The following is a 57671-nucleotide window of genomic DNA, read 5'->3' as shown; positions in this document are numbered from 1 at the left end:
ACGGCACCGCGTAGTTCTTTGCGCAGACCCGCATTTTGGTTGTAACCATACTCAATATACAGTTCATCTAAATTGACAAAATCACGCTCTAGCGACGACAACATTTCTTTTGTATCAGCAAGCGCGCGTGAAGTTACATCAAATCTAGATAGTTTTTGTTGTAGTTTAGTTAAGGCCGACTCAGCTTCATCGACTCGATTTACCAATTCTTGGCGGAAACCTGATGCAGGTTTTTCCAAAAATTTAACTTCAATACGCAATGTATCTGCGACAGCACGCTCAGTAGCGATTAAATCTTCTGTAGCATCCACTAATACTTGCTTCTTCCCTGCAATATAAACATTTAATAACGTGAGAGCAGCCATTGAAACTACCGCGACCCCTGAAAGGATTTGCAACTTAGTTTTAATTTTTATGGCTTGAAACATTTTTACCTCTAAACTTCAGTGACGGTGGGGAAATTGTATACGGCTTGATTAGACAATTTATTGTTCTAACGCATATATGTTGTCGACTAAAAACAGCATAGCTTTAGAAAAATTGTAACATTTGTTTACTTGACACCATTTAATACCGAAATTAGACACAACACAACCCGTTTTTAAAAAACTTATTTTTGAATCAAACACCTATGTTGCAAATGCAACAAATAAAAATAACTTTAACTAATGCTATTTTGCTATTTTGCTATTTTGCTATTTTGCTAGCTTCATCATAGTGAACATCGTTAACCTCATCTCAACACACTTTTGTTATGCTAAATGAATGTTATGCTAGATGCAGTTGATCTTTGCTGTGCTATCTACAAGTGTACTTTTCCACAGCGTTACGAAAGATCACCTCATAACTTAATTTACAGCTCCCCCTGGGCTACCAAATAGAAATATGGAATTACACGATGAAATATAAATTTGCTTTCGCTGCACTCATTAGCAGCTTAATACCTGCCTCAGCACTTGCAGCGAGCAGCGCAAAAAACCTCGGCCCAACGGTAGTCAAACCAGCACCACAAGTTAGTATTGCTAGCCACGACGCTTTTTTCGATAAATTACGCGCTCATTGCGGTAAAGCATACCAAGGGAAAGTAACGGTTGATAACCAAGATAATGGTTCTTTCAGCGGTAAAAAACTAGTAATGCACGTGCGTAAATGCAGTGATACTGAACTACAAATTCCATTTCATGTTGGTGACGATGCATCACGCACATGGATTATTACCAAAACTGGTTCTGGCTTAAGTTTGAAGCACGATCACCGTATGAGTAACGGTGAGTACGATGTATCAACTATGTATGGCGGCCATACGGTTGATGCTGGCTGGCAGCACGCACAATCTTTTCCTGCCGATCAATACTCAAAAGAGTTATTTGTAAAACAAGGAATTCCACAATCGAATGGAAATACATGGCAGATTTTCATTTACCCAGAGACATATACCTATCGCTTAGTACGTGAAGGGCGCGAGTTTAGAGTAGACTTTGATTTAACTAACCCCATTACACCACCTGCTGCGCCATGGGGCTATCAAGATTAACAGCGATACCCATAATGCTAGTTACGTAATCGGAAATAACGCGAGATGATGAAAAGCTAACAAAGTAGAATTTTCGTATGTAGTTAATCTACATCGAAAACTTTAACGCTATTAGCATATTCGTTATTTCACTTGCATAATTAGCTACAGGTTAACTCAGCGACTAATGGGCCTGGATTTGCTCTAGGCTCTGTTGGGAATTTTTCAAACGCTTGAATTCCCGACACAAACTTAAGATTAAATTTATCGCTTTTACACAGCGCTGCGCTGTGGCGCAACATAAATACAGATTGCTTAGCAAACTCTTGATAACTGCCTTCTCGAATAGACAGCTTGTATTTGTTATCAGCCAACTGTGTTTGGCGATAATGCACTTTATGGTCAAAATCATACAGCGCTTGTACTTTTCCTTGGTCTTTTGCATGTAATGCCAATGATGCAAACAATACAGCTAATCCAACTAAAACCCTTGTCATACCGTTTCCTTTAATCGTATTCCTGAACTCAAAAACACATTACGTTTTAATTTACGCATTACTCATTATGCTGGTTCGCAATGAATCCCAAATTAACTAACACAAAAGGCAATTTCAAAAAGCATAAGATAAGCGCTTACATAAGTTTTATTATAATTTATCAGCAATTTAGAATGTTTTTAACTGTGAGCTCAAGTTATCAACTTACGAATTCACTATACCAACTTCCAAATTATCAAACCACTCAAGAAACTCTTGTACTGCCTCACCTTTAAAGATCCGCCCGTGCTGTGGCGCCATCAGGTCTATATCAAGTTCACGTACGCGCGCAATCCAGTTCTTTTTCGCGCTATTAGACGGCATCCAGCGCTGGTGAAAATAACGCATTTTATCGGCGTGTTTGGCAAAGTCTTCAACAAACATGGGGGCATCTGGCTCTTCAAGCGCAGCGCCAATATCACCACTCATCAGGATTTTGGCTTCAGCATCATAAACATGAAAGTTACCCGAGGAATGTAAAAAATGGGCTGGAATAAAACGAAACGTCACACCATCTAAGCGCAATTCTTGCCCTTCATCAGGGATCGACTTGTATTCAATATTATCCATACCAAAGTGGCGAATAAACCCTTCCCACAGCCAAGGCGCGTATAGCTTGGCATTTGGAATAGTTTTATCCCATAAACCCAGTGATGAAATGATATCTGGGTCTTGATGTGATGCAAATAAGGTGGTCACTTTTTCGAGTTCAGTATGACTTAATATGCCAGCCAACATCGCAGAAAATAGCTCTATGCCACCCGGATCTAACAACATGGTTTGCTGGTTGGTCACAATCATATATTGGTTGGTATCAATTATTTTTTCTGATTTTCCCTGATCGCGGCCAAACACAATCCATTTGTGATGTTTACCTTGGTATAAATCGGTCGATTTCATTTAAATACCCTTTCTAACTCATCGAGTGTGCTGAGGTTAGTCTCTATCGCGCCTTTAATACGCATTGCTGCGGAGCTTATATAGTCTGAAACAGATTCCAAACTGGCACAAAACTCACCTGCCTGTGATGCTTCTACGCGCGACGTCACTGCGATGTATTCGGCTGCGCGCATTTGTTGTTCTATTTCTTCAAATTGCCACTGTAAGTTTTGCAGCTCATGTTTAAGCGCTGTCATCGCATCTTTCACTTGCCCTGCCGCCTTGTGATGTAATGCGCGACTTTGTGGATGATCAAGCAATGAAAGGCTAATAGCTAGATGCTGCTCGAATTGACTAGCGCGCAAATGATGTAACGCGAGCCGAAACAACTGGCTAGCGTGTAGATTAATATGTTCTGTTGTTTGAATGGTGCGCGCGGAAAATTCGTTGATAAAATTGGTGATCGATTTGAAGCCTAAAGCAGCCTCCCCCGCTCTAATTGCGACAACTCTGGCGTTTTTGGAGGTAAGCGATAAGCTTTTTGCTTCAGTCAAAATCACTTCTAGTTGTGCCACAATTGTCGCCACGGTAACAAAACACTTTATTTCCGGATGTTTTTTGATGCTATCCATAGAGATATTTAACGCTCAAGTAAGTACTTTCAAATATAGGAAATAAAAAAGAATTTTGCCGAGAAAAATGTAAATTTAGATTTATTACAGGCATAAAAAAGGCTCACAGGGATGTGAGCCGAAAGTGCATCATCAACAACTAATGCTTCAGGGAAATATCTAAACAAGAAATCTCTTTCTTGTATTTCAATAGACACAGCCGTTTTGAGGAAGTTCAAAAAAATTTAAATTAATTTTATAACATGATCTGTGTTACTCAGTTACAAAGCTAAATATTAATACTGAAAAGATGATAATCACGCCGTATACATACTGATAAGGTTTCAGTTTTTCTCGCAAAAAAACGCTTCCCACAATCATCGCAGCCACAATGCCAATCGCACGCTTTACCGCCTCAACAATACTGGCATCTAAATATCTGAGTGCACTAAATTGTAGTAGTACCGCAGCTGCAAAACCACACAAGCCAATCGCCCAATAGATTTTACGCCCCCTTGGCAACAGTGCACTTTTTCGCCTAGTAACAAGCGAACAAAAAAGCACTAGGACCATAATTACGTTAACCCACAACGCATGAAAACTCACCGATGTATGTGGTAATACAAATTGATCGAGGCAAATACAGCCCGCCCAAGAAAATGCCGCGAGTAACATAAATCCAGCGCCCGACTCTGTAATAGCAAAACCCTCACCAAGCAGCCGATACGTGGCATAAGCGCAAATACCAATAATCGTATACGCCTGCCAGCTAAGAATATTTGAAAAAACGACTGCATTAAGTAGCGCTGCAATCAAAGGGGTCAGCGCGAGCATGGGCAGCAAAATAGAAAAACGACCTCGCCCAAGCGCCGAAATAAAGGATACCGCACCAAGCGCTGCCAACAAGCCACTTAGACTGGCAAACACATAATAAGCAATTACTTGAGGCAATTGGGAAGAACCAGTGGCCAGCCAAAAAACCAAGTAAACAGGTAACGTGAACAAACTAAAAACAAAACTAACCAGTAAAGGACTATTATTTTCAACCAGACGTTTTCGACAAAAATCAAATGGTACCCACGCAAAACTTGCCAACAACAAAAACAACCAAGACAAAGTAATCTCCTTGTAGATGGATCTTTTTTAGCAACAATACGTATAAGCATATTATGTTGTTCAAAATAAGCTACTTATGAATCTACCAGTATTTCCATTGCCAATATTTTTGTTGCCCGAAGGTGTAACTCGACTACGTATTTTTGAGCCTCGCTATCTCAAAATGGTGTCGATTGCCTGCCAACAAAATGGTTTTGTGTTGTGTTTGTACGATCATCAAGCTGAGCTAAACGTGCCTAAACTCGGCGCCTGGGTTGATATTATTAACTTCTACCAGGAAGGCGAATTGCTGCATATTGATATTAAGGCGAAAAGCCTTGTGACCATCAAAAATGTAACTATGGATCAAGATAACTTGCGTTTCGCTGATTGCAGCGAAGTGCCTCACTGGCCGCAGCAATGCGAACAACAACACCACTCAGTGCTCGCCGCTAAGCTACATCATGTGTTTGAAGAATTTCCTGAGCAGGCGTCTTTGTATCCTGAAACAAAGTTTGACGATATTAACTGGGTTTGTGCGCGGTTTTTAGAAATTTTGCCGCTGTCTTTCGAGAAAAAACAACTCTTTACTAACGCAGATAGTTTTACTCAAGCCGATGATTTTTTAAAAACTATTATTTTAGGTCAAGAAAACTGATCGCTTTTGTGATTACAGCGTATTGTCTACTATGATTTTATTGTCAGAGCGCTATGATGATATCAACAACAACCAATAATCACCGATCTTCGATGAAGCAAAACGCAAATTTAGATGGGCAAGAAATTGACAGCAAAACGCTATCTAGCTGGCTAAATGACATAGCTGAGAGGCGAGACAAGCAATCTTTCGCGTCCCTGTTTAAATGGTTTTCACCCAAAATTTTAGGTTTTGGCAGAAAGCAATTTAACAACCCTGTTATGGCTTCAGAATTACTGCAAGAAACAATGACGAACGTTTGGCGCAAGGCTCACCTTTACAATCCAGAGAAAGGCGCTGCGACAACTTGGGTTTACACAGTAATGCGTAATATCAGCTTTGATATGTTGCGTAAAGTTCAGGCTAACCACGAAGACACTTTAAGCGATGATATTTGGCCGTTAGCGGAGGCGCAAAACTCTGATGAACATGTTTTTGCCGACCATTTAATGGACAAGCAAATCGCGCAATATTTAAACCGCCTTCCTGATAATCAAAGACAAATTATTCAAGGCGTATATTTTCAAGACTTATCACAAGAGCAACTTGCAAAGAATTTAAGCATTCCGTTAGGAACCGTTAAATCGCGACTGCGTTTAGCCCTAACAAAATTGAGACAGCACATAGGAGCAGACAATGATTAAGCACCACCCACAACTTTCACTGCTCAAAACCTATTGTGCAGGTGAATTACCAGCATCAATTTCTGTTGTTATAGCTGCGCATATTGAATTGTGCCCCCATTGCCAACAGCAAGTAGAAGCACTCACAGCTGAAGCGGCAAAAGGCGCGTTTACGTACACCAATAATGATACCGACAACTTTGATTTACCGTCAGGTATCGATTTAGATGCGTTAATCAACGATATTACGCTTGATGACAGTATTGATGATGTCGTTGCAGCGCAACCGATTGAGTTATCACTGAAAGAAAATAGCTATTACTTGCCTCAAGTGTTGAAAAATTTAGAGCTAAGTAGCTGGGCTAACCTAGGCAAACTATCACGTTCGCGCATTGGGTTAGAAGACGCTAATTTGCATACTAGCTTGTTGCACATTGACCGTGGCGGCTCGGTGCCTGAACATACTCACAATGGTTTTGAAATTACACTATTATTAGATGGTAGTTTCAAAGACGATATGGGTGAGTATCATAAAGGCGACTTTATTTGGTTAGATGGAAAACATACACATAATCCAATTACAGAACACGGCTGCCTATGCTTAACTGTTTCAAGTGATTCGCTGCACTTTACACAAGGCTTAAGCAAGTTACTTAATCCAATCGGTAAATTTATTTACTAGGAGGGACCATGGTTACAGATAAGGATAAAATTATACTTGGTATTAGCGCCTGCTTAACAGGTGACCAAGTACGCTTTGACAAAAGCCATAAAAAATCTGATTTTTGCGTTAACCAGCTAGGAAAGTTTGTCGAGTACCAAAAGTTTTGCCCTGAGGTCGCGGTTGGGTTACCTGTGCCGCGCCCTACTATTAGGCAAATCAAGCGCGACGATATGATCCATGTGTCACGTCCCGATGGCAGCATGGACGTTACGCTAAAAATGAACGAATACGCTGAAAAATCAGCAAGTAAAATGTCGCATTTAAGTGGTTTTGTGTTTATGAAAGGCAGCCCAAGTTGCGGTATGGAACGTGTAAAAGTGTACTATGAGCACGGCAAAGGTTGTGAACACGATGGCGTTGGTTTATTTGCTAAGCAAGTAATGGCGCTTAACCCAAATTTACCCTGTGAAGAAAATGGCCGCCTTAACGATCCGCACCTACGCGAAAATTTTGTACTGCGGGTGTTTACCTACAAAAAATGGCAAAACCTTGTGGCATCGGGGCTTACGATACATAAGTTGACAACGTTCCATGGTCAGCAAAAGTATTTAGTTATGAGCCATAATGTAGCTGCCTACAAAGCCCTTGGCAGAATGCTTGGTGAAGAAAACGACTTACCAGTGGAACAATTAGCAGATAAATACATTTCGATGCTAATGCAGGCTCTTAAAAAGCCCGCATCTCGAAAAAATCACACGAATACCTTGCAACACCTTCAAGGTTATTTTAAAAAGCATCTAACTAAGCAGAATAAACAAGAACTTAGCGAAAACATTATCGCTTATCACGATGGGCTAGTGCCGTTAATGGTGCCACTCACATTGATCAACCATCATTTGCAAACTTATCCAAACGATTATTTGGCAAATCAAGCTTATTTAGACCCTTATCCAAAGGATTTAAAGCTCAGATACGGATTATAAATGAGTACTCTTTACTGGATTAGACGGGATTTTCGTTTAGACGATAATCCCGCTTTATTTTATGCATTACAACAAAATTGCCAACATGCAGTTTTTATTACTGCCTATGAAACTTGGCAAGCTCACAATCATTCAGGCATTCAAATTGATTTTATTGAGCGTCATTTAAATTGGTTTAGCGACCAGCTTGCCAAGCTCGGAATTAAAGTGAGCTTTATTGAATGCGATACCTTTGAGCAACAAATTGCCCAACTAACAGAGTTTTGCCAAGAAAATGACATTACTTCGGTGGTAGCTAACAGCGAACCGGAATTACGTGAAAAAATACGTGACAACAAAGCTGCGCAGCAACTGGAGCTAACGCTATACGATGCTGACACCATTTTGCCTTATGGCGCAGTGCTTAATAAACAAAATGAAATGTTCAAAGTTTTTACGCCATACAAAAAAGCATGGGTAAAAACGCTGCAGCAGCATGGCTTTAACCAAAATTATCTTGCAGCAATTAAACAAAGTGAAGAAAGCCCTAATCAAGCCAGTAACATTACATTTAATTATGCCAAGCAAGATTCAAGTAAATGGCCTTTGGCACACGAGTTTATGCAACACGTGTTACCTCGCTTTTTAAATGATAAAGTTATCGACTACGCGCGCGATCGGGATTTCCCAGCAATTAAAGGTACAAGTGGTATCTCACCTTACTTAACCATTGGCGCAATTAGCCCTAAAAGGGTTTTATACGATCTATTATCCTATTACCCGCACATACTTGAAGATGTAAAAGCGCCTATTTTTACTTGGCTAAACGAGCTAATTTGGCGTGAGTTTTATCGCAACGTGCTGCTGTCATTTCCAAATCTAAACAAATTGCACGACTTTCAAGGCAAATTTAAAGGCTTCGACTGGCCAAATGATCACGCTAAGTTTACCGCTTGGTGTGAGGCAAAAACTGGATTTCCGATCGTTGATGCTGCTATGCGCCAGTTAAAGCAAACAGGTTGGATGCATAACCGCCTGCGTATGATTGTAGCAAGCTTTTTAACCAAACATTTATTGGTTGATTGGCGCTTAGGTGAAGCTTTTTTTATGCAGCACCTTATTGATGGCGACCTTGCCGCCAATAGCGGTGGCTGGCAATGGGCAGCAGGCACCGGCTGCGATGCACAACCCTATTTCAGAATTTTTAACCCAATAACGCAAAGTGAAAAGTTTGATCCTGACGGCAGCTTTATTCGTAAGTATTTACCAGAACTTGAGAATGTACCGCTTAAGTATATTCATCAACCACAAACCTATTTAAATTCGGTTGGCAATCACAGCTACTGGCCACAACTGGTAGATTTAAAAGAAGCCCGCTTACAGGCACTTGATTATTATCAGAAAGAGTTAAATAACGATGAGTAACACACAGCATATTGATGACTTTTTAACTATGTACAACAAGTTGGATCGCGCCAACTTGTCGCTACTGGCTAATATTTATCATCAAGATGTTGTGTTTATTGACCCACTACACCGCATTGATGGCCTATCTGCACTTACCAAGTATTTTTCTAATCTGTACGAAAACTTAGACGCTGGGCGTTTTGAAATGAAAAAGGTACTGCAACAAGATAATGCCGTTAGCCTCTACTGGACCATGTACTTCTCGCATAGCAAAATTAAAGCAGGCAAAGAAGTGTCATTTGACGGCAACAGTTACCTTGAGTATCAAGACGGCAAAGTCATTTTTCACCGCGATTATTTCAACGCTGCCGACATGCTTTATCAACATATTCCTGTACTTGGCGGGTTAATAAATTTAGTTAAAAAGCGTGCCACCGCATGAATACGGTACTAATTACAGGTGCCTCATCTGGCATTGGTGAATCACTCGCTAAATACTATGCTACTCAAGGTTTTACTGTGTACGCGTGTGGGCGCAACCAAGAGAAACTCGATAAGCTCGCAAGCGAATTTAACAGCATCATACCGCTGGTTTTTGATCTAAATGACAAGCAAGCAATATTTAGCGCGTTAGATAAAAACATCAAACTCGATCAAATCATATTAAACGCGGGTACCTGTGAATACATAGATAACGCAAAACAATTCAATGGTGATTTGTTTGCCCGCGTGATCAACACCAACCTTATTTCTGTTGGTTATTGTTTAGAGGCGTGGTTGCCCCAGTTAAATACGGGCGGGCAACTTGGTTTAATGAGTTCAAGTGCTGTTTATGTGCCACTTACTCGCTCACAAGCCTACGGTGCGTCAAAGGCTGGCGTAAGCTATTTAGCGAAAACTCTAAGCATTGATTTAGCACGCCACAATATTGGGGTAAGTACAATTCACCCGGGGTTTGTCGCAACACCTCTAACCGATAAAAATGATTTCCCGATGCCTAGCCGTATTACCAGTGAACAAGCTGCGCAGGCAATCTATCGAGGTATGAAAAACAAACACTACGATATTCATTTTCCCAAACGCTTTACCTTAATACTTAAAACACTCGCACTGTTACCGTTTTTTATCTGGCGCAAACTTGCAATTAGGATGACAAAATAATGAAAAGAATAGCCATTATTGGCAGTGGTATCTCAGGCTTAACCTGCGCTTATTTACTATCAAAAAAGTACGATATCACCCTATTTGAAAAAAACGACTATATTGGCGGACACACAGCCACTGTTGATATTGAGCATAACGGCGAAAAGCACGCAATTGATACCGGCTTTATTGTTTGTAATAACAAAACATACCCTAATTTTTTAAAGCTATTATCGCAGATTGGAGTTGCTTACAAAGATACTGAAATGAGCTTTAGCGTGCACAATGTGCAAAGCCAAATGGAATATAATGGCCACGGTCTCAATTCATTATTTGCACAGCGTTCAAATATTTTTAAACCTCGTTTTTGGTTGCTAATCAAAGATATTCTGCGCTTTAATAAACTCTGTAAGCAGCTACATCAAACCGATATAGATCCAGCGCTCACACTCGGCGACTTTTTAGACCAACACGCCTTTAGCGATTTCTTTTGCCAGCATTATATTTTGCCGATGGGCGCGGCTATTTGGTCCACCAGCTTACAAGAAATGCGAGACTTCGAGCTGAAATTCTTTGTTCGCTTTTTTTATAACCACGGCTTATTAAATATCAGCGATAGACCGCAATGGCATGTTATAAAAGGCGGCTCGCGAGAATACATTAAGCCATTAACGCGCCGCTTCGCCGATAAAATTCGCCTCAACTGCGATATTAAGCAAGTTACGCGCGGCAATACCGGTATTTCTTTAGAATTTACAGATGGTACAACTCAAATATTCGATGACGTTGTATTTGCCTGTCATTCCGATCAGGCATTAAAACTACTAGGCGATGCGAGCGAGCAAGAACAATCTGTACTCGGTAATATTCCTTACAGCAAGAATGAAGTGGTACTGCACACCGACATAAACATGCTACCAAAACGCAAACTTGCGTGGGCAAGCTGGAATTACCGTTTAGACAGTAATAACCCACGCCCTGCTGCAGTAACCTATAATATGAATATATTACAGGGACTTAAAACGGACACTACTTACTGTGTTACGCTCAATCAAACTGAACAAATTGATAAAAGCAAAATTTTACGCAGCTTTGTTTACCATCATCCAGTGTTTAATAAACAAAGTATGGCGGCGCAGCAGCAACGAGACACAATTTGCGGCACCAATCACACCCACTTTTGCGGTGCGTACTGGTATAACGGCTTTCATGAAGATGGCGTTCGCAGTGCGCTCGACGTATGTAAACGCTTTGATTGCGAACTATAACTATGAATAGCGGCATATACTGTGGACAAGTTAGGCATCGACGCTTTTCTCCTAAGCAACATGCCTTTAGCTATAGCATGTATATGCTGGCACTTGATTTAGACGAACTAGACTTAGTCGCCACAACTAGCCGTTTGTTTAGCCTTAAAAAATTCGCGCCAATTAGCTTTTTTCAAGACGATTATATTAAAGGTGAACCGGGCAACTTAAAGCAACGTATTGCCAGTAAAGTTACACAGTTAGGTGGTAACTGGGATGGCACAAAAGTAACCTTTATGGGGCAATGCCGAAATTTCGGTATCTATTTTAGCCCCGCAAATTTTTTCTTTTGTTACGACCAAGATAATGTTTGTACAACCATGTTAGTTGAAGTTTCGAATACGCCTTGGTTAGAGCGTCACTACTATGCGGTGGATATTTCTAAACAACAACGCATGGATAAAACATTTCATGTGTCGCCGTTTATGGATTTAGATATGCAATATGTATGGCGTGTAAAAGCGCCACAAGAAAAAGTACTTATTCATATCGAAAACCATAAATCAGAGAAAGTGTTTGACGCCACAGTAGCATTATCACGCTGCGAATTTTCGCGCAGAAATATGCTTAAAACATGGCTTAGTACACCAGCAATGACATTAAAAGTAGTCGCTGGCATTTACTGGCAAGCACTTAAGCTTTTTGCCAAACGCATCCCATTTATTGCGCACCCAAACGCGAGAGGATAATTATGGAGCAGCAAAGTACCAGCTCAACCAATCTAGCGCAGGAAAGCGAGTTATCGTGGTTTACATCACGCTGTCGTTCACTCGTTTTAAACGCACTGAATCAAATTGAAAATGCCGGCGTAGAAATTGAAGAAAACGGTCAGATTACGTTTCTAGGCAACCAAGACAGTGAATTGCGCGGCAAGTTAATAGTGCTTGATCCAAGCCTATATATCGATTTTATTAAAGGCGGTAGCATTGCAGCAGCAGAAGGCTACCTCAACAAAAAGTGGACATCACCTAACTTAACCGAGTTAATCCGTGTTTTTGCCCGCAGCAGCAGTACGCTCGATCAGGTAGAAGCTAAAAAATCGCTGTTAACTAAAATTAAAAACTTTTTGTTTCACTGGGGCAATGCCAATACACAATCTGGCTCAAAGAAAAACATTCTCGCCCATTATGATTTAGGTAACGAGCTCTACACCCGCTTTTTAGATAGCACGATGATGTACTCAAGCGCCATCTATTCAAATGAAGCGACAGACTTGCATTCAGCACAACTTAATAAATTAAAAACCATTTGTGACAAGCTTAAACTCTCTGAAAGTGACCATTTAATTGAAATCGGTACCGGCTGGGGCGGATTAGCTATTTTTGCCGCTAAGAATTATGGCTGCAAGGTTACTACAACCACAATTTCTGACGCGCAATACGAGTACGCCGTCGAAAAAGTAAAAGCCGAAGGGTTAGAAGATAAAATCACATTACTGAAAAAAGACTACCGCTTACTGGAAGGTAAATACGACAAGCTAGTTTCAATCGAAATGATTGAAGCAGTTGGTCACAAGTTTATGGCGGAGGTTTTTGCTAAATGTAACAACCTGCTGAAAGACTCAGGCCTAATGCTGATTCAAGCAATTACCATTTTAGATGCCCGTTACGAACACTACCGCAATAATGTTGATTTTATTCAACGTTATATTTTTCCGGGAGGCTGTTTACCGTCTAATGCGGTAATGAATCAGCACATTGCCGAACAAACTAATATGATGATCGATAACGTGGAAGACATTGGCTTACATTATGCGCGAACACTTTACGATTGGCGCATGAAATTTGATAACGCCTGGTCAGAGTTAACTCAATTTGGTTTTGATGAGCAATTTAAGCGTCTGTGGCACTTCTACTTATGTTATTGCGAAGGCGCATTCATTGAGCGCGTGATAAGTACCCATCAGCTCGTTATGCGTAAGCCTCATTATCGCGATAATCATGACCAGCAAATTTTGGCTTACTAACCTTGTTTTATTTCAGCTAGCTTGGTTTTGCTGTGCGCTACTCACAGCAAATGCCAGCTGGCTGACTCCATTAATCGTTGCCCTTCACTTTGCTTTATCGCCAACAAAACGAAGCGATGCAAAGCTATTACCCTTTGCCCTTTTTGGTTGCGTGATTGATTACATACTCTTTCAACTGAATGTGATTAGTTTTGCCGCCGAGCAATTCCCACTTTGGCTGCTATGCCTGTGGGTTATGTTTGTACTTTCAATTAATCATTCATTAAGTTGGTTAGGTAATTGTAAGCTATGGCTAGTTGCCATTATTGGCGCATTTGGTGGTGCACTGAGTTACCTTGGTGCACTTAATTTTTCTGCCATCATCACATCTTTAAGCCAACTATCACTCTTTACTGTGTACGCAATTATTTGGGCACTACTGCTGCCCGCATTGATCGTTTTTAAACAAAGGCTCGTAGAATCTAAACACAACTAACTGGATGTTAGCCATGTTTAAAACATTACTATTTGCGACCTTTTTATTCGCCCCAAGTCTGTTTGCGATACAAACAAGCCAACTTACTAAATACGGTGAAGGTGAAATGAAAGTGCTATTTTGGCACCTATACAAAGCCGAACTATTTGGCAGCAAAACGCGTTACTCCTTTGACGACGCTAAACTCGCGCTTAAAATCACCTATTACCGCGACATAGACAAAGAGGACTTAATAGAAGCAACTGCAGACCAATGGCAACACATTGGCGTGACCCATCAAAACATACCCAAGTGGCTAGATGAACTCGCTACCATTTGGCCTAACATTAAAAAGAACGACATGCTGATTGTGACGCGCAATGAAGACAACAGCGCAAGCTTTTTCAATCACCAAGGGCTTTTAGGCACAGTAAACGATCCTGATTTTGGCGATGCATTCTTAAATATTTGGTTATCGGAAAAAACCACTCGCCCAAAATTGCGAGCAAAACTTGTTGGAGATAAAAAATGAAACGATTGCTAATTGTGGCACTAACCATATTAATGTCAGCATGTTCAAGCCCAGATATTAATGATTACACAAGTACTTCTCCCGACCTTAAATTAGAGCAATTCTTTAACGGTAAACTAACGGCTCACGGTGTAGTGCTTGACCGCTCAGGCGCATTAACACGACGCTTTAGTGTTGATTTAGTGGGTACGTGGCAAGACGATAAAGGTAAACTCGAAGAATGGTTTGTTTATGACGACGGGGAAAAACAAACACGTACTTGGTATTTAGAAAACCTAGGCGGCGGCAATTACAAAGGCACCGCCAATGATGTGGTAGGTACTGCGATGGGCACGGCTAAAGGCTCTGCACTTTATTGGCGTTATCAATTAGTCATAAGCTACCAAGGCGAACCGCTCGAAGTCACGCTAGACGATTGGATGTTTTTGATTAATGAAAAACGCCTTATCAACCGAACGGAAATTATTAAGTTTGGTATCAAAGTAGGTGAAGTCATTCTTACCATCGAAAAAGAGTAGCAAGTAGGTGTTAGATGCCGCAGCTCAAGCTAAAGCATCTACAAACTCAAGCATCAAAGCAAATTTAAGCAGCCTGCTCGCTGTGTTTCTGACTTAAATCGACCACTTTCAAGCTGGTTTGAATATCAGACCAATGCAACAACTCAATACGGCCTGACTCATCCTCCACCAGCACAGTGCAGTTTTCTATCCAATCACCGTCATTACAATACAAAATGCCATCGATTTTTTTAATGTCTGGTTGATGAATATGACCGCAAATAATGCCATCAACACCTTGCTTTTTTGCTTCGTGAACGGCTGCCTTTTCAAACGCAGCAATTGCTTGGCGTGCTTTATGAATTCGGTTTTTAATCCAAGACGCAAGCGACCAATAGTGAGTGCCGAATAAGCGCCGCACACGATTGTGCCAACGATTCAAAAACAGTAAAAAATCGTATGCGCTATCGCCAATAATACTGATCAGTTTGCTATAACGTGTTGCAGAATCAAAATCATCGCCATGCACAAGCAAAAAACGCTTACCGGTTTTGGCTGTGTGAATAAAACTGCGATGCACTTCAACATTCATAAATGCTTCGCCAACATAAGCGCGAAAGGTTTCATCATGGTTGCCGGGAATATAAATAACGCGTGTGCCAGAGTTAGCTTTGTTACGAATACACTCTAACACTTGATAGTGGCTTGGTTGCCAGTAAAATTGTCGTTTCATCGACCATAAATCAATGATATCGCCAACTAAGTAAAGCACATCGCATTCTGTATTGGTGAGAAAATCCAGTAAGAATTCAGCCTTACAGTCTTTGTAACCCAAATGCACATCTGAGATCCAAATACAGGAGTAATATTGCTTTGCCATATTCGCGCTTCCTTATGTGTAATAAGTCTTACGCTAAAAACATCCGATGACAAATTAGCGGCACTTATAAGAAAGCTTTATGACAACAAATCAATTTGCCAGAACTTTTCGTTTTCTTCTAAAAGGCATATTTTGAAACAACAACATCATTCCTGACATACAAAACAATACAGCAACAGCGGCAAAGCTAATTAATAATGGATTATTAAAATCTTCACGCTCGTCATAATCCATTATGTGCAGCATCCAAAAGAAATCAAAAATACGCCAAATAGTGCTACGTACAGTAATTACCTGACCCGAATCAGCTTGTATATACAATGTAGTGTTAACATTATCCGCAAAGTCTATACGCCAAATATTGCTTTTATAACCGACCTCTCTCGGTCCCTCTTTTAACAGTGATGCGGTCGCGTCTATGGTTTGGCTATCAGCCAAGTAATGAGCTTTTGCCTGTCTGATAATTTGCTGTTTATTAGGTGCCTCGAGTTTCTCTCCCGTTTCGCCATGCAAGTAAACTCGCTCTTTATGGCCGACTAGTTCAATTACAGGAGTCTCTAAGAAGTGTAAGAAATTGACATTTTTCAATCCGATATTGTATTGCTTAAAGTTATCAAAATTACTTGTATATACATTTTGCGAGAAAGGATTTTCTAACTGTCGTTTGGCAAGGTGTTTACCGTGTACATATTCCAGTGGAATCGCACTCATAACTAAGCCACCCAATAACCATGCGAATACTTGTAACGCGAGTAAATAACCTAACCATTTGTGGCACTTACGCGCCCATTTAAACCACGATTTTTTCATTATTGTTCTCGTTATTGGGTTTTTCCGCTCGTAATATCGTCTTTGCTAAGCTAGAGCGTGTTAATCTTTACGGTCTAAATTCTGTTCAAATCCAAACCGTTTTGAACGCGGCGGCACTTTGTTGACCTAGCGGGCTAAGTCAAAAAGCAACAACAAAGAGCACAACGGTTTGGGGTTGAACCCTACTGGCAGCGCTTGTTTGCCATTTACACTGTGTTATCGCTCATTTATGTAAAATAACTACACTACAATCGCTCTGCCTCGTCTAAATGCCAAACAAACTGCTGCAGAAATAAACAGCAAAGGTCAACACGCTCTAGAGATAAAAGCCAATCTAATGTAAAGTTAGCGATTAAGCAATTACAGAGAAAACATCAATGTCAGATATTCAGTTTCTTAATGTCGACCTAGAAATCGAGTCAAAACAAGATATTGCCCAATTAGTTTCAGACTTGGGTAAGTCGGCTATGGTTCTTCACTACGACAAAGATGAAACTCGTCAGTTGGCGCGTATAGAGGCAAACATTGACGTAACTTCTCCTGACAGTGCAATTAATCACTTATGTGAATTGATCGAATCCTGTTCTCGCAACGCTTTAAAGCAATGGCTTAGCTGTACAAGACGCACATTCGATATTGGCTTTCAAAGTGGTCAAAATCCAAAGTGTTTTAACCAGGCGCTTCACGCCGATACTCTGCTTAGAATTTCAGCCATAGGCGCGGGCATTGAAATCACCCTTTACCCCGTTGAATAACCACGGGAGCATCATGAAAAGCCAAGGATTTACGATTATAGAGCTTATTATCGTAATTGTTATATTGGCGGTAATATCCATTACAGCAAGTATCAAGTTTTTATCACTTAACGAAGATGCAGAAGCTGTAAAAACGAAAGCTCTTGCAGCTAACTTTAAACAAGCTGTTGATTTTGCAAAAACCAAATGGGCAATTGGCGGTAATCGTAATTACGTTGTCAACTTAGCTAACTACCTTGATGGCAGTATTGATGTAAATGCTTTTGGCTACCCTGTTGGCGTAAACAAAGGTAACAATAATACAGGCACCATGGGCAACCCTTTTCAAATTGGACGGGGCAACCGAGGCTGTGCTGATCTTTGGAACACTCTACTTGAAGACGCGCCATCCATAGCGCATAACAACAATAATCAAGAATACCGTTCTTATCGCTTTTCGAGTGGTTTAAACCCAATTACGCCAAGCGCAAGTGACAGTTGCACATATGTTTTACGCAAATTAGGCGACACTTCTGGCCGAATTAATGCGTTAATAAAAATTACCTACAACGCATCAACCGGCTCGGTTATTTTTGAAGATAATCGATAACTGCATTATTTTTTTGCAAAAATTATAAATAACTCTCCATGCATTCCTTTTTGGAATAACAAAGCACTTTCTATTATTTTTTTCTTTGCCATGACATCGTTATATTTCACCATCAGAGAAGCTTAAAAAGGTGTGTTGTTACTAGATGTATAACAAGCACCGTTAAGAAACGTATAAACCATTTGGTGGTCGAGGAAAAAATTCCATGTTGTTAAGTCAACTTTCTGCGCAAGCGAGTCCGCTTACGCCAGAGCAAGTACAGAAGTTACAAGCGCTTACTGCTGAACTGAACCCAATTCAACAAGCTTGGGTGAGTGGTTACTTAGCAGCGAATGCCAATACAGCAGCATTATCAGGTCAGATTGCGGGCGCAGCACCACAAGCAGGCGAAGCTGCAGCATTAACCATTCTTTATGGTTCACAAACAGGTAATGCAAAAGGCGTCGCTAACCAACTTAAAGCGGCAGCTGAAGCGAAAGGCTTAGCGGTAAAGCTTGTGAACATGGCTGACTACAAGCCTGCTCAACTTAAGAAAGAAAAGTTTATTGCTGTTGCTGTTTCTACTTATGGTGAGGGTGAGCCACCAGAAGACGCTGAAAACTTACATGCGTTTTTAGCATCGAAGAAAGCACCTAAACTTGATGGCGTTAAAGTAGCGGTTATCGGTTTAGGTGATTCAAGCTACGAATTCTTCTGCCAAACGGCGATTGATTTTGAAGAACGCTTTAAAGCACTCGGCGCAGAAACAGTGGTTGCGCGTGCTGATTTAGATGTTGATTACAAAGATCAAGCAACTGCTTGGATCGGTGGTGCGGTTGAAGCATTCGAACCTGAGCTTAAAGCACAATCACAAGGTTCAGCACAGGTTATTCCTATGGCTAGTTTCGGTGCAGCACCAGCGCAAAGCCAATACACTAAGCAAAACCCATTTGCGGCTGAGCTAAGTGTGGTACAAAAGATCACAGGTCGCGACTCAACTAAAGACGTACGCCACATTGAGATTTCATTAGAAGGCTCTGATATCACGTATCTTCCAGGTGACTCTTTAGGTGTTTACTTCTTAAATGACGAAGCACTAGTTGATGAAACACTGGCATTATTAAACATTGATGGCGCGACTGAAATCACGTTAGGTGCAGAAACGTTATCAATTCGCACAGCACTTATTGAAAAACTAGAGCTAACTCAGTCTTACCCAGGTTTCGTTGAAAAGTACGCGCAAGCAACTAATAACGCTGAGCTACTAAAGCTAGTTGAAGATAAAGCAGCAATGCGTGAATACATCGAAGCACGTCAAATCTTCGATATCATTAAGCAAAACCCAAGCGATATTAGCGCACAAGACCTAGCAAACAGCTTACGTAAGCTACAAGCACGTTTATATTCAATTGCTTCTAGCCAAGCTGAAGTGGAAGAAGAAGTGCATTTAACTGTGGGCCTTGTAGAGTTTGATGCCTTTGGCGAAAAACACTTTGGTGGTTGTTCTGGCTATCTAGCAAATCGTGCTGAAGAAGGCGTACAAGTTAAAGTATTTAGCGAGCATAACGACAACTTCCGTTTACCAAACGACGATAACACACCTGTTATCATGGTTGGCCCAGGTACGGGTATTGCGCCTTTCCGCGCATTCTTGCAAGAGCGTGATGCACGTGAAGCGGAAGGTGATAACTGGTTATTCTTCGGTAACCCGCACTTCACGCAAGATTTCTTATATCAAGTAGAGATCCAAGGTTATGTGAAGTCTGGCTTACTTAACAAAGTAGACCTAGCATTTAGCCGCGACCAAGCAGAAAAAGTATACGTGCAAGACCGTCTTCGCGAGAAAGGCGAAGAAGTATTTGCATGGTTAGAAAAAGGTGCACATTTCTATATTTGTGGTGACGCAAACCGCATGGCGAAAGACGTACACCAAGCACTTATCGACATTATTAAAGCCCATGGTGGCAAAGATGACGAGCAAGCTGAAAGCTACCTAAAAGAGCTTCGCAGCAACAACCGTTATCAAAAAGACGTGTACTAGTAGCAAGTGCTAGTACACCACACTGACCGTCACAGTAAAATTTTAGGATAAGCCATGAGCACAGATTACAAACCTAACAGCAAGCTAGACCCAAATGCTAAGTTTGCTGATAACGAAAGATTAAAAACGCAAAGTAACTTTTTACGCGGTACCATTGAAGCGGATTTAAAAGACCAACTTACCGGTGGTTTTACAGCGGATAACTTCCAGCTAATCCGTTTCCACGGTATGTACCAGCAAGACGACCGTGATATTCGTCCAGAGCGTACTAAGCAAAAGCTAGAGCCTATGCACAACGTGATGCTTCGCGCCCGTATGCCAGGCGGTATTATAACGCCTAAGCAGTGGCTAGCGATTGATGAGTTTGCTGGCGATAAAACAATTTACGGCAGTATTCGTTTAACAACGCGTCAAACATTCCAGTTCCACGGTGTATTAAAGCCGGGCATTAAAGAAATGCACCAAATGCTTAACAGCGTTGGTATTGACTCAATTGCAACTGCCGGTGACGTTAACCGTAACGTACTATGTACCACTAACCCTGTTGAGTCTGAGTTACACCAAGAAGCTTACGAGTGGGCTGCGAAGATCTCTGAGCACTTACTACCACACACTAAAGCGTATGCTGAAATTTGGTTAAACGGTGAAAAGACAGAAACAACAGAAGAGCCAATTTTAGGGTCTACTTACTTACCACGTAAGTTCAAAACGACGGTGACTATTCCACCAAACAATGAAGTAGACGTTCACGCGAACGACCTTAACTTTGTTGCAATTGCTGATAACGGCAAACTAGTTGGTTTTAACGTACTTGTTGGTGGTGGTCTTGCGATGACCCACGGTGATGTAAACACTTACCCGCGCAAAGCCGATGATTTAGGTTTTATCCCACTTGAGCACACGCTAAAAATTGCCGAGCACGTAGTGTCTGTGCAGCGTGACTGGGGTAACCGTGTTAACCGTAAGAACGCTAAAACTAAGTACACATTAGATACTTTCGGTACAGATGCGTTTAAAGCAGAAGTAGAAAACCGCGCTGGCGTTAAATTTGAAGAAAGCCGTCCGTATGAGTTCACACACCGTGGTGACCGTATCGGCTGGGTAGAAGGCATTGATGGTAAACACCACCTAACGCTATTTATCCAAAGTGGTCGTATTCTTGATTACCCAGGTCAGCCGCTGAAAACAGGTTGTCGTAAGATTGCAGAAATTCACCAAGGTGACTTCCGCATGACAGCTAACCAAAACTTAATTGTTGCCGGTGTGCCAGCCGACCAAAAAGACATTATTGAAAAAATCGCTCGTGAGCACGGTTTAATTGACGACTCACACTCAGAGCAACGCTTTAACTCAATGGCATGTGTGGCATTACCGACTTGTCCACTTGCGATGGCTGAAGCTGAACGTTATCTACCAGAGCTTATCGAGAAAACAGAAGCGATTTTAGCGAAGCACGAAATCCCGAATGACGACATCATTATGCGTGTCGTAGGTTGCCCGAATGGTTGTGGTCGTGCCATGTTAGCTGAGATTGGTTTCGTAGGTAAAGGCCCAGGTAAATACAACGTTTACCTAGGTGGTAACCGTGAAGGTACGCGCGTACCTAAGCTTTACCTAGAAAATGTGGGTGAAGACGTTTACCTACCAGCATTAGATGAATTAATTGGCCAATGGGCTAAAGAGCGTAACGAAGGCGAGTGTTTTGGTGACTTCGCTATCCGTAAGGAAATCGTTGCCGAAGTGAAAGTCTCTAAAACAGACTTCCACGCTTAATATTTTAAGGGCGGTTAGCCGCCCTCATTTGGAATTTATGCATGAGTGAATTTAAGCAAATATTAACGCTAGATAAAGACGTTCAGAATGCCATGCTTGCCGATGCAAATGGCATGCTAGCAGAGCTTTCGGCTGAAGAACGTGTTTTATGGGCGTTAGAAAATTTACCAAGCACACACTTTTTATCGTCTAGCTTTGGCATTCAAGCGGCTGTGATGTTACACCTAGTAACATCGCATAAAGCAGATATTCCAGTGGTTTTAACAGATACTGGTTATCTTTTTCCAGAAACTTATCAGTTTATTGATGAGCTTACTGAGCGATTGAAACTCAATCTGAAAGTGTATAAATCAGAACTAAGCCCTGCGTGGCAAGAAGCTAAGTTTGGTAAATTATGGGAACAAGGCGAACAAGGTATTAAACAATACAATACCTTAAATAAAGTTGAACCAATGACACGTGCATTGAAAGAACTCGATGCAGGCACTTGGTTTAGCGGTTTGCGTCGTCAACAATCATCAACTCGAGCAGATAAGCAAGTGCTTGAGATCAGCCGCGGTACTGTTAAGGTTTATCCAATTATTGATTGGCATAGCCGTGATGTGTATCAATACTTAACCAAGCACGATTTACCTTACCACCCGTTATGGGAGCAAGGCTATGTGTCGATGGGTGATGTGCATACCACACGTAAGCTTGAGCCAGGTATGACCGAAGAAGAAACGCGTTTCTTTGGTTTAAATCGTGAATGTGGCCTTCACACAGACGGCGGCGGTATTTAAGGTCGTTTTGCTAAAAAACGATGTGATACCTTAGGTAAATTATTTTTTGCCAACCATGTTAGGGTGAGCTTATCTAGCTCACCACTAACATACATTTGCGTAATTGCAGTATCAAATGCATCGCGTACTTTCTCATCTCTAAAAATAATCTGCGAACCAGCATTTGTGATAACATCTAACGGTGTAAACTTATTTGTTAGCCCCAGCGGTTTAATAAAATGATAGAACTTCAGCCAATCAGCCACTAATACATCAATCTTATTTGCCACCAGCATTTTATTTACAGCGAGCTGGTCGCCACTTTCAAAATAACGTGTATTTATGTCATTGATTAGAATTTGGAAGTCATGACCAAAGTTTAAACTTGCACCTGAAAAACTTGCTAACCTCGCACCTTTTAAATCAAGCACATGTTCAGCCTTAGCCCATCGATTGTCTTTACTTAAAATTGCACGATTGTAAAAGAACAAGCGATACTGAGACGGGTAACCGTCCCCAGTAAATGCACCAGTCCAATTCACCGCAATATCAACCCTTTGCTTTTCGTAGTAGCGTTTTATGGCATCGTTTGAAACATTGATGTAAGTCGGGCTGAACCCTGCTCTATTAAGCCCTGCTGACAAAAGCTGCTCGTATAAGCCAACATGGCGTTGATAGGAACTTGCCTTGAAGTACGGAGTAAAATTACCAGCAGCGACTTTAAGATCGCGGGCATACACATGAGCGTTAAAGCACAACAATAATAAACAAAAAAACCTAATCACAAGTGCCACTAATAATGAGTGATAAATCATAGTATGGCTGATTATTTAATAATCTGCTGAGCTAACCTGTTAACCGCTCTTTTTTCTTTGTTCCGCGGTAACCCAAATAAACGTAAGGTACATTTTGGTTGGCAAAGATAAGATTAATCCAAGCGCATAACACCCTCCGCCAATCATCATGCCGGAGATACCCATACTTTGCTCAATATGTGCGACATTTATCAAATAATATCCAAGTCCTATTAAGCATAATCCAAGCACAATAACTACTTTAAGCAGCGTAATTAACGATTTTTCACTCATTTGCATATACCTCTGGCTAAGGTATATGCCAGCGCTAGATAAAATACCAGCGCTAAAACGCGGTTACTAGATGTAGATCAACTATCGTCGCTCAACCACCGCTGCGGTCATTCTTGAAATGCAAGTAAGCTCACCGGCTTGGTTGGTAATTTTAACTTCCCACACAGAGGTACGTTTACCTAAGTGAACAGCTTTTGCTGTGGCATACACCATACCTTTGCGCGCCGCTTTAATATGATTCGCATTGATTTCTTGGCCTACGCAGTAATACTTATCGGTATCTACAACAAAGTTTGCCGCGTAGCTTGCTACTGTTTCAGCTAGCACAACATTCGCGCCTCCGTGCAGCATACCAATAGGGTTGTGGTGATCAGGTGTAACTGGCATGCTAGCAACAAGATAATCGTCGCCAACTTCACATATTTCAATCCCTAACGTTTTCATTAAGCTGCCTTTACCATGCAAACCTTCATCTAGCTTATCGCATAACGCTTTATCTATTTCTTTATACCAAATCATTTATTGTTCCCTCGTATACAAAGCTAGGTACTTTTACAATCTCTAACAATTTCAAACAGGTCTGAACTTATCAATAGGTAGTTATTTCTTTATCCTACTGTCAAAAAGGAATTAACATGAAAAAACTACTGCCTTTAGCCCTTTTATTTGCCTGCAATAGTGGCTTAGCAAGCGACACGATTCAACATCAAATCGATTTTGGTGTGTCTGACCTTTATGACTTTGATGATAATTTTGTTGGGATTGCTTATACCTACGCCTTTGAAGATCTGGCATCGGCAAGTGGTCCTCACAATATTAAAACCTATCTAAATAGAATCAATACCCTCTCGACGCGAGCACTCGTACTGGATGATTTTTATGATATTGACGTCGAATACACACATTATTTCGACAATGCGTTGGTTGTTCGCTCTAACGTAGAGTATGCAAAAGATAACGATTTTAATAACGAATATTTAATGCTTAACGGCGAACTCGGTAACAATATCACCACTAATTTGCAGCTAGGTGTTGGCGTAACTTACTTATATCGTAACGAATCCGATGTTTTTGGTGTGCAAGATTCAAGTAATAACTGGCGATTAACCCCATATGTGCGCTACACCAAAATTGAACAAGGGCAAGGCTGGGATTTTGTATTTAAACAAATATCGGGGAAAGAAGATTATTATCAAGGACGGGCAGATTATTATATCAATGAGAATTGGTTTATTGGTATTCAAGCGCTGGCGCAAACCAATGAACTCGATAATAACAATTTTGAAGTGCAAACTCAGTATTGGTTTAATGAACACTTTTCATTTAACTTTGGTTTAGGTGCGGGGTTTGGAGATGATAGTTCAGGCTTAGATTCGGTGACCTTGCTGATGACTTCACGCTTTTAATTTAGAGTGCGCTTAACTTTATCAACGCGCACTCTAAAAGAGTTAATTTAGTAAAACTAATTGTTAGAGAAGCGATCATATTGCTTAGGTAACTCGTGCTGCTTTTCCTCGGCGCTAATATAAACAGTGCTTTCAACTACTTTCCAAGAGCCCGTTGCGGTGTCGATTTCCCAATCGGTATGCGTTTCTAATTCGGTAATCGGAGTGTAAGTAACATCCATCGTCGCATTACAGCCTGCTAAGGCTAGTGCAGATAAACCAAGTGCTATTGAGATTAATTTCTTCATATTTCCCCCTTGTTGTTGCGATAAAGCATAAAACAATTTGTCACTGTCACTTTCACTAATTGATAAACGGCTAATCTAAATGTTGAGCGGTTGTGAATATAAACAAGGCGATCTCAGGTCTATGTATTTACGTAGTATAAAGTTTAACAAGGCGCCGATATGAACTACCTAATTTGCTTTAGCTTATTCTTACTAAGCTTTACCAATTCTGCACAAGAGCGTAAACCACAAACCAATCACTTAGATTCAATCGTGCTTGGTTCGGGCTGCTTTTGGGGCGCAGAGAAACGCTATGAAGCACTTAATGGCGTAATTGATGCCGTGAGTGGCTATGCGGATGGCAGCGGCTTTAAAGCAACCTACCGTAATATCATTAAAAAAAGTAACAAGTACAACCCTAATAACTATGCCGAAGTCGTTAAAGTCACTTTTAATCGTAATGAAATTAGTCTAGAGCAAATTTTACAGCATTTTTATGAGCACCATGATCCGACACAGGTGAACCGCCAAGGTAACGATGTAGGCACACAATATCGCTCAACTATTTTATATAATTCAGAGCAACAAAAAACGCTCGCAATGGCGGTTACTAAACAATTCCAATCTCTACTTAGTCAGGCTGGTTTCGGCAAAATAGCCACCAGCATTAAGCCACTTAATACCTTTTATGCGGCGGAAGAATATCATCAAGATTATCTTGCCAAAAACCCTAATGGCTACTGCCCTGATTTGCGAACTGGTGTGACATTTAACCAACAAACTATCGCTAAACTTAATAACAGTGCGCTGTTAGAAGGTAAACAAATTTTGGTCATTGATGCCCCATTCTGCCCTTACTGTGAAAAATTTAAAGCTGAGACAGCAAAAGGGTATGCTGGCTCAATTCCGCTTACGTTTAGAACGGCCGATCAACTTCACGATCTCACAATTAAAACGCCAACCTGGGCAACCCCCACCATTATTCTGTTAGAGCAAGGCAAAGAAGTTTTTGCACGCCAAGGTTATGTGTCTCGTGATGAGTTTTACAAGATAGTGGGAGCATTTAAACTGGGTAAAGGTGAAGCGTTTAATGTCGCATTTAATAAAGGCACCGATAACCGCTATTGCAAACAATATGAGATTTTTAAAAACACGCCGGATGGCGTATTTATCGATAAGCTAAGTGGCGCTAAGTTATTTGATACGCGTGACCGCTTTAACTCTAACAGTGGCTGGCTTTCATTCACCAAACCGGTAAAAGGTGCCGTGTATGAAAAACCAGACCATAGCTTTGGCATGGTACGTACTGAAATTCGTGCGGTTGAGTCTGACATTCATTTAGGCCATGTATTTGATGATGGCCCAAATGGTCAGCTGCGTTACTGCATCAATGCAACCGTATTAGAATTTGTACCGCGCAGTTAACTAATACCGACTACATTATCGCCGCAGCTATATGAAATTATTTGGCTAAGCTCTTGATAACTTAAGCCACTTTGCTGTTGCAATTCATTAAAGAAAGCTTGAATTGCAACCAACGACTTTTTAGTTTGTAAACCGCCATCAATAATCTTATGGCTGCGCAAATAGCTCTCACAATCTCGCGATAACAAAAAGGTATCTTTGCCTAATACACGAAGCGCATAAGGCCCAGTGTTACCACCTAAGCGTGCGCCATGCTTTTTAAGATACTGCCAAAGCCCAATAATGTCGTCACTTGGCCAATCTGCGATAAACTGACTAAAACTACCATGCTGACTTGCAACATCATGGATCATATAGGCATTGGCCTGCACCGTTTGTACTTTTTTATAGTTACGCACAATGCGTTCATCGCTAGCGGCTTTTTCCTGTTGTTCCGGCGACATCATTAGTAATGCCTCAACATCAAAGCGCCAAAATACCTCTTCAAAGCCAGGCCACTTTTTCTCAATAACCGACCAATAAAATCCACTTTGAAAAATCTTTTTGGTAAATTCAGATAACCAAGCTGAATCAGGCAACTCTGCTATGCGCTTATTACTCAGTGGTTTTGACAGCAATGCCTTTAATTGACGCTCACCGCCCTTTCGCTCGACTGCGCGAAGATAGATATCGTTAAACTTTTCCATAAATTACTGGCTTTAGAAAATTTGAACTAGCTTAACCCCAGTGCAAATTTAGATGCAAGACCAGTGCTAAAGAAAAGAGCACAGCTTGCACCAAAAAGTGGCATTTCCTATCGCTTTTCGTTTCTCAGCTTCAATCAAAAAATAATTCACCAATAAATTCAATTTATTACAAATAAAATAAGATTGGCATATTAGATGAATAGCGTGATTGAATTATTTTACAGAAGACCTTACATGCACATTAAAATTGATGATTTATCCAGCCCCGCTGTGATTGCTCTGTTACAAGAACATTTAGATGATATGTACGCAACATCACCCGCTGAGAGTGTTCATGCACTTGACCTTAACGAACTTAAAAAAAGTAATATCACTTTTTTCAGCGCATGGCGTGATGATACCTTGCTTGGCTGTATTGCAATAAAACAGCTTTGCCCAAACCACGCTGAAATAAAGTCAATGCGCACCGCAAAGCACGCCCGTGGAAGCGGCGTGGCGTCACGCTTACTGCAACACACAATTGAGCTAGCTATTGATAAAGCCTATTTGTCACTAAGCCTAGAAACCGGTACGCAAGAATACTTTTTTGCTGCACGCAATTTGTATCTAAAGTTTGGATTTAATATCTGTGGTCCTTTCGCTGATTATCAAGAAGATCCACACAGCACTTTTATGACATTACAGCTAAACACTGTTACCTAGTTGTAACAGCTCAGTTTGAGAAATTTTGCTATTGGTATGCACGTTACTAATTAGCACAATACTAATATCAGGTAAGGCGGGTAAGTGCGTATTTTTCAGCTCTGTTAACTCGCCGATACTTAAGCGCGCCATAGCACCAATTGCCATGCCTTGTTTTATCAACCCTTGCATCGCAGCAACACTACCACTCATGGCAATCAACTTAAATTGCATTCCCTGCTTGTGCAGACCTTCAATTGCTGCGTGATGAAAACGACAATCTTGCTGAAATGTTACCAGTGGCAAAGGCATTTGCTCTAGTATTTTACAATCACCATTACTTACCCATACACCGCTATCTTTAGCAATAATAATACCCTCTTCACTATCAAATGAGCGTGTTACTATGCCTAAATCGAGTTCACCATTGTCGAGCTGCTGTCGAATAATATTGCTTGGTAAACAACGTATTTGTAGATCTAAACTTGGCCACAACTGATGCATTTTTTTTACTACGCTTGGCAAAATAGCATCGGCGTAATCATCAGGGCAACCTAACCGAATGCGTAACTTATTGCGGTCCGTTTTAACGGCATTTAATGTGCTGTCATAATGTGCAATAAGTTGTTTTGCATAACCAACAAGTTGATGTCCATCTTTTGACAAAATGAGATTGCGACCATTTTTTTCAAACAGCACCTTACCTATGTCCTGCTCGAGTTTTTTCATCTGCATACTAACAGCCGACTGAGTGCGATTAACCTGTTTAGCAGCGCGCGTTATGCTTCCAGTGTCGACAAATGCAAGTAAACTTTTAAGCGCATCAATTTCCATAACACATCAATTTAACTGATAGATAGTATAAGGATTATGCGCTATTCGATGCATAAATAACACGATAAATTATTGGCAATTAAACTAACTACCTAATTGAGAGTAACACTAGATGGATTTATATATCGCTAATAAAAACTATTCGAGCTGGTCACTAAGAGCCTGGCTAGTAATGAAAAAATTCAATATAAGCTTCACTGAACACAACTTAAAATTAGAGACACCAAGTTTTAGCGATACCCTTGCCACCATCGCTCCCATCGCTAAAGTGCCTGTGTTAGTTGATGGTAGTACAACCATATGGGATTCGCTTGCAATCTGCGAATACATCAATGAAGCTTATTTATGTAATAAAGGTTGGCCAAGTGATCCGCAGCAACGTGCAAAAGCTCGGGCATTAGCGGCAGAAATGCATGCTGGTTTTAACTCATTACGCAATCAGTTACCTATGAATATACGCGCTAAGCGCAAAGTGGAACTGACAGCACAAAGCCAAAATGACATTGCGCGCATTGAGCAGATTTTTAGTGAACAACACACACTGTTTCAACATCAAGGCGGTTGGCTATTTGGTGATTGGGGAATTGTTGATGCCATGTTTGCACCTATCGCGCTGCGTTTTAAAACCTATGGCATTTCATTAAATGCTCCTGCAACGGCTTATATGCACAAAGTATTGAGCTGTTCTGTACTTGCCGAGTGGATAGATCTGGCTTTGCAGGAAACTGAGATTGTTCAAATGGATGAAGCGGGCGAAGAAGTCTAACTTAGCTTAATAAAGAAAAGAAAGGGGCTTTCGCCCCTTTAATATGTGTATTACTGCTCTAGTAAATCAATGAAGAACGCATACTCTAATGCAGTATCGTTTATGCGTTTAAAGCGACCTGATGCACCACCGTGACCTGCTTCCATATCCGTTTTGAATAGCAGTAGGTTATCGTTCGTCTTATATTCACGCAACTTAGCAACCCACTTCATAGGTTCAAAGTACTGTACTTGCGAGTCATGTAAGCCTGTAGTTACTAACAGGTTTGGATACGCTTGACGCTTAACCTGATCGTAAGGTGAGTAACTTAACATGTAGTCATAGTACGCTTTTTCATTCGGGTTCCCCCACTCATCATACTCGTTTGTAGTCAGTGGAATTGATTCATCAAGCATAGTGGTAACTACATCGACAAATGGGACGTGAGAAGCAACACCACGATATAACTCTGGCGCTTGGTTAATCACAGCACCCATTAATAAACCACCGGCACTGCCGCCAACCGCAAATACTTTATCTTTTGCACCATACCCTTGCTCTACAAGCGCTTTAGTTACGTCAACAAAGTCGTTAAAGGTATTTTTCTTAGTGAGTTTTTTACCATCTTCATACCAAGGGCGACCTAGCATTTGAGAGCCTCGAATATGGGCAATGGCGTAAACAAAACCACGGTCAAGCAGGCTTAAACGTGACGTTGAGAAAGTCGGGTCGAAGGTTGCACCATATGAGCCATAACCATATTGATAAAGCGGGTTAGTACCATCTTTTTTAAACTTATCTTTATGATAAACAAGCGATACAGGTACTTTTTTACCATCGCGTGCCGTTACCTTAATGCGCTCAGATACATAGTTATCAGAGTTAAAGTCACCTAATACTTTTTGTTCTTTTAGTACAGTTTTCTTACCGTCTTCTAACGTATATTCAATTACACTAGAAGGCGTTGTCATACTGGTGTAGTACAAACGAACAGATGCATTATCAAGTTCATTATTACCGTACATACCTGCAGCAAACGCAGTATCTTTAAAGTCCAGGTTAAACTCTTTGCCTGAATCTAGCTTACGCACAGTGACATTCGTTAAACCATTCTCACGCTCTTGATAAACTAAGTGATTATCAAATAACGTAATGTCTTCAAGTTTTACGTTATCACGCGCAGGGATAACTTCTTGCCAATGCGCCTTATCACCTACTTTACTTGCATCAACTTTCATTAAACGGAAGTTAACCGCATCTAGGTTAGTAGTAATGTAAAAATCGTTATTTAACTTAGCAATACTGTATTCGTGCTTATCTTCACGCGGAATAAAACGCGTTGGTTTCGCCTTGGCGTCGTTCGCATCAATAATTGATACACCGCGCGCTTCAGTACTTGAATGGTGAATGTAAACTAAACTACTGTCTTTACTCTTACTAATGTAAGTGTAGTAAGCTTTGTTTTTCTCTTCGTACACTAGCTCATCACTGCTTTGGTCCGTTCCCAGCACATGGCGGTAAACCTGATAACCAAGCAAGGTTTGCGGGTCTTTTTTGATGTAGTACAAGAAGGTATTGTCGTTACCCCAAACAATATTGCCTGACGTACCTTCAATTTTATCTTTTAAGTATTCGCCTGTAGTTAGGTCTTTAATGCGAATAGTGTAAATACGACGGCTTAATGTATCTTCGCCATACGCGAGTAAATTATCGTTTTCACTTACAGTTAGCGTGCTAACACTAAAATAATCATGTGCTTTTGCCAATTCGTTAACATCTAACAGTACTTGCTTATCAGTACCTGCTAAATCTTTTGCGCGCGTATATACGCTATATTCATTATCACCGCTTACTTCACTACCGTAAAAGTAATCGCCCTGTTTGACTGGTACAGATTGATCATCTTTAACAATGCGACCTTTGATCTCGTCAAATAATTGCGCTTGTAGTGCTTCAGTATGTTTTAATTTTTGTTCTGTATAACTATTTTCAGCCTCTAAATGCGCTAGAATTTCTGGATCTTTGCGCTCATCGTCACGCATCCAATAATAATTATCAACGCGTGTGTTACCGTGGTGCGTCATTTCAAATGGCACCTTTTTGGCGATAGGCGCGGCAATATCAGTTTTGTTGTTGTTTTGAGTGTTATTGCAAGCGCTAAGCACTAATAGTGAGAGTGCACTTAGTGCGATTGGTTTTAATGCTTTCATAAATATTCCCTTTGTATTTAACCTTCCCATGCTAACCCAGTAAATTAATTACGACTATAGTTTTGCGTAACGAATTGTAACAACGGTATATAACGATAATTTACGTGTATTTAGCCTAAATTATTAATCCATTCACTCATTACGACATGTGTTTTAATTTTTACGATATCAGGCTCTGCGTCTAAGTATTCTCTAATTTCATGAAGTCGTTGCATCGAATCTGTTTGCACGTAAACCAATAAATCCATGTCGCCAGTAATGCCATGGCACGTTAAAACTTCCGGGATCACCTGAAACACCTTAACAATGTTTGAACAACGCGTGCACTGATGCTGAATTTCAAAGTAAGCAGATACACCTACTTTTTGCGATTCACTTAGCAAGACTTGATAGCCGCGAATTTGCCCCTGACGCTCTAGTTTTTTAATCCGCTCTGTAACAGCTGAACGCGAGAGATTTACCGCATCAGCTATCGCCGATACGCTTTGCCTCGCGTTTATTTTTAACTGACCAATAATCGCCTGATCAAATTTATCCATTTGCATACTTAATCACCTAAACCTTCAAAGTGTTTTAATTTTGCAGTAATACCGTCATTTTACCTGCATATCACACACTCTGCCTAGCAACTCAAACAGTTTGAGATAGTAAATATTTCTATACTAGCGCTATTAAAAACCATAAACAAAGTAACATGAAATCAGTTAATACAGGCATTGGACGCTGGCAAGGCGCCGGCATGATGGCAACAACCTTACTCGGTACCGGAGTATTTATACTACCGCAGCTAACCGTCGAAATGTCGGGAAGTAATGCACTCTACGCTTGGCTTCTACTAACAGTCGGATTAATCCCTATTACTTATGTGTTTGGAAAGCTATCGTCACTTTTTCCACATTCAGGTGGCCCAGCTCACTTTGTTGAAAAAGCTTTTGGCAAAACTGCAGGCAGAGTCATTGGCTTAATGTTTTTGTTAGTCGTGCCAATTGGTGCACCCGCGGCCATTATTATGACCTTTCAGTTTGTGCAAGGAATGATAAATATTAGCGGTGTACAATTGTTACTCGCGGAACTCGCTGCGCTTTTATGCCTGTTTTACATAAATCGAAAAGGCATTCATGTTTCAGCAAAACTACAGTTTCTGCTTACCCTGTTAATCACCTTTATTGTCATGCTGTTATGTACTTTCAGCAATGAACAAGTCGTTATGCAATCGAACACAACGCTGAGTTTGGATAGCGATAAAATACTAAGTGCCGCGGGTCTCGCTTTTTGGAGTTTTCTTGGTGTTGAAGCTATGTCACACCTTGCCAATGAGTTTAAAAAGCCGAAGCAAGATGTTATTCCAGCGATGATTATAGGCAGTGTCATTGTTGGCGTGATTTATTTATTATCTACGGTATTAGTTTTGGCCCACCCTAATGATCAAAAGCTGGCGATTATCGGCGTATTTAACCACTATTTCAGTGGCGGTAACTATATCATTGGTATACTTGGTACAGCAGGTGGCCTTGCTACCATCAACGTTTACACAACAAGTCTGGCCAAACTTGTCGCAAGCTTCGCTGAACAAAAAGTATTGCCCAAACAATTAGCATACACAAACCAATATAATATACCGCAAAGAGCATTGATTTGTGTGCTGAGTATCATGGCAACAGTACTCGTTATAACTTATTTCAGCGGCCAAGATCTGGAAGGTTTAATAAACTGGGTAAATGGTGTGTTTGTTATTATCTATGTTGCAACCATGTGCTCTGCATGGGTATTGCTCGCAGCAAAACACCGTATTACGATTTCGTTAGGGTTTATTGCCTGCATGGCTCTTGCATTTGGCATTGGTGCGCACATGGCTTATGCACTGTTATTAGCTACGGTGTTAATACCTGCGGTAAAATGGCAAAAACGCCGCGGCAGTGTGCAACTCGCTAATAACTGCTAATGCTATAGCATAGCGAGATTACTGTTTTTAGTAGTGCCATCCTTTTTCCAAAAGACTAACGCTGGCACCTGAACTTCCCACATTTCATTAGCATTCCACACATACGGTGGTTGGTAGCGTTGTGTAAACACCACCTCTTCTAGCCCCGAGTTCTCCCGGGTAGATTCAAAATAAATATTAGTGCTGCGTACCACCAAAACTTCAGTTTGGCTAAGTGATTGTATGTGATTACGTGTAATTTGTTTTACGTAAGGCTCCTCTGGATTTTTAGGAAATAGAGATGAAACGATGCCTTTTTCAATTTGCTCTGTTTCATGCGAGATAAAATAAATGCCACTGCCAAGCGGGAATCGTCCAACCATACGTAAGAATAACGCACAAAAATTTGCGTTATACTCACCTTGCTTCATGCCATCTTTTAGAATGTCATATGCGCGATACATATTGCGATAATCATATTCCTCTTTGGTAGACAGCATAAACGAAGCATACACCATAGGAATACGCATCAAGTCACGCAGCTCAGGTTCTTGATTATCAAAATCAAGCAACTGGGTCATAAAATCTAACTTGGCATTTTCAATTTCAAAGAACTCATCACGTTCTTCTTTTTTATCAAAACGTCTTTGCGGTAAACCTACACCCTGACGTAAGTAGAGATAGGAGTTTCGTTTAATTCCAGCTAATAACTTATTACGCTGCTCTGCATCTAACAGCCTGAACCGATTACCTTGATAAATTGCTTCAGCATGAGGTGCATAAGAGCCAATATGGCGAAGCAAAGTAGCCTTAACGATGGGTTTAAGCACTTCTTCACGATAAGCCATTTTCTGCTCTTTGGTGAACGGCTTGTAATCATGACGCTGCATTAAGCTAACTTTATCGTATCCGATGATATCGCTCAGCGCTTGCTTTAAATAAGTTGAAGTAAATTGGTTAAATAGGCGAGCTTCTTCAAAAAGCGCAACGGTTAGTGCCGTAATATAAATTGGTTTGTTTTTTTCGTTTCGCGTACAACGAACCGTTTCATTGGGTAGCGGCGTTGAAAGTACCATGGTCCCCAAAAACTGACTGAATATTTTAGGCCCATCGAGCAAATCGAGAATATTATCGATTAGCTTTTCCAGTGAGATGTAACGCTCGCCACGAGCCTTCAAACGCTCGGCTGCAATTTGTTTGATGCGCAGCTCTGCTTCGTCAATCTTTTGATGTAGTTTTTCTAAATAACGCTGAGCAGATCGTTGCCCTTTAATAAGCGGATACTTACCTTTTTCTTTGCGGTAGTTTTCGACAATATCGATATGTTCTTGGTAAGCGACGATCTTTTTATTTAATTGCGCAAGTTCCGCTTCGTATTCGTAGTGTTTTTCAAAAAACAGAGACGCCTCTTCCAACATCTTACGATAATCATATTGGAATTCTGATATTTTCTTCGAGATAGCGCTAGCCATATTTGGGATAGCGGATAACCGATCTGTTTGATACTGAATAAAGCGCTTCATATTTTTATTATATTATTTTTAGCAATATTTTACTGTGCACAATAAATGTAAAAAGGATCACTTCTATATCGACATAGAGAAGACAATTTTACAACAAAGTTGACTGACATTAATCAGGAGAAAGCCTGAGGCAACAATTCGATCAATGATTCAATATTACTATATTACGTTTAGAAGACATAAGAAAATCAGTCTTACTTTTTGTAGAAAGCGTTTTAATCAGTTACATGTGAATGAAATTAGCCTAGTTATGAAGCTTAGTGAGATTCACACGCCATAACGCTCAGAAACAAATGGGTGAAAATGGACCGACAAAAATATCCGGAATATATTTGAACAGCTCTGCTGGTCCGAAGGACGGAAGGCAAGACGCCTGTAGTTAACTAAGTTTCGCAGTGTAATGAGGTGATGGAAGGCCAATTTAACCAAGCTACAGGGAAGTATTTATAACGATTCATTGAAATATAATCTATCTTCAAATGCCCACAGCGGTGAAGAGGCACATGGGTGACGATGGACCGAAACAGAGTTTCGCAGCCTGACGAAGTGAGCGCAAGGATGCGCGATGGCACCCAGCTTTATGGGCATTGTTCCAAGTTCATTAAACGCCCAAACGCAAAAGCCCGCTCATTGAGCGGGCTTTTTACTTAATTAGGAGCTTGGCGATGTTCTACTTTCACATGGGCGAACCCACACTATCATCGACGCTGTTTCGTTTCACTTCTGAGTTCGGCATGGGGTCAGGTGGTTCCAAAACGCTATAGTCACCAAGCAAATCTGGTTGACTTAAGAGCTTGTCTTAAATCTAAATCTGGAAAACTGTCTTTTTATCTCAATTCGTAAAGTTATCTACTTTAGTTCTTTGCTCTTTCGAGCTATTCAACTTCTGCGGGTCTAAACCACTTTGGCGTTGTATGGTTAAGCCTCACGGGTAATTAGTACAGGTTAGCTTAATGGCTCACACCACTTCCACATCCTGCCTATCAACGTTGTAGTCTTCAACGGCCCTTCAGTTAACTCAAGTTAAAGTGAGAACTCATCTCGAGGCTCGCTTCCCGCTTAGATGCTTTCAGCGGTTATCGATTCCGAACGTAGCTACCGGGCAATGCAATTGGCATCACAACCCGAACACCAGCGGTTCGTCCACTCCGGTCCTCTCGTACTAGGAGCAGCCCCTCTCAATTCTCAAACGCCCACGGCAGATAGGGACCGAACTGTCTCACGACGTTCTAAACCCAGCTCGCGTACCACTTTAAATGGCGAACAGCCATACCCTTGGGACCGACTTCAGCCCCAGGATGTGATGAGCCGACATCGAGGTGCCAAACACCGCCGTCGATATGAACTCTTGGGCGGTATCAGCCTGTTATCCCCGGAGTACCTTTTATCCGTTGAGCGATGGCCCTTCCATTCAGAACCACCGGATCACTATGACCTACTTTCGTACCTGCTCGACGTGTCTGTCTCGCAGTTAAGCTTGCTTCTACCATTACACTAACCGTACGATGTCCGACCGTACTTAGCAAACCTTCGTGCTCCTCCGTTACTCTTTGGGAGGAGACCGCCCCAGTCAAACTACCCACCAGGCACTGTCCACAACCCCGATTCAGGGGCCTATGTTAGAACATCAACACTACAAGGGTGGTATTTCAAGGACGGCTCCACACAATCTAGCGACTGTGCTTCAAAGCCTCCCACCTATCCTACACATGTAGGGTCAATGTTCAGTGCCAAGCTGTAGTAAAGGTTCACGGGGTCTTTCCGTCTAGCCGCGGGTACACAGCATCTTCACTGCGATTTCAATTTCACTGAGTCTCGGGTGGAGACAGCGTGGCCATGGTTACACCATTCGTGCAGGTCGGAACTTACCCGACAAGGAATTTCGCTACCTTAGGACCGTTATAGTTACGGCCGCCGTTTACCGGGGCTTCGATCAAGAGCTTCGCCGAAGCTAACCCCATCAATTAACCTTCCGGCACCGGGCAGGTGTCACACCCTATACGTCTTCTTTCGAATTTGCAGAGTGCTGTGTTTTTAATAAACAGTCCCAGCCACCTAGTCACTGCGACTCCCGTCCGCTTAGAGAGCAAGTCTCATCACAGATAGGAGCGTACCTTCTCCCGAAGTTACGGTACAATTTTGCCTAGTTCCTTCACCCGAGTTCTCTCAAGCGCCTTAGTATTCTCTACCTGACCACCTGTGTCGGTTTGGGGTACGATTCGAAATAATCTGAAGCTTAGAGGCTTTTCCTGGAAGTATGGCATCAACAACTTCCACACCGTAGTGTGTCGTCTCGTATCTCAGCCTTAGAAACCCGGATTTGCCTAAGTTTCCAGCCTACATACTTTCACATGGACAACCAACGCCATGCTTGTTTAGCCTGCTCCGTCCCCCCATCGCAATTATTCCAAGTACGGGAATATTAACCCGTTTCCCATCGACTACGCCTTTCGGCCTCGCCTTAGGGGTCGACTCACCCTACCCTGATTAGCATGGGATAGGAACCCTTGGTCTTCCGGCGAGCGGGTTTTTCACCCGCTTTATCGTTACTCATGTCAGCATTCGCACTTCTGATACCTCCAGCATACCTCCCGGTACACCTTCAACAGCTTACAGAACGCTCCCCTACCCCGCGAATAAATTCGCAGCCGCAGCTTCGGTGGTATGTTTAGCCCCGTTACATCTTCCGCGCAGACCGACTCGACCAGTGAGCTATTACGCTTTCTTTAAAGGATGGCTGCTTCTAAGCCAACCTCCTGGCTGTCTGGGCCTTTCCACATCGTTTCCCACTTAACATACACTTTGGGACCTTAGCTGGCGGTCTGGGTTGTTTCCCTCTCCACGACGGACGTTAGCACCCGCCGTGTGTCTCCCGGATATTACTTATTGGTATTCGGAGTTTGCAAAGGGTTGGTAAGTCGGGATGACCCCCTAGCCTTAACAGTGCTCTACCCCCAATAGTATTCGTCCGAGGCTCTACCTAAATAGATTTCGGGGAGAACCAGCTATCTCCCGGTTTGATTAGCCTTTCACTCCTAGCCACAGGTCATCCGCTAGCTTTTCAACGATAGTCGGTTCGGTCCTCCAGTCAGTGTTACCTGACCTTCAACCTGCCCATGGCTAGATCACCGGGTTTCGGGTCTATACCCAGCAACTAAACGCGCAGTTAACGCTCGCTTTCACTACGGCTCCCCTAAATGGTTAACCTCGCTACTGAATATAAGTCGCTGACCCATTATACAAAAGGTACGCAGTCACAGAACGAATCTGCTCCTACTGCTTGTACGTATACGGTTTCAGGTTCTATTTCACTCCCCTCACAGGGGTTCTTTTCGCCTTTCCCTCACGGTACTGGTTCACTATCGGTCAGTTGGGAGTATTTAGCCTTGGAGGATGGTCCCCCCATATTCAGTCAAAGTTTCACGTGCTCCGACCTACTCGATTTCACTGTAAATAAGTTTTCGTGTACGGGACTATCACCCTGTATCGTCAAACTTTCCAGAATGTTCCACTAACTACATTACAGCTTAAGGGCTAATCCGATTTCGCTCGCCGCTACTTTCGGAATCTCGGTTGATTTCTTTTCCTCGGGGTACTTAGATGTTTCAGTTCTCCCGGTTCGCCTCACTTACCTATGTATTCAGTAAGTGATACCACTAAGTGGTGGGTTTCCCCATTCGGAAATCCTAGTCTCAAGCGCTTTTTACTAGCTTGACTAGGCTTATCGCAAGTTAATACGTCCTTCATCGCCTCCAACTGCCAAGGCATCCACCGTATACGCTTAGTCACTTAACCATACAACCCAAAATGGTTTGTATCGTCAAAGACAGTTTTTAACTCCGCCAGAAGTTAAATATTGAATACTAAAGTAGATACCAACATAACTTTCGTTATGCGGCATAATTTTCTTTACTTTATTTTGAGAACTCTAAATTAAATAATGCACTTACAAGTAAGTACTTAATTTAAAGTTTGTCAGCTTTCCAAATTTTTAAAGAGCAAATTAACTAAGCTATTGCTTAGCTAACAATCATCTGTGTGGACACTTCGAACAAAAAGTTCTAAATCGTATAAGGAGGTGATCCAGCCCCAGGTTCCCCTAGGGCTACCTTGTTACGACTTCACCCCAGTCATGAATCACTCCGTGGTAAGCGCCCTCCCTAAGGTTAAGCTACCTACTTCTGGAGCAACCCACTCCCATGGTGTGACGGGCGGTGTGTACAAGGCCCGGGAACGTATTCACCGCGACATTCTGATTCGCGATTACTAGCGATTCCGACTTCATGGAGTCGAGTTGCAGACTCCAATCCGGACTACGACGCACTTTAAGTGATTCGCTTACTCTCGCGAGTTCGCAGCACTCTGTATGCGCCATTGTAGCACGTGTGTAGCCCTACACGTAAGGGCCATGATGACTTGACGTCGTCCCCACCTTCCTCCGGTTTATCACCGGCAGTCTCCTTAGAGTTCCCGACCGAATCGCTGGCAACTAAGGATAGGGGTTGCGCTCGTTGCGGGACTTAACCCAACATCTCACAACACGAGCTGACGACAGCCATGCAGCACCTGTCTCAGAGTTCCCGAAGGCACCAAACTATCTCTAGTAAGTTCTCTGGATGTCAAGTGTAGGTAAGGTTCTTCGCGTTGCATCGAATTAAACCACATGCTCCACCGCTTGTGCGGGCCCCCGTCAATTCATTTGAGTTTTAACCTTGCGGCCGTACTCCCCAGGCGGTCTACTTAATGCGTTAGCTTTGGAAGACAGTTCCGAAAAACCGAACTCCTAGTAGACATCGTTTACGGCGTGGACTACCGGGGTATCTAATCCCGTTTGCTCCCCACGCTTTCGTACATGAGCGTCAGTGTTGACCCAGGTGGCTGCCTTCGCCATCGGTATTCCTTCAGATCTCTACGCATTTCACCGCTACACCTGAAATTCTACCACCCTCTATCACACTCTAGTTTGCCAGTTCGAAATGCAGTTCCCAGGTTGAGCCCGGGGCTTTCACATCTCGCTTAACAAACCGCCTGCGTACGCTTTACGCCCAGTAATTCCGATTAACGCTCGCACCCTCCGTATTACCGCGGCTGCTGGCACGGAGTTAGCCGGTGCTTCTTCTGTTGCTAACGTCACAGCTAGCAGGTATTAACTACTAACCTTTCCTCACAACTGAAAGTGCTTTACAACCCGAAGGCCTTCTTCACACACGCGGCATGGCTGCATCAGGCTTGCGCCCATTGTGCAATATTCCCCACTGCTGCCTCCCGTAGGAGTCTGGACCGTGTCTCAGTTCCAGTGTGGCTGATCATCCTCTCAAACCAGCTAGGGATCGTCGCCTTGGTGAGCCATTACCTCACCAACTAGCTAATCCCACTTGGGCCAATCTAAAGGCGAGAGCCGAAGCCCCCTTTGGTCCGTAGACATTATGCGGTATTAGCCATCGTTTCCAATGGTTGTCCCCCACCCAAAGGCATGTTCCCAAGCATTACTCACCCGTCCGCCGCTCGTCATCTTCTAGCAAGCTAGAAATGTTACCGCTCGACTTGCATGTGTTAGGCCTGCCGCCAGCGTTCAATCTGAGCCATGATCAAACTCTTCAATTAAAAGTGTTTTTGGACTTACGTCCGACTCAATGAATTCTGATTTTGATATCATAAAGATATCGAATTGACTGTGCTGAAATAAATTTCTTTATTCCGTTGGTCACTCAGTTCAATTAAGTCTAAATTTTGTTACGCTTTAAAAGCGTATGTTAGAACTTAATCTGTACGAGTGCCCACACAGATGATTGCTTCTATTTGTTAAAGAACTACGTTCTCAGCTTAAGGCTGTTTAAAGAACGCTGCAAGTGCCTTACTTGCCGCGACGCTTCGTCGCTGTTAGGGCTGCGTATGTTACGCTTTCCTATTTTTTTGTCAACACTTAATTTTGATTATTTTCTTTTTATTTTGAAAACGTTCAAAACTCAGTTTTACTTGACTCAACCAACTCGTGATTCGCTGCTATGCTGCGTCGTTCCCCGTGTTTGTGGAGGCGCATTATAGAGAGATCCGAATTTGGATCAACCCCTATTTCAAACTTTTTTTAGTTTTTTGGATCGTTTGGGTGAAATACGTACAAAACAGCTCATTTTTGTACGTTTTCTTATAAAAAATGCCCTTTAAAGCGAGTTTACTTGTGAATTTTGGGCCTCAGTATTAAATGATTGCTGCGTTACCTCACCCCAATATTCATCATTAATCTTTGTTTCAGAGTAGTTTGCATTGAAGCTTGTGATTGCGTTTCGCCAAAATTGCGTTGCCTTGCTTGCACCCGCAATCTGTTTAATCTGCCATGCACCACCATAATGCTGCCAAATCCAACTCGCGAATCTACTTCCTAACCCTTGCTCTCTTAAACTTGGAACTATGTAAAACTCACACACCTCAAATTGTTTACTATCAACTCGTTTTATTGCTGCAAATCCAATTGGCTTACCTTCTAAATAACAGAGCAAACCAAAAACATTAGCAACCAGCTCTGTGTCGAGATCGAACAGTCCCATGTGGTTAGGTAATTTACCTGTGATTTTTGAAAACTCGGCTTCATACCCTTGCAACAAGTTTAAATACACACGCATGTTGGTTTGTTCTACTACAACTACTTCCACTGCTATCACTCATTTGACCAATAATTTTTCAATCATCACACAAAACCGCTGTTAAAAAAATATAAATAGTGCTTTACCTCAATCTAACTTGAGCTTTTATAGTCATCCTGCTTTCTCAATTTAAGGAGTGATTTTATGAACTCATTTACACGCTACCTTTGTACTTTAAACAAATATTCAATCTTGGTATCTACTTCACCATTAAAATAAGGAACCACAATGTTTTTGGAACACGTTAATTTAGTTGTTACTGATCTAAATAAGTCACTGACTTTTTATCAAGCAGCTTTTCCACACTGGAGAATTCGCTCAAAAGGAAGTGGAGAGTGGTACGGCAAGGCACAGCAATGGCTGCACTTTGGCGACGATTTAAATTATATTGCATTCAGTGACCATGGTGAGGGAGAGATAAGAAAACTCTCTGGTCATCAAACAGGACTCGCGCACTTTGCCTATGTTGTGAGTAATTTAGATGCACTCATAATGCGTATGTGTGACGCAGGCTTTTTTGTCGATAAGGGCAGTGAGCATCCTTTTCGTAAAAATGCCTATTTTATTGACCCTGACGGATTTGAAGTGGAGTTTGTTGAGTATTTAAGTGATCTGCCTTCTGAGCGAAATAGCGACTAGCGTACACTTGGCGTTCTAATATGTTATTCGCTAGTTACAGTTAACTGGACTAAGGTCTCAATTAATTTATTAATATCGATGGGTTTTGCAAGATGAACGTTAAACCCTTCACTTAAATACCTTGTTACATCACTTTCAAGTACGTTTGCTGTTAGCGCTACTATTGGGATGGTGTTATTTAGTTGCCGAATATATTTGCAAGCTTGTTCACCATCCATCTCTGGCATTTGAATATCCATAAAAATGATGGCTGGGTTTTCTTGTTGAAACAAGTCGATTGCTTGTTTTCCATTTTCAGCGATTAATAGTGTTGCTTTCGCTGGCGCCATAATTGCCTTAAACACAGTTTGATTTACTTTATTATCTTCAGCCAACAAAATGGTTGTGCCATTGAGTGACGGCATCGTTAACTGTGCATCATCTCGTGGTTTTAATACTTCACGACTTTCGTGTATCAATGGAATTGTGAGCTTAAATTGAGAACCTTTATTTAGTTCACTCGTCACTTCAATTTTACCTTTCATTAAGTGAACGAGTTGTGCAACGATTGCAAGCCCTAAACCTGTGCCTCCGAATCGCCGTGTTGTCGACGTATCTGCTTGTTCAAAGCGTTCGAACAAACGTGTTACTTGGGTATCGCTCATACCAATACCTGAATCTGCTACTTCGACTTTAATACCTCGCTTATACTTTACAACCTTGACGTCAATTTGACCTGAGTCTGTAAACTTAATCGAGTTACTAATTAAGTTGAGTAAGATCTGCTTAATACGTGTCGGGTCACCTTTCCACACACCTGTTACTGAAGAGGTTGAATGTAGTTTCACTACTAATCGTTTTACATCTGCAATACTCTTTTGCTCAGTTACCGTGTCTTTAACCAATTTTTCTAAATCAAATTCGGTAGATTCAATTTCGAGTTTTCCGGCTTCTAACTTAGATATATCGAGAATATCATTAATTATAGTTAGCAGTGTTTTACCTGAAGAAAGCGCACTGTCAGTGAGCTCTTGCTCTTTTGCCGCTTGTTTGGATTTTCTTAGCAATTGCAATGTGGATAAAACAACATTTAACGGGGTACGAATTTCATGGCTCATGTTTGCAATAAATTCGTTCTTTACTTGATCTGCTTTTTTGAGTTGTTCAATTACTGTGGCTAATTGTGCTGTTTTGTCTTTTACCTTACGCTTTAGCTGATCGTTAAAACCCGCAATAATTAAAGTAAACATCACACCAATTGCTGCAATAATAAAACCCACAATAAGTGTAAGCCAACTTAACCAATCCTTTTTGGTATTTTCAAAACTATCGGTACTCTCAAAATGAACCAGCCAATCACGGCCAAACCATGCTAACTGATAAGATTTAGCGAAGTGTAGACTATGGCTCGTATTATGTTGCTGTTCTAAACCTGCAACGTACGGCGAACTAGGCGATTGCTTGTCTGAAATTGAAAAATGATAATAATCTGAAGAGGCATCCTCAAGCATTAGCTTTTCAAGCGACTTATCAACTTCAATCACCACTTCGGCGATACCTAATAGCTTGTCGTCACTATTTCTAAATACCGGAAAGTAAATTACATTGCCTGTTAATTTATCTGATTGTTGCTGTAAGCGAACCGGCGGTGTTGCTTTAATTGCCCGTGCATTTATCGCTTCAAATACGGTATCACCTGCAATTGGGTGACTCGCTAAATCGAGACCAATAGCCAAACTATTAGTAGCGTATGGCGCTGTTAGACTGATTGGAAAAATTTGTGAAAACTGCCTGCTTTCATCGATGATTCTAAGTTTTGATCCTTCTAGCCCTCGTTCAGACTGTTTTTCATACCAAACTTCTAACTCTTCACGCTCTAAACAATCTAACCAAGCAATTGCACGGTAAGGAATACCGCCATTATTAAGAGATGATGCAATTAACTGAAATTCATCAATATTGGGATCAATACCATTACGAAACAAAGTTGCCAAAGCAAACAGGTTAGTTTCGATTTGTCGTTTGAGTATTTGTAATTCGTAAACTTTCTTTTCAGTAATATCTGCGAAAGTTAGGTTTAAATTTTTACGATACACTTCTTTTGAATAAGAAAATGTAAAGCACACGGATATCAGCAATAAGGTACCAGTAACCAATACAACTTTAACGTTACTCACTGGGCTAAAAAGCTTAGATGGAAGTAACATGCCAAATAATGGGAAGAAAAACAGCACGCCAACACTGTCACCAACCCACCAAGTGAACCAAACAAAATCGACGATACTAAATGGAATAATGCCCTGTAAGTATAAAGAGCTGGTACCAACTGTTGCAGACACCATACAAGCAAACGGACTGACTAAAACTAGCGCTTTTAACAAAGGTTTTGCTGCATTTAAGCTAAGTGGAAAATCACACAATTTTTTTAGGAGCAAACAGCTAATGACAGCCTGCAACAAAGCGCCCGCCGCACGAACACTGTTCCACATTAAATCGGAAGCAGAAATGGAAAAAATATCGTTTCCTGAACTATAAATATTTGCCAGTAAAGCGCCGACAAAGATTGGTATATATGCCTTACTACCATAGCGCAGTGCGACAATTGCGGCGTACCCAGCAGCTGGCCATACTGCACTCGCAAAACCAGGCTCTATACGAAAGAAAGTACCGAATACACCAAAAGAATAATAACCAAGCACGATGAGTACAAAAATAACTACATCGTTGCGAAGTAATCTTGTAAGAGTAAGCGGCATTCAGTAAGCCTTATTTTGTATAATGAACTGTTTAAACATAGCACAAAAGTTAGTTCATAATACGATTAATCAAATGCTTAAATGTTTCACGTGCTGACTACAGCAACTATATAAAATTATAGCGGGTAACAGATCGCATTAGGCTTTTGAAGCACTAGAGCAATACTTAACTCTTGGGATAGCGAAGCGTTAATTGTGCAACAAGTGCGATATGGGGTAATAAGTAACGCTGAATATTAATGAATAGCGAATGAGGAAGTTCCATTCATTCAACTGCTCTACAAAGTAATATGCTTAAAAGCTAAGTACACTGTTTCTGAACGGCTGTTCAAGGCAAGTTATCGCCAAACGATCGGTAATATAAAATGATGTGAAACGAGAACGTTAAATTAAACAAAGTATCGGTATTTTTGACATAAAAAAACCCGAGCCTAAACTCGGGTTTTTCAATGCTTATGCATTAACTATCAAGAATTAGTCTTCGATAGTTGCTACAACACCAGCACCTACTGTACGGCCACCTTCACGGATCGCGAAACGTAGACCTTCGTCCATCGCGATTGGAACGATTAGCTCAACAGTCATCTTGATGTTGTCGCCTGGCATTACCATTTCTACGCCATCTGGTAATTGGATATCACCTGTTACGTCAGTTGTACGGAAGTAGAACTGTGGACGGTAGCCTTTGAAGAATGGCGTGTGACGACCACCTTCATCTTTAGATAGTACGTATACTTCTGAAGTGAACTTAGTGTGTGGCTTGATTGAACCAGGCTTACATAGAACCTGACCACGCTCAACTTCATCACGCTTAGTACCACGTAGAAGTGCACCAATGTTCTCACCAGCACGGCCTTCGTCTAGAAGCTTACGGAACATTTCAACACCCGTACAAGTAGTAGTCGTAGTTTCTTTAATACCTACGATTTCTACTTCGTCGTTCACGTTGATGATACCAGCTTCAACACGGCCTGTTACTACTGTACCACGACCCTGGATTGAGAATACGTCTTCGATAGGCATGATGAATGGCTTATCGATGTCACGCTCTGGCTCTGGGATGTAAGTGTCTAGTGCTTCTGCAAGCTCAACAATCTTGTCTTCCCACTCTTTCTCGCCTTCTAGTGCTTTAAGAGCTGAACCTTGGATTAGTGGTAGGTCGTCACCTGGGAAATCGTACTCTGAAAGAAGTTCACGAACTTCCATCTCTACTAGCTCTAGTAGTTCTTCGTCGTCAACCATGTCACATTTGTTCATGAATACGATGATGTAAGGTACACCAACCTGACGTGAAAGAAGGATGTGCTCACGTGTCTGTGGCATTGGGCCATCAGTCGCTGCTACTACTAGGATTGCGCCGTCCATCTGTGCAGCACCTGTGATCATGTTTTTAACATAATCCGCGTGTCCTGGACAGTCTACGTGTGCGTAGTGACGAGTTGGTGTATCGTACTCAACGTGTGAAGTTGAGATTGTGATACCACGCTCACGCTCTTCTGGAGCGTTATCGATTGCTGCGAAGTCTTTCGCTTCACCACCGTATACTTTTGCAAGTACGTTAGTGATTGCTGCTGTTAGAGTTGTTTTACCGTGGTCAACGTGGCCGATTGTACCTACGTTTACGTGCGGTTTCGAACGTTCAAACTTTTCTTTTGCCATTTTCTTAAATTCCTATAAAGAAATTAAAGTCCGATCCCACATGAATCGGACCGAACTAAAATTACTTAACAGCGCGAGCTGCAATAATTGCGTCTGCAACATTTGAAGATGCTTCTGCGTACTTGAGGAATTCCATCGAGTACGAAGCACGCCCTTGTGTTGCAGAACGAAGGTCTGTTGCATAACCGAACATCTCAGCAAGCGGCACTTGTGCGTTTACTTGCTTAAGACCACCTGGCGCTTCGTCCATGCCTTCGATCATACCGCGACGACGGTTTAGGTCGCCTACTACATCACCCATGTTTTCTTCAGGGGTGATAACTTCAACCTTCATAACCGGTTCTAATAAGGCTGGGTTCGCTTCAAGCGCACCTTTCTTGAATGCCATAGAACCTGCGATCTTAAACGCCATTTCATTCGAGTCTACATCATGGAATGAACCATCATATAGCGTCGCTTTAACGCCTAATACAGGGAAGCCAGCTAATACACCATTTTGCATTTGCTCAGCAACACCTTTTTCTACCGCAGGAATGTACTCTTTTGGAACAGCGCCACCAACGATTTCGTTAACGAATTCGAAGTTTTCAGCATCTTCTTCCGTAAAGTCCATTGGCTCAAGTTTCAGCCAAACGTGACCATATTGTCCGCGACCACCAGACTGACGTACAAACTTACCTTCAACTTCAACAGTTGAGCGGATAGCTTCACGATACGCAACCTGAGGTTTACCAACGTTACATTCAACGCTGAATTCACGTTTCATACGATCAACGATAATATCTAAGTGAAGTTCGCCCATTCCTGAAATGATGGTCTGGCCTGATTCTTCATCTGTTTCGACACGGAAAGATGGATCTTCAGCCGCTAGTTTACCTAACGCGATACCCATTTTTTCTTGGTCAGCTTTGGTACGCGGTTCAACCGCAACTGAAATTACTGGCTCAGGGAATTCCATACGCTCAAGTGTAATGTGCGAATCAAGTGAACACAGAGTGTCACCTGTTGTTACATCTTTCAGACCAATTGCTGCCGCGATGTCGCCAGCGCGAACTTCTTTAATCTCTTGACGGTCATTTGAGTGCATTTGCACAATACGACCAAAACGCTCACGTTTAGCTTTAACTGGGTTGTAAACTGTATCACCAGTGGCTACAACACCTGAGTAAACGCGGAAGAAAGTTAGCGTTCCAACAAATGGGTCGGTTGCAATTTTAAATGCAAGCGCCGCAAATGGTGCATTGTCATCAGCAGGACGTTCTTCTTCTGTCTCGCCGTCGTCTAAAACACCTTGGATTTGCTTAACTTCAGTTGGTGACGGCATGAATTCAATCACAGCATCAAGTACCGCTTGTACACCTTTGTTCTTAAATGCAGAACCACAGGCCATTGGAACGATTTCGTTCGCAAGCGTACGTTGACGAATTGCTGCTTTGATTTCTTCTTCCGTTAATTCACCATCTTCTAGGTACTTTTCCATTAACTCTTCGTTTGCTTCAGCAGCAGACTCAACTAAATGAGCACGCCATTCTTCAGCAAGGTCTTGAAGGTCAGCAGGAATATCTTCGTAAGTGAAGCTCATGCCCTGGTCTTCTTCAGACCAGTTAATCGCTTTCATCTTGATAAGATCAACGACTCCTTTGAAGTCGTCTTCAGCACCGATAGCAAGTTGGATTGGTACAGGTACAGCGCCTAAACGGCTCTTAACCTGCTCAACTACCATCAAGAAGTCAGCACCTACGCGGTCCATCTTATTAACAAAGATCATGCGTGGTACTTCATATTTATTTGCTTGTCGCCACACCGTTTCCGTTTGTGGCTGGACACCAGATGAAGCACAAAGTACTACAACCGCACCATCGAGTACGCGTAAAGAACGCTCTACTTCGATAGTGAAGTCTACGTGTCCTGGCGTATCAATAATATTGATACGGTGGTCTTCGAACTGAGCGTCCATACCTTTCCAGAAACATGTAGTTGCAGCAGAAGTGATCGTGATACCACGCTCTTGCTCCTGCTCCATCCAGTCCATAGTTGCGGCACCGTCGTGAACTTCACCGATCTTATGACTAAGACCGGTGTAGAAAAGAACACGTTCTGTAGTGGTGGTTTTACCCGCATCTACGTGGGCACAAATACCGATATTGCGATAACGCTCAATTGGAGTTGTACGTGCCATAATATCCTCTTAAAACTTAAGAGCTTACTACCAACGGTAGTGAGCGAATGCCTTGTTCGCTTCAGCCATACGGTGAACGTCTTCACGTTTCTTAACCGCAGTGCCTTTGTTTTCAGCAGCATCAATCATTTCTTGTGCAAGACGTAAGCCCATTGATTTTTCACCACGCTTACGAGCTGCTTCAACTAACCAACGCATACCTAATGCGTTGCGACGAACTGGGCGTACTTCTACTGGTACTTGGTATGTTGAACCACCAACACGGCGAGATTTAACCTCTACCTGTGGGCGAACATTTTCAAGTGCCGATTCGAAGATTTCTAGGTGCGACTTGCCTGATTTCTCAGCAGCCACGTCTAGCGCACCATATACGATTTTTTCAGCAGTTGACTTCTTACCGTCTAACATTACTACGTTAACGAATTTAGCAAGAAGCTCTGATCCGAACTTCGGATCTGGAAGAATTTTACGTTGACCTATTACGCGTCTTCTAGGCATTTTAATCTCTCCGATTTCTTCAGGTTCGCTTTACTTCAGCGAATCCCCAAAACAATATTAATTACAAATTTAAGTGCTTGGCCTTACTAACGGAGAACCATTAGCCCTTAGGGCGCTTAGCACCGTACTTAGAACGACCTTGACGACGGTCGTTAACGCCTGCACAGTCAAGTGCACCGCGAACAGTGTGGAAACGTACACCTGGTAAGTCTTTAACACGACCACCACGGATAAGAATTACACTGTGCTCTTGAAGGTTGTGACCTTCACCACCGATGTATGAAGTTACTTCGAAACCGTTCGTTAAACGAACACGCGCTACTTTACGTAGAGCCGAGTTTGGTTTCTTAGGTGTTGTTGTATATACACGAGTACATACGCCACGCTTTTGAGGACAAGCCTTAAGCGCAGCTGAGTTATTTGATTTAACCTTGCTGCGACGTGGCTTACGCACTAGCTGGTTGATAGTTGCCATTAAATAGCTCCTAATAAATTAAACTAAACTACTGAAAAAAATCCGACCTTTTACTTCACTGAGCAAAAGGGTGGCGGAATTTTAATGAGCAAAGTTTAACCTGTCAACATAAACTGCACATATAGCCCGAAATTTAGGCTATATGTGCGAGTTGCGATTAAGGTTATTCTTGCTCGCCTTCGATGCCAGCATTAAGTGCATCAGTTAGTGCTTGTGATGCTTCATCTACACTAACTGTTTGCTCTTCAACACTTTCACCTTGTTTGCGACGATTGATACGGTCTTGGTGGTAGGCAAAACCAGTACCCGCCGGAATCAAGCGACCTACAATTACGTTTTCTTTAAGACCACGTAATTCATCGCTCTTACCATTTACCGCTGCATCAGTAAGAACACGAGTTGTCTCCTGGAATGATGCTGCAGAAATGAATGATTCTGTCGCAAGTGATGCTTTAGTAATACCCATTAGCTGAATTTCATATTTAGCTGGGATCTTACCTTGCTCTTCAAGTTCACGGTTTGCGATATTTACGCGCGCCACTTCAACTTGTTCACCTGCTAGGAATTCTGTATCACCACCGTCTAGGATGATGCACTTACGGATCATCTGACGAATGATAGTTTCGATGTGCTTATCGTTAATTTTTACACCTTGTAAACGGTATACTTCTTGTACTTCGTTTACGATGTAGTTAGCAACATCAGTTACACCACGTAGGCGAAGGATATCGTGTGGTGACTCTGGGCCGTCGGCGATAACTTCACCTTTCGATACTGATTCACCTTCGAATACGTTAAGCTGACGCCATTTCGGAATCATCTCTTCGTATGCATCACCTTGCTCTGGTGTAATAACTAAGCGTTTCTTACCTTTAGTTTCTTTACCGAAACTAACAGTACCTGTGATTTCTGCAAGAATTGCTGGATCTTTCGGCTTACGCGCTTCAAATAAGTCAGCAACTCGAGGTAGACCACCGGTGATATCACGAGTCTTCGAACCTTCTTGCGGAATACGTGCTAATACTGCACCAGCCGCAGCCGTTGAACCATCAGTCACTTCAATAGTAGTGAATGAAGGAATACGGATTTCTTGAAGACCGCGCTCATCATTTTCAATGATTAACTTAGGTTCTTTCGCGTTAACTTTCGCAAGGTCTTTAACAACCATACGCGTAAGACCAGTTAGTTCGTCTGTTTGCGATTCTACGTTTGAGTCATCAATGTCGCTGAACTGAACTTTTGATTCGTGTTCAACAATGATTGGGTGACTATGCGGATCCCATGTCGCAACGATATCGTTACCAGCTACTTCAGCACCATCTTGTACTGAAAGAACCGCACCGTAAGGTACTTTATAACGCTCTTTCTCACGACCGTGCTCATCGATAACTGTGATTTCAGTTGAACGAGATGTGATTACAATCTTACCATCTGAGTTAAGAACGTATTTAGCGTTGTGCAGCTTTAAGCTACCGTTGTTCTTAACTTGTACACTGTTCTCTGCAGACGCTCGAGATGCCGCACCACCGATGTGGAAGGTACGCATCGTAAGCTGTGTACCTGGCTCACCGATTGATTGAGCTGCGATAACACCTACTGATTCACCTGGGTTAATTAGGTGACCACGTGCAAGGTCACGACCGTAACAATTAGCACATACACCGAAGTCGTTATCACATGTGATAACTGAACGTACGCGTACTTCGTCCACTGAGTTCTCTTCTAGAAGGTCACACAGTTTTTCGTCAAGCATTACGTTACGCTCAACAAGTACTTCTTCAGTACCTGGCTTTAATACGTCTTCAGCAACTACACGACCTAATACACGCTCGCGTAGCGGCTCAACAACGTCACCACCTTCAATTAGTGGCTTCATTGTTAGACCATCTTCAGTACCACAGTCTTGCTCGTTGATTACTAAGTCTTGTGCAACGTCTACTAGACGACGCGTTAGGTAACCCGAGTTCGCTGTCTTAAGTGCTGTATCGGCAAGACCTTTACGCGCACCGTGCGTCGAGATGAAGTACTGTAGTACGTTTAGACCTTCACGGAAGTTCGCCGTGATTGGTGTTTCGATGATTGAACCATCTGGACGTGCCATTAGACCACGCATACCCGCTAACTGACGGATCTGAGCGGCGCTACCACGTGCACCTGAGTCGGCCATCATAAATACTGAGTTGAATGAGTCTTGCTCTTCCTCAACACCTTCAGCGTTGATTACAGTATCTTTTGATAAGTTTGCCATCATTTCACGTGATAAGTTTTCATTTACACGTGACCAGATATCGATAACTTTGTTGTACTTTTCACCCGCAGTTACAAGACCAGACTGGAACTGTTGGTTGATTTCGTTAACTTCTGCTTCAGCTGCGTCGATGATTTCAGCTTTAACTGGTGGGATTTCCATATCGTTAATACCGATAGAAACACCCGACTTCATCGCGTAGTGGAAACCTGTGTACATTACTTGGTCAGCAAACACTACTGTGTCTTTTAGACCTAGACGACGGTAACACTCGTTAAGAAGACCTGAAATCTGCTTCTTACCCATTGCCTTGTTAACAAGTTCAAATGGTAAGCCTTCAGGCATAATTAGTGAGAAAATTGCACGACCTACTGTTGTTTCAACTAGGTGTGTAATTTCGCTCTTGTCGCCTTCTTCACTGATAACCGTTTCAGTTAAACGAACTTTAACGCGTGCGTGTAAGTCAGCAACACCTGTGCGGTATGCTTTCTCAGCTTCTTTCGCGTCTTTGAATACTAAACCTTCACCGTTCGCATTAATGCGATCGCGTGTCATGTAGTAAAGACCTAATACAACGTCCTGTGAAGGTACGATGATTGGCTCACCGTTCGCTGGTGAAAGAATGTTGTTGGTTGACATCATTAGCGCACGTGCTTCTAGCTGTGCTTCTAATGTTAACGGTACGTGTACCGCCATTTGGTCACCATCGAAGTCAGCGTTATATGCCGCACACACTAATGGGTGTAGGTGAATCGCTTTACCTTCGATTAATACTGGTTCAAACGCCTGGATACCAAGACGGTGAAGTGTTGGTGCACGGTTAAGTAGAACCGGGTGCTCACGAATTACTTCATCTAGGATATCCCAAACTTCCGGTACTTCTCGCTCTACCATCTTCTTCGCAGCTTTGATAGTAGTCGCCATACCGCGGCGCTCTAATTTACCGTAGATAAATGGCTTGAATAGCTCGAGTGCCATTTTCTTAGGAAGACCACACTGGTGTAGTTTCAGTGTAGGACCTACAGTGATTACAGAACGACCTGAGTAGTCAACACGCTTACCAAGAAGGTTTTGACGGAAACGACCTTGCTTACCTTTGATCATGTCTGCAAGCGACTTAAGTGGACGCTTGTTAGAACCTGTGATCGCACGACCGCGACGACCGTTATCAAGCAGTGCATCTACCGCTTCTTGTAACATACGCTTTTCGTTGCGTACGATAATGTCTGGTGCAGCTAAGTCTAAAAGACGCTTCAGACGGTTGTTACGGTTGATTACACGACGGTATAAATCGTTCAGATCAGATGTAGCAAAACGACCGCCATCTAGTGGTACTAGTGGACGAAGATCTGGTGGAAGAACTGGTAATACAGTCATGATCATCCACTCAGGGTTGTTACCTGATTGGTGGAATGATTCCATCAGCTTAAGACGCTTAGTGATCTTCTTACGCTTAGTTTCAGAGTTAATTGTTGGTAACTCTTCGCGCATTTCTGCAATTAGCTGACCAAGGTCTAGGTCACGAAGTAGATCAAGTACAGCTTCTGCACCCATCTTAGCTTCGAACTCGTCACCGTGTTCTTCTAATGCATCTAGGTATTCTTCTTCACCTAATAGCTGACCACGCTCAAGCGTTGTCATACCCGGTTCAGTTACTACGAATGATTCGAAGTAAAGTACACGTTCGATATCACGTAATGTCATGTCTAACATTAGGCCGATACGAGACGGTAATGATTTAAGGAACCAAATGTGCGCTACAGGGCTAGCTAGCTCGATGTGACCCATACGGTCACGACGAACCTTAGTTAATGTAACTTCTACGCCACACTTTTCACAAATAACACCACGGTGCTTTAAGCGCTTATATTTACCACATAAACACTCATAGTCTTTTACTGGGCCGAAAATACGAGCACAGAATAAGCCGTCGCGCTCAGGCTTGAAAGTACGGTAGTTGATTGTCTCAGGTTTCTTTACTTCACCGAATGACCATGAACGTACCATATCTGGCGAAGCTAGACCGATGCGGATCGCATCAAACTCTTCGGTCTTGTTTTGTTGCTTCAGAAACTTAAGTAAGTCTTTCACCTTAGCTCTCCTAAAGGAGGTTAATCTTGGGGGCGGTTCATTTTAGCCACCCCAGCTATTCGTTCGCGAAAGGCGCTTATCTATTTATTATAGAGAAGCGCCGAATCGGCTTATTCTTCTTCCAGCTCGATGTTGATACCTAGTGAGCGGATCTCTTTCAACAATACGTTGAACGATTCTGGCATACCAGGTTCCATCTTGTGGTTTCCGTCTACGATGTTCTTATACATCTTAGTACGACCGTTAACGTCATCCGACTTAACAGTAAGCATTTCTTGTAGCGTGTAAGCAGCACCGTATGCTTCTAGTGCCCATACCTCCATCTCACCGAAACGCTGACCACCGAACTGAGCTTTACCACCAAGTGGCTGCTGAGTTACTAGGCTGTAAGAACCAGTCGAACGAGCGTGCATCTTGTCATCTACTAAGTGGTTTAGTTTCAGCATGTACATGTAACCTACAGTTACTTTACGCTCAAACTCATCACCAGTACGACCGTCATAAAGTGTTACCTGACCACTTGAAGGGTATCCACCTAGCTCAAGTAGTTCTTTGATTTCACTTTCTTTTGCACCGTCAAACGCTGGAGTTGCGATTGGTAAACCGCCTTTTAGGTTTTCAGCTAAGCGACGGATTTCATCATCAGAGAAGCTTGCAATATCAACTTTCTGACGACAGTCACCTAATGCGTAAGCTTTAGCAATGAATTCACGTAATTCGTGAAGTTCACGCTGTTCTTTCATCATGTCTTCTAGGCGCTCACCAATACCACGAGCAGCCAGACCCATGTGTGTTTCTAAGATCTGACCGATGTTCATACGTGATGGTACACCTAGCGGGTTAAGAACGATGTCTACGGTACGACCACGGTCATCGTAAGGCATATCTTCTACTGGTACGATTGTCGAGATAACACCTTTGTTACCGTGACGACCAGCCATCTTATCACCCGGTTGAATACGACGTTTAACAGCTAGGTAAACTTTAACAATCTTAAGAACACCTGGTGCTAAATCGTCACCTTGTGTGATCTTACGACGCTTAGTTTCGAAGCGCTTGTCGTAATCAGCTTTTAATTCATCATACTGTTCAGCTAGTTGCTCTAACTCGCCTTGTTGTGCTTCATCAGCTAGGCTTTGCGTTAGTAGCTTGTCTGCAGCAAGACCTGCAAGTGATGCTTCATCCATACCAGCAGCAATAAGTAGCTTGCGAGCACGGCTTAAGACACCTTCTTCAAGGATCTTAAATTCTTCGTTGAAGTCTTTCTTCGCTTCACGAACTTGCATCTCTTCGATTTCAAGTGCGCGCTTGTCTTTTTCAACACCATCGCGAGTAAATACTTGAACGTCGATTACTGTACCAGATACTGAGTTTGGTACACGTAATGAGCTGTCTTTAACGTCAGACGCTTTTTCACCGAAGATAGCACGTAGTAGCTTTTCTTCAGGAGTTAGCTGCGTTTCACCTTTAGGTGTAACTTTACCAACTAAGATGTCACCGCCTTTAACTTCAGCACCGATGTATACAACACCCGATTCATCAAGTTTGCCAAGTGCAGATTCACCTACGTTAGGAATATCAGCTGTAATTTCTTCTGGACCTAACTTGGTATCACGCGCGATACACTGAAGTTCTTGAATATGAATCGTGGTTAGACGATCTTCTTGAACTACGCGCTCTGATAGTAAGATTGAATCCTCGAAGTTATAACCATTCCATGGCATGAATGCCACGCGAAGGTTTTGACCTAGTGCTAAGTCACCTAAGTCTGTCGAAGGACCATCAGCAAGTACGTCGCCACGAACAACCGGCTCACCAACCATACACGTTGGTTTTTGGTTGATACAGGTGTTCTGGTTAGAACGTGTGTACTTAGTTAGGTTATAAATGTCGATACCCGCTTCACCTGGAACGCGCTCATCTTCATTTACGTTTACAACGATACGGCTCGCATCAGCGTAATCAACTACACCACCACGCTTAGCAACGATTGTTACACCTGAATCTTTCGCAAGTGTACGCTCGATACCTGTACCTACTAACGGCTTATCTGCACGTAATGTTGGTACTGCTTGACGTTGCATGTTCGATCCCATTAGTGCACGGTTCGCATCATCGTGCTCTAGGAATGGGATAAGTGCTGCTGCAACTGAGATAACCTGTTGTGGCGATACATCCATATATTGGATGCTGTCGCTAGGCATAAAGGTTGATTCACCTTTGTGACGACATGGAATTTGCTCATCAACAAAACGGTTTTCTTCTGTTAAGTTTGCGTTTGCCTGTGCAATTACAAACTGACCTTCTTCGATTGCAGATAGGTAATCAACTTCGTCAGTTACAACGCCGTCAATTACTTTACGGTATGGCGTTTCTAGGAAACCATAGTCGTTAGTACGTGCGTATGTTGAAAGCGAGTTGATCAGACCGATGTTCGGACCTTCAGGCGTTTCGATTGGACATACACGACCGTAGTGAGTTACGTGAACGTCACGTACTTCGAAGCCTGCGCGCTCACGCGTTAGACCACCTGGACCTAATGCAGAGATACGACGCTTGTGCGTTACTTCTGAAAGCGGGTTGTTTTGGTCCATAAACTGAGATAACTGCGATGAACCGAAGAATTCTTTAACCGCTGCAGAAATAGGCTTAGCATTGATTAGGTCTTGTGGCATTACTGCATCAAGATCACCTAAGCTTAAACGCTCACGTACTGCACGCTCAACACGTACTAAACCAACACGGAATTGGTTTTCTGCCATTTCACCCACAGAACGAATACGACGGTTACCTAAGTGGTCGATATCATCAACCTCACCTTTACCGTTACGAATGTCGATTAGAACCTTCATAACTGCAACGATATCTTCTTTACTTAGTGTACCTGCACCGTAACCTTCTTCGTGGCCAACACGGCTGTTGAATTTCATACGACCAACTTGTGATAGGTCGTAACGCTCTTCAGAGAAGAATAAGTTATCGAATAGTGCTTCTGCTGCATCACGCGTTGGTGGCTCACCAGGACGCATCATGCGGTAGATTTCAACAAGCGCTTCTAAACGATCATTTGTTGGGTCAACACGTACAGTTTCTGACATGTATGCACCGCTATCAACTTCGTTGATATACAGTGTTTCAATCTTGTTAAAGCCAGCTTTAACAAGTTCAGCCATTAACTCAAGTGACAGCTCAGCATTTGCTTCAGCTACAATTTCACCTGTGTCTTCGTTGATGTAGTTTTTCGCTA

49 protein-coding genes and 3 rRNA genes (2 of these 52 only partly in view) are annotated in these 57671 nt (G+C 42.1%); 25 read left to right on the top strand and 27 right to left on the bottom strand.

All coding sequences use genetic code 11. The features are described from left to right. Positions 1–428, bottom strand: the beginning of a protein-coding gene (locus tag PSPO_RS00925; RefSeq protein ID WP_010562203.1) for a methyl-accepting chemotaxis protein. It extends 1432 nt beyond the left edge of the window; the window shows 428 of its 1860 coding nt (coding positions 1–428); it begins with the start codon at positions 426–428; its stop codon lies off the left edge, out of view. Between the two features lie 470 nt (positions 429–898). Between PSPO_RS00925 and PSPO_RS00920 the strand changes: the two genes are divergently transcribed. Further along, the gene (locus PSPO_RS00920; RefSeq protein ID WP_010562204.1) at positions 899–1534 is read left to right on the top strand and encodes a hypothetical protein; all 636 of its coding nucleotides are present in this window, start codon (positions 899–901) and stop codon (positions 1532–1534) included. Between the two features lie 140 nt (positions 1535–1674). Here the strand turns inward: PSPO_RS00920 and PSPO_RS00915 are convergent, their stop codons facing one another. From PSPO_RS00915 to PSPO_RS00900, 4 genes are all read right to left on the bottom strand, one after another. After that, the gene (locus tag PSPO_RS00915) at positions 1675–2010 is read right to left on the bottom strand and encodes a hypothetical protein (protein WP_010562205.1); all 336 of its coding nucleotides are present in this window, start codon (positions 2008–2010) and stop codon (positions 1675–1677) included. Between the two features lie 204 nt (positions 2011–2214). Beyond that, positions 2215–2949, bottom strand: coding sequence for an oxygen-binding di-iron domain-containing protein (locus PSPO_RS00910; protein ID WP_010562206.1), 735 nt, complete (start codon positions 2947–2949; stop codon positions 2215–2217). Further along, a complete protein-coding gene (locus tag PSPO_RS00905) occupies positions 2946–3560 on the bottom strand; it encodes a hypothetical protein (protein ID WP_021033050.1) in 615 nt (204 codons plus the stop codon). The genes PSPO_RS00910 and PSPO_RS00905 overlap by 4 nt, the downstream gene beginning before the upstream one ends. 252 nt (positions 3561–3812) lie before the next feature. Further along, on the bottom strand, positions 3813–4655 hold the full coding sequence (locus PSPO_RS00900; RefSeq protein ID WP_010562208.1) for a DMT family transporter: 843 nt from the start codon (positions 4653–4655) through the stop codon (positions 3813–3815). A 76-nt stretch (positions 4656–4731) separates the two neighbouring features. On the opposite strand from PSPO_RS00900, the gene PSPO_RS00895 reads away from it, so the two are divergent. The 13 genes from PSPO_RS00895 (at position 4732) to PSPO_RS00835 (ending at position 14907) form a co-directional block, all read left to right on the top strand. Further along, complete coding sequence (locus PSPO_RS00895; RefSeq protein ID WP_010562209.1) at positions 4732–5292, top strand: LON peptidase substrate-binding domain-containing protein; 561 nt, start codon at positions 4732–4734, stop codon at positions 5290–5292. Positions 5293–5384: 92 nt separating this feature from the next. Next, the gene (locus tag PSPO_RS00890; protein WP_021033051.1) at positions 5385–5975 is read left to right on the top strand and encodes a sigma-70 family RNA polymerase sigma factor; all 591 of its coding nucleotides are present in this window, start codon (positions 5385–5387) and stop codon (positions 5973–5975) included. After that, on the top strand, positions 5968–6636 hold the full coding sequence (locus PSPO_RS00885; protein WP_010562211.1) for a ChrR family anti-sigma-E factor: 669 nt from the start codon (positions 5968–5970) through the stop codon (positions 6634–6636). Before PSPO_RS00890 ends, PSPO_RS00885 begins: the two co-directional genes overlap by 8 nt. A gap of 8 nt (positions 6637–6644) precedes the next feature. Continuing rightward, on the top strand, positions 6645–7601 hold the full coding sequence (locus PSPO_RS00880; protein WP_010562212.1) for a YbgA family protein: 957 nt from the start codon (positions 6645–6647) through the stop codon (positions 7599–7601). Then, positions 7602–9005 carry a deoxyribodipyrimidine photo-lyase gene (phrB, locus tag PSPO_RS00875; RefSeq protein ID WP_010562213.1) on the top strand — a complete coding sequence of 468 codons (1404 nt, stop codon included), beginning with the start codon at positions 7602–7604 and terminating at the stop codon, positions 9003–9005. Next, a complete protein-coding gene (locus PSPO_RS00870) occupies positions 8998–9429 on the top strand; it encodes a nuclear transport factor 2 family protein (protein ID WP_010562214.1) in 432 nt (143 codons plus the stop codon). Before phrB ends, PSPO_RS00870 begins: the two co-directional genes overlap by 8 nt. Next, positions 9426–10148: an SDR family NAD(P)-dependent oxidoreductase gene (locus tag PSPO_RS00865; protein ID WP_010562215.1), complete on the top strand. Its 723-nt coding sequence runs from the start codon at positions 9426–9428 to the stop codon at positions 10146–10148. Before PSPO_RS00870 ends, PSPO_RS00865 begins: the two co-directional genes overlap by 4 nt. Next, positions 10148–11398 carry an NAD(P)/FAD-dependent oxidoreductase gene (locus PSPO_RS00860; RefSeq protein ID WP_010562216.1) on the top strand — a complete coding sequence of 417 codons (1251 nt, stop codon included), beginning with the start codon at positions 10148–10150 and terminating at the stop codon, positions 11396–11398. Before PSPO_RS00865 ends, PSPO_RS00860 begins: the two co-directional genes overlap by 1 nt. Before the next feature lie 2 nt (positions 11399–11400). Continuing rightward, entirely contained in the window at positions 11401–12126 is a 726-nt protein-coding gene (locus PSPO_RS00855; protein WP_084616569.1) for a DUF1365 domain-containing protein, read from the top strand. Between the two features lie 2 nt (positions 12127–12128). Continuing rightward, entirely contained in the window at positions 12129–13403 is a 1275-nt protein-coding gene (locus tag PSPO_RS00850; protein ID WP_021033053.1) for an SAM-dependent methyltransferase, read from the top strand. Further along, entirely contained in the window at positions 13378–13878 is a 501-nt protein-coding gene (locus PSPO_RS00845; protein ID WP_010562219.1) for a DUF2878 domain-containing protein, read from the top strand. Before PSPO_RS00850 ends, PSPO_RS00845 begins: the two co-directional genes overlap by 26 nt. A 13-nt stretch (positions 13879–13891) precedes the next feature. Further along, positions 13892–14389 carry a chalcone isomerase family protein gene (locus PSPO_RS00840; RefSeq protein ID WP_010562220.1) on the top strand — a complete coding sequence of 166 codons (498 nt, stop codon included), beginning with the start codon at positions 13892–13894 and terminating at the stop codon, positions 14387–14389. After that, positions 14386–14907, top strand: coding sequence for a DUF3833 domain-containing protein (locus PSPO_RS00835; RefSeq protein ID WP_010562221.1), 522 nt, complete (start codon positions 14386–14388; stop codon positions 14905–14907). The genes PSPO_RS00840 and PSPO_RS00835 overlap by 4 nt, the downstream gene beginning before the upstream one ends. 64 nt (positions 14908–14971) lie before the next feature. Here the strand turns inward: PSPO_RS00835 and PSPO_RS00830 are convergent, their stop codons facing one another. Both PSPO_RS00830 and PSPO_RS00825 read right to left on the bottom strand, forming a co-directional pair. Next, positions 14972–15766 (bottom strand): UDP-2,3-diacylglucosamine diphosphatase, encoded by a 795-nt coding sequence (locus PSPO_RS00830; RefSeq protein WP_010562222.1) that lies wholly within the window; start codon positions 15764–15766, stop codon positions 14972–14974. Between the two features lie 90 nt (positions 15767–15856). Next, positions 15857–16576 (bottom strand): membrane protein, encoded by a 720-nt coding sequence (locus tag PSPO_RS00825; protein ID WP_010562223.1) that lies wholly within the window; start codon positions 16574–16576, stop codon positions 15857–15859. 377 nt (positions 16577–16953) lie between these two features. On the opposite strand from PSPO_RS00825, the gene PSPO_RS00820 reads away from it, so the two are divergent. From PSPO_RS00820 to PSPO_RS00800, 5 genes are all read left to right on the top strand, one after another. Beyond that, complete coding sequence (locus tag PSPO_RS00820; protein ID WP_010562224.1) at positions 16954–17331, top strand: hypothetical protein; 378 nt, start codon at positions 16954–16956, stop codon at positions 17329–17331. A 13-nt stretch (positions 17332–17344) separates the two neighbouring features. Beyond that, positions 17345–17920: a prepilin-type N-terminal cleavage/methylation domain-containing protein gene (locus PSPO_RS00815; RefSeq protein WP_010562225.1), complete on the top strand. Its 576-nt coding sequence runs from the start codon at positions 17345–17347 to the stop codon at positions 17918–17920. A 205-nt stretch (positions 17921–18125) separates the two neighbouring features. After that, positions 18126–19940: an assimilatory sulfite reductase (NADPH) flavoprotein subunit gene (locus PSPO_RS00810; protein ID WP_010562226.1), complete on the top strand. Its 1815-nt coding sequence runs from the start codon at positions 18126–18128 to the stop codon at positions 19938–19940. A gap of 54 nt (positions 19941–19994) precedes the next feature. Next, the gene (gene cysI, locus PSPO_RS00805; RefSeq protein WP_010562227.1) at positions 19995–21713 is read left to right on the top strand and encodes an assimilatory sulfite reductase (NADPH) hemoprotein subunit; all 1719 of its coding nucleotides are present in this window, start codon (positions 19995–19997) and stop codon (positions 21711–21713) included. A 41-nt stretch (positions 21714–21754) separates the two neighbouring features. Continuing rightward, a complete protein-coding gene (locus PSPO_RS00800) occupies positions 21755–22495 on the top strand; it encodes a phosphoadenylyl-sulfate reductase (protein WP_010562228.1) in 741 nt (246 codons plus the stop codon). Here PSPO_RS00800 and PSPO_RS00795 read toward each other — a convergent pair. The 3 genes from PSPO_RS00795 to PSPO_RS00785 form a co-directional block, all read right to left on the bottom strand. Beyond that, a complete protein-coding gene (locus PSPO_RS00795) occupies positions 22492–23259 on the bottom strand; it encodes a substrate-binding periplasmic protein (RefSeq protein ID WP_158523428.1) in 768 nt (255 codons plus the stop codon). The two genes, PSPO_RS00800 and PSPO_RS00795, sit on opposite strands and share 4 nt — an antisense overlap. 69 nt (positions 23260–23328) lie before the next feature. Further along, the gene (locus PSPO_RS00790) at positions 23329–23562 is read right to left on the bottom strand and encodes a hypothetical protein (protein ID WP_010562230.1); all 234 of its coding nucleotides are present in this window, start codon (positions 23560–23562) and stop codon (positions 23329–23331) included. Positions 23563–23643: 81 nt separating this feature from the next. After that, entirely contained in the window at positions 23644–24081 is a 438-nt protein-coding gene (locus PSPO_RS00785) for a PaaI family thioesterase (RefSeq protein WP_010562231.1), read from the bottom strand. A 116-nt stretch (positions 24082–24197) separates the two neighbouring features. Between PSPO_RS00785 and PSPO_RS00780 the strand changes: the two genes are divergently transcribed. Further along, a complete protein-coding gene (locus PSPO_RS00780; protein WP_010562232.1) occupies positions 24198–24968 on the top strand; it encodes a hypothetical protein in 771 nt (256 codons plus the stop codon). Between the two features lie 56 nt (positions 24969–25024). Here PSPO_RS00780 and PSPO_RS00775 read toward each other — a convergent pair whose 3' ends face one another. Further along, positions 25025–25255 carry a hypothetical protein gene (locus PSPO_RS00775; protein ID WP_010562233.1) on the bottom strand — a complete coding sequence of 77 codons (231 nt, stop codon included), beginning with the start codon at positions 25253–25255 and terminating at the stop codon, positions 25025–25027. A 159-nt stretch (positions 25256–25414) separates the two neighbouring features. Between PSPO_RS00775 and msrA the strand changes: the two genes are divergently transcribed. Further along, entirely contained in the window at positions 25415–26659 is a 1245-nt protein-coding gene (gene msrA / locus PSPO_RS00770) for a peptide-methionine (S)-S-oxide reductase MsrA (RefSeq protein ID WP_010562234.1), read from the top strand. Here msrA and PSPO_RS00765 read toward each other — a convergent pair. Then, positions 26656–27345, bottom strand: coding sequence for a DNA-3-methyladenine glycosylase I (locus PSPO_RS00765; protein WP_010562235.1), 690 nt, complete (start codon positions 27343–27345; stop codon positions 26656–26658). The genes msrA and PSPO_RS00765 overlap by 4 nt on opposite strands. A gap of 234 nt (positions 27346–27579) precedes the next feature. On the opposite strand from PSPO_RS00765, the gene PSPO_RS00760 reads away from it, so the two are divergent. Then, on the top strand, positions 27580–28047 hold the full coding sequence (locus tag PSPO_RS00760; RefSeq protein ID WP_010562236.1) for a GNAT family N-acetyltransferase: 468 nt from the start codon (positions 27580–27582) through the stop codon (positions 28045–28047). Here the strand turns inward: PSPO_RS00760 and PSPO_RS00755 are convergent. Then, a complete protein-coding gene (locus PSPO_RS00755; RefSeq protein WP_010562237.1) occupies positions 28030–28860 on the bottom strand; it encodes a LysR substrate-binding domain-containing protein in 831 nt (276 codons plus the stop codon). The genes PSPO_RS00760 and PSPO_RS00755 overlap by 18 nt on opposite strands. Before the next feature lie 112 nt (positions 28861–28972). On the opposite strand from PSPO_RS00755, the gene PSPO_RS00750 reads away from it, so the two are divergent. Next, the gene (locus PSPO_RS00750; protein ID WP_010562238.1) at positions 28973–29626 is read left to right on the top strand and encodes a glutathione S-transferase family protein; all 654 of its coding nucleotides are present in this window, start codon (positions 28973–28975) and stop codon (positions 29624–29626) included. A gap of 50 nt (positions 29627–29676) precedes the next feature. Here PSPO_RS00750 and PSPO_RS00745 read toward each other — a convergent pair whose 3' ends face one another. Beyond that, the gene (locus PSPO_RS00745; RefSeq protein ID WP_010562239.1) at positions 29677–31815 is read right to left on the bottom strand and encodes a S9 family peptidase; all 2139 of its coding nucleotides are present in this window, start codon (positions 31813–31815) and stop codon (positions 29677–29679) included. A 110-nt stretch (positions 31816–31925) separates the two neighbouring features. Then, complete coding sequence (locus tag PSPO_RS00740) at positions 31926–32354, bottom strand: Lrp/AsnC family transcriptional regulator (protein ID WP_010562240.1); 429 nt, start codon at positions 32352–32354, stop codon at positions 31926–31928. A 155-nt stretch (positions 32355–32509) separates the two neighbouring features. Between PSPO_RS00740 and yjeH the strand changes: the two genes are divergently transcribed. Beyond that, positions 32510–33757: an L-methionine/branched-chain amino acid transporter gene (gene yjeH, locus PSPO_RS00735; protein ID WP_010562241.1), complete on the top strand. Its 1248-nt coding sequence runs from the start codon at positions 32510–32512 to the stop codon at positions 33755–33757. Between the two features lie 2 nt (positions 33758–33759). On the opposite strand, the gene PSPO_RS00730 is transcribed toward yjeH, so the two are convergent. From PSPO_RS00730 to PSPO_RS00710, 5 genes are all read right to left on the bottom strand, one after another. Beyond that, the gene (locus tag PSPO_RS00730) at positions 33760–35259 is read right to left on the bottom strand and encodes a hypothetical protein (protein ID WP_148665214.1); all 1500 of its coding nucleotides are present in this window, start codon (positions 35257–35259) and stop codon (positions 33760–33762) included. Positions 35260–35916: 657 nt separating this feature from the next. Further along, positions 35917–36031, bottom strand: a 5S ribosomal RNA gene (gene rrf / locus PSPO_RS00725). A gap of 142 nt (positions 36032–36173) precedes the next feature. After that, positions 36174–39054: ribosomal RNA gene (locus PSPO_RS00720) — 23S ribosomal RNA — on the bottom strand. A 276-nt stretch (positions 39055–39330) separates the two neighbouring features. Next, a 16S ribosomal RNA gene (locus PSPO_RS00715) occupies positions 39331–40863 on the bottom strand. The 16S, 23S and 5S rRNA genes sit together here, the layout of an rRNA operon. A gap of 557 nt (positions 40864–41420) precedes the next feature. Next, positions 41421–41909: a GNAT family N-acetyltransferase gene (locus PSPO_RS00710; protein WP_010562305.1), complete on the bottom strand. Its 489-nt coding sequence runs from the start codon at positions 41907–41909 to the stop codon at positions 41421–41423. 219 nt (positions 41910–42128) lie between these two features. On the opposite strand from PSPO_RS00710, the gene PSPO_RS00705 reads away from it, so the two are divergent. Then, on the top strand, positions 42129–42539 hold the full coding sequence (locus PSPO_RS00705; protein WP_010562304.1) for a VOC family protein: 411 nt from the start codon (positions 42129–42131) through the stop codon (positions 42537–42539). A 23-nt stretch (positions 42540–42562) separates the two neighbouring features. Here PSPO_RS00705 and PSPO_RS00700 read toward each other — a convergent pair whose 3' ends face one another. The 7 genes from PSPO_RS00700 to rpoB all read right to left on the bottom strand — a co-directional run. Then, a complete protein-coding gene (locus tag PSPO_RS00700) occupies positions 42563–45274 on the bottom strand; it encodes an ATP-binding protein (protein WP_021032973.1) in 2712 nt (903 codons plus the stop codon). A gap of 474 nt (positions 45275–45748) precedes the next feature. Further along, positions 45749–46933: an elongation factor Tu gene (gene tuf, locus PSPO_RS00695; RefSeq protein ID WP_010562291.1), complete on the bottom strand. Its 1185-nt coding sequence runs from the start codon at positions 46931–46933 to the stop codon at positions 45749–45751. A 61-nt stretch (positions 46934–46994) separates the two neighbouring features. Beyond that, positions 46995–49112 carry an elongation factor G gene (gene fusA, locus PSPO_RS00690; RefSeq protein WP_010562302.1) on the bottom strand — a complete coding sequence of 706 codons (2118 nt, stop codon included), beginning with the start codon at positions 49110–49112 and terminating at the stop codon, positions 46995–46997. A gap of 27 nt (positions 49113–49139) precedes the next feature. After that, positions 49140–49610 carry a 30S ribosomal protein S7 gene (rpsG, locus tag PSPO_RS00685; protein ID WP_010562301.1) on the bottom strand — a complete coding sequence of 157 codons (471 nt, stop codon included), beginning with the start codon at positions 49608–49610 and terminating at the stop codon, positions 49140–49142. Positions 49611–49710: 100 nt separating this feature from the next. After that, positions 49711–50085 carry a 30S ribosomal protein S12 gene (gene rpsL, locus PSPO_RS00680; RefSeq protein ID WP_010562300.1) on the bottom strand — a complete coding sequence of 125 codons (375 nt, stop codon included), beginning with the start codon at positions 50083–50085 and terminating at the stop codon, positions 49711–49713. A gap of 163 nt (positions 50086–50248) precedes the next feature. Continuing rightward, positions 50249–54424, bottom strand: coding sequence for a DNA-directed RNA polymerase subunit beta' (gene rpoC / locus PSPO_RS00675; RefSeq protein ID WP_010562299.1), 4176 nt, complete (start codon positions 54422–54424; stop codon positions 50249–50251). A gap of 110 nt (positions 54425–54534) precedes the next feature. Beyond that, positions 54535–57671, bottom strand: the 3' portion of a protein-coding gene (gene rpoB, locus PSPO_RS00670) for a DNA-directed RNA polymerase subunit beta (RefSeq protein WP_010562298.1). It continues 889 nt past the right edge of the window; only the last 3137 of its 4026 coding nucleotides appear in the window; its start codon lies off the right edge, out of view — the gene reads right to left on this strand; its stop codon occupies positions 54535–54537.

The sequence above is a fragment of the Pseudoalteromonas spongiae UST010723-006 genome (assembly GCF_000238255.3).
Taxonomy (GTDB): Bacteria; Pseudomonadota; Gammaproteobacteria; order Enterobacterales; family Alteromonadaceae; genus Pseudoalteromonas; species Pseudoalteromonas spongiae.
The sequence above is the reverse complement of the archived record's forward strand: the minus strand, read 5'-3'. Positions and strand labels throughout refer to the sequence as shown.

Excerpts from the sequence above, each read along its gene's own strand:
- PSPO_RS00860 (WP_010562216.1), top strand. The coding sequence starts at position 10,148 with ATGAAAAGAATAGCCATTATTGGCAGTGGTATCTCAGGCTTAACCTGC.
- msrA (WP_010562234.1), top strand. The coding sequence starts at position 25,415 with ATGAACTACCTAATTTGCTTTAGCTTATTCTTACTAAGCTTTACCAAT.
- PSPO_RS00745 (WP_010562239.1), bottom strand. The coding sequence starts at position 31,815 with ATGAAAGCATTAAAACCAATCGCACTAAGTGCACTCTCACTATTAGTG.
- cysI (WP_010562227.1), top strand. The coding sequence starts at position 19,995 with ATGAGCACAGATTACAAACCTAACAGCAAGCTAGACCCAAATGCTAAG.
- rpsG (WP_010562301.1), bottom strand. The coding sequence starts at position 49,610 with ATGCCTAGAAGACGCGTAATAGGTCAACGTAAAATTCTTCCAGATCCG.
- PSPO_RS00730 (WP_148665214.1), bottom strand. The coding sequence starts at position 35,259 with ATGAAGCGCTTTATTCAGTATCAAACAGATCGGTTATCCGCTATCCCA.
- PSPO_RS00825 (WP_010562223.1), bottom strand. The coding sequence starts at position 16,576 with ATGAAAAAATCGTGGTTTAAATGGGCGCGTAAGTGCCACAAATGGTTA.
- PSPO_RS00815 (WP_010562225.1), top strand. The coding sequence starts at position 17,345 with ATGAAAAGCCAAGGATTTACGATTATAGAGCTTATTATCGTAATTGTT.
- PSPO_RS00895 (WP_010562209.1), top strand. The coding sequence starts at position 4,732 with ATGAATCTACCAGTATTTCCATTGCCAATATTTTTGTTGCCCGAAGGT.
- PSPO_RS00835 (WP_010562221.1), top strand. The coding sequence starts at position 14,386 with ATGAAACGATTGCTAATTGTGGCACTAACCATATTAATGTCAGCATGT.
- PSPO_RS00850 (WP_021033053.1), top strand. The coding sequence starts at position 12,129 with ATGGAGCAGCAAAGTACCAGCTCAACCAATCTAGCGCAGGAAAGCGAG.
- rpsL (WP_010562300.1), bottom strand. The coding sequence starts at position 50,085 with ATGGCAACTATCAACCAGCTAGTGCGTAAGCCACGTCGCAGCAAGGTT.
- PSPO_RS00785 (WP_010562231.1), bottom strand. The coding sequence starts at position 24,081 with ATGATTTGGTATAAAGAAATAGATAAAGCGTTATGCGATAAGCTAGAT.
- PSPO_RS00750 (WP_010562238.1), top strand. The coding sequence starts at position 28,973 with ATGGATTTATATATCGCTAATAAAAACTATTCGAGCTGGTCACTAAGA.
- PSPO_RS00700 (WP_021032973.1), bottom strand. The coding sequence starts at position 45,274 with ATGCCGCTTACTCTTACAAGATTACTTCGCAACGATGTAGTTATTTTT.
- PSPO_RS00855 (WP_084616569.1), top strand. The coding sequence starts at position 11,401 with ATGAATAGCGGCATATACTGTGGACAAGTTAGGCATCGACGCTTTTCT.
- PSPO_RS00755 (WP_010562237.1), bottom strand. The coding sequence starts at position 28,860 with ATGGAAATTGATGCGCTTAAAAGTTTACTTGCATTTGTCGACACTGGA.
- PSPO_RS00705 (WP_010562304.1), top strand. The coding sequence starts at position 42,129 with ATGTTTTTGGAACACGTTAATTTAGTTGTTACTGATCTAAATAAGTCA.
- PSPO_RS00760 (WP_010562236.1), top strand. The coding sequence starts at position 27,580 with ATGCACATTAAAATTGATGATTTATCCAGCCCCGCTGTGATTGCTCTG.
- PSPO_RS00870 (WP_010562214.1), top strand. The coding sequence starts at position 8,998 with ATGAGTAACACACAGCATATTGATGACTTTTTAACTATGTACAACAAG.
- yjeH (WP_010562241.1), top strand. The coding sequence starts at position 32,510 with ATGAAATCAGTTAATACAGGCATTGGACGCTGGCAAGGCGCCGGCATG.
- PSPO_RS00820 (WP_010562224.1), top strand. The coding sequence starts at position 16,954 with ATGTCAGATATTCAGTTTCTTAATGTCGACCTAGAAATCGAGTCAAAA.
- fusA (WP_010562302.1), bottom strand. The coding sequence starts at position 49,112 with ATGGCACGTACAACTCCAATTGAGCGTTATCGCAATATCGGTATTTGT.
- PSPO_RS00840 (WP_010562220.1), top strand. The coding sequence starts at position 13,892 with ATGTTTAAAACATTACTATTTGCGACCTTTTTATTCGCCCCAAGTCTG.
- PSPO_RS00920 (WP_010562204.1), top strand. The coding sequence starts at position 899 with ATGAAATATAAATTTGCTTTCGCTGCACTCATTAGCAGCTTAATACCT.
- PSPO_RS00905 (WP_021033050.1), bottom strand. The coding sequence starts at position 3,560 with ATGGATAGCATCAAAAAACATCCGGAAATAAAGTGTTTTGTTACCGTG.
- tuf (WP_010562291.1), bottom strand. The coding sequence starts at position 46,933 with ATGGCAAAAGAAAAGTTTGAACGTTCGAAACCGCACGTAAACGTAGGT.
- PSPO_RS00810 (WP_010562226.1), top strand. The coding sequence starts at position 18,126 with ATGTTGTTAAGTCAACTTTCTGCGCAAGCGAGTCCGCTTACGCCAGAG.
- PSPO_RS00885 (WP_010562211.1), top strand. The coding sequence starts at position 5,968 with ATGATTAAGCACCACCCACAACTTTCACTGCTCAAAACCTATTGTGCA.
- PSPO_RS00830 (WP_010562222.1), bottom strand. The coding sequence starts at position 15,766 with ATGGCAAAGCAATATTACTCCTGTATTTGGATCTCAGATGTGCATTTG.
- PSPO_RS00775 (WP_010562233.1), bottom strand. The coding sequence starts at position 25,255 with ATGAAGAAATTAATCTCAATAGCACTTGGTTTATCTGCACTAGCCTTA.
- PSPO_RS00790 (WP_010562230.1), bottom strand. The coding sequence starts at position 23,562 with ATGAGTGAAAAATCGTTAATTACGCTGCTTAAAGTAGTTATTGTGCTT.
- PSPO_RS00800 (WP_010562228.1), top strand. The coding sequence starts at position 21,755 with ATGAGTGAATTTAAGCAAATATTAACGCTAGATAAAGACGTTCAGAAT.
- PSPO_RS00915 (WP_010562205.1), bottom strand. The coding sequence starts at position 2,010 with ATGACAAGGGTTTTAGTTGGATTAGCTGTATTGTTTGCATCATTGGCA.
- PSPO_RS00780 (WP_010562232.1), top strand. The coding sequence starts at position 24,198 with ATGAAAAAACTACTGCCTTTAGCCCTTTTATTTGCCTGCAATAGTGGC.
- phrB (WP_010562213.1), top strand. The coding sequence starts at position 7,602 with ATGAGTACTCTTTACTGGATTAGACGGGATTTTCGTTTAGACGATAAT.
- PSPO_RS00740 (WP_010562240.1), bottom strand. The coding sequence starts at position 32,354 with ATGGATAAATTTGATCAGGCGATTATTGGTCAGTTAAAAATAAACGCG.
- PSPO_RS00765 (WP_010562235.1), bottom strand. The coding sequence starts at position 27,345 with ATGGAAAAGTTTAACGATATCTATCTTCGCGCAGTCGAGCGAAAGGGC.
- PSPO_RS00880 (WP_010562212.1), top strand. The coding sequence starts at position 6,645 with ATGGTTACAGATAAGGATAAAATTATACTTGGTATTAGCGCCTGCTTA.
- PSPO_RS00845 (WP_010562219.1), top strand. The coding sequence starts at position 13,378 with ATGACCAGCAAATTTTGGCTTACTAACCTTGTTTTATTTCAGCTAGCT.
- PSPO_RS00910 (WP_010562206.1), bottom strand. The coding sequence starts at position 2,949 with ATGAAATCGACCGATTTATACCAAGGTAAACATCACAAATGGATTGTG.
- PSPO_RS00865 (WP_010562215.1), top strand. The coding sequence starts at position 9,426 with ATGAATACGGTACTAATTACAGGTGCCTCATCTGGCATTGGTGAATCA.
- PSPO_RS00890 (WP_021033051.1), top strand. The coding sequence starts at position 5,385 with ATGAAGCAAAACGCAAATTTAGATGGGCAAGAAATTGACAGCAAAACG.